At 49.3% G+C, this 57,671-nt stretch carries 52 protein-coding genes (1 of these 52 running past the window's edge); 47 read left to right on the forward strand and 5 right to left on the reverse strand.

Annotated elements, in window-relative coordinates; genetic code table 11:
- Positions 1–131: 131 nt before the first annotated feature.
- The 10 genes from pruA (at position 132) to BM200_RS08930 (ending at position 14,452) form a co-directional block, all read left to right on the forward strand.
- On the forward strand, positions 132–1,679 hold the full coding sequence (pruA, locus tag BM200_RS08885) for an L-glutamate gamma-semialdehyde dehydrogenase (RefSeq protein ID WP_091184087.1): 1,548 nt from the start codon (positions 132–134) through the stop codon (positions 1,677–1,679).
- 88 nt (positions 1,680–1,767) lie between these two features.
- A complete protein-coding gene (gene glpK / locus BM200_RS08890; RefSeq protein WP_091184089.1) occupies positions 1,768–3,264 on the forward strand; it encodes a glycerol kinase GlpK in 1,497 nt (498 codons plus the stop codon).
- Between the two features lie 103 nt (positions 3,265–3,367).
- Entirely contained in the window at positions 3,368–5,053 is a 1,686-nt protein-coding gene (locus tag BM200_RS08895; RefSeq protein WP_091184091.1) for a glycerol-3-phosphate dehydrogenase/oxidase, read from the forward strand.
- A gap of 218 nt (positions 5,054–5,271) precedes the next feature.
- On the forward strand, positions 5,272–6,888 hold the full coding sequence (locus tag BM200_RS08900; RefSeq protein WP_091184093.1) for a response regulator transcription factor: 1,617 nt from the start codon (positions 5,272–5,274) through the stop codon (positions 6,886–6,888).
- Between the two features lie 9 nt (positions 6,889–6,897).
- Positions 6,898–8,688, forward strand: a complete 1,791-nt coding sequence (locus tag BM200_RS08905) for a cache domain-containing sensor histidine kinase (RefSeq protein WP_091184095.1) — start codon at positions 6,898–6,900, stop codon at positions 8,686–8,688.
- A complete protein-coding gene (locus BM200_RS08910; protein WP_091184096.1) occupies positions 8,685–9,683 on the forward strand; it encodes a substrate-binding domain-containing protein in 999 nt (332 codons plus the stop codon). Before BM200_RS08905 ends, BM200_RS08910 begins: the two co-directional genes overlap by 4 nt.
- A gap of 118 nt (positions 9,684–9,801) precedes the next feature.
- The gene (locus BM200_RS08915) at positions 9,802–11,301 is read left to right on the forward strand and encodes a sugar ABC transporter ATP-binding protein (RefSeq protein ID WP_091184099.1); all 1,500 of its coding nucleotides are present in this window, start codon (positions 9,802–9,804) and stop codon (positions 11,299–11,301) included.
- A 62-nt stretch (positions 11,302–11,363) separates the two neighbouring features.
- On the forward strand, positions 11,364–12,356 hold the full coding sequence (locus tag BM200_RS08920; RefSeq protein ID WP_091186208.1) for an ABC transporter permease: 993 nt from the start codon (positions 11,364–11,366) through the stop codon (positions 12,354–12,356).
- Positions 12,357–12,484: 128 nt separating this feature from the next.
- Entirely contained in the window at positions 12,485–13,453 is a 969-nt protein-coding gene (locus BM200_RS08925) for an ABC transporter substrate-binding protein (protein WP_175532856.1), read from the forward strand.
- 132 nt (positions 13,454–13,585) lie between these two features.
- The gene (locus BM200_RS08930) at positions 13,586–14,452 is read left to right on the forward strand and encodes a YitT family protein (protein WP_091184104.1); all 867 of its coding nucleotides are present in this window, start codon (positions 13,586–13,588) and stop codon (positions 14,450–14,452) included.
- Here BM200_RS08930 and BM200_RS08935 read toward each other — a convergent pair.
- The gene (locus BM200_RS08935) at positions 14,449–15,189 is read right to left on the reverse strand and encodes a glycerophosphodiester phosphodiesterase (protein ID WP_091184106.1); all 741 of its coding nucleotides are present in this window, start codon (positions 15,187–15,189) and stop codon (positions 14,449–14,451) included. The genes BM200_RS08930 and BM200_RS08935 overlap by 4 nt on opposite strands.
- Before the next feature lie 170 nt (positions 15,190–15,359).
- On the opposite strand from BM200_RS08935, the gene BM200_RS08940 reads away from it, so the two are divergent.
- From BM200_RS08940 to BM200_RS08990, 11 genes are all read left to right on the forward strand, one after another.
- The gene (locus tag BM200_RS08940) at positions 15,360–15,698 is read left to right on the forward strand and encodes a metal-sensitive transcriptional regulator (RefSeq protein ID WP_091184108.1); all 339 of its coding nucleotides are present in this window, start codon (positions 15,360–15,362) and stop codon (positions 15,696–15,698) included.
- A gap of 19 nt (positions 15,699–15,717) precedes the next feature.
- A complete protein-coding gene (locus BM200_RS08945; RefSeq protein WP_091184110.1) occupies positions 15,718–15,918 on the forward strand; it encodes a copper ion binding protein in 201 nt (66 codons plus the stop codon).
- A gap of 545 nt (positions 15,919–16,463) precedes the next feature.
- Entirely contained in the window at positions 16,464–17,387 is a 924-nt protein-coding gene (locus tag BM200_RS08950; protein WP_091184113.1) for a hypothetical protein, read from the forward strand.
- Between the two features lie 66 nt (positions 17,388–17,453).
- The gene (locus tag BM200_RS08955) at positions 17,454–18,194 is read left to right on the forward strand and encodes a GTP cyclohydrolase II (protein WP_091184115.1); all 741 of its coding nucleotides are present in this window, start codon (positions 17,454–17,456) and stop codon (positions 18,192–18,194) included.
- A gap of 79 nt (positions 18,195–18,273) precedes the next feature.
- The gene (locus BM200_RS08960; protein ID WP_091184118.1) at positions 18,274–19,650 is read left to right on the forward strand and encodes an AraC family transcriptional regulator; all 1,377 of its coding nucleotides are present in this window, start codon (positions 18,274–18,276) and stop codon (positions 19,648–19,650) included.
- Positions 19,651–19,835: 185 nt separating this feature from the next.
- A complete protein-coding gene (locus BM200_RS08965) occupies positions 19,836–21,386 on the forward strand; it encodes a response regulator (RefSeq protein WP_091184121.1) in 1,551 nt (516 codons plus the stop codon).
- Entirely contained in the window at positions 21,364–23,166 is a 1,803-nt protein-coding gene (locus tag BM200_RS08970) for a sensor histidine kinase (RefSeq protein WP_091184123.1), read from the forward strand. Before BM200_RS08965 ends, BM200_RS08970 begins: the two co-directional genes overlap by 23 nt.
- 18 nt (positions 23,167–23,184) lie before the next feature.
- The gene (locus tag BM200_RS08975) at positions 23,185–24,744 is read left to right on the forward strand and encodes a response regulator transcription factor (RefSeq protein ID WP_091184125.1); all 1,560 of its coding nucleotides are present in this window, start codon (positions 23,185–23,187) and stop codon (positions 24,742–24,744) included.
- A gap of 91 nt (positions 24,745–24,835) precedes the next feature.
- A complete protein-coding gene (locus BM200_RS08980; RefSeq protein ID WP_091184128.1) occupies positions 24,836–26,557 on the forward strand; it encodes an ABC transporter substrate-binding protein in 1,722 nt (573 codons plus the stop codon).
- A gap of 81 nt (positions 26,558–26,638) precedes the next feature.
- Positions 26,639–27,601: an ABC transporter permease gene (locus BM200_RS08985; protein WP_091184131.1), complete on the forward strand. Its 963-nt coding sequence runs from the start codon at positions 26,639–26,641 to the stop codon at positions 27,599–27,601.
- 74 nt (positions 27,602–27,675) lie between these two features.
- Positions 27,676–28,578 carry a carbohydrate ABC transporter permease gene (locus BM200_RS08990; protein WP_091184134.1) on the forward strand — a complete coding sequence of 301 codons (903 nt, stop codon included), beginning with the start codon at positions 27,676–27,678 and terminating at the stop codon, positions 28,576–28,578.
- Positions 28,579–29,137: 559 nt separating this feature from the next.
- Here the strand turns inward: BM200_RS08990 and BM200_RS29950 are convergent.
- Positions 29,138–29,281, reverse strand: coding sequence for a DUF6254 family protein (locus tag BM200_RS29950; RefSeq protein WP_175532803.1), 144 nt, complete (start codon positions 29,279–29,281; stop codon positions 29,138–29,140).
- Positions 29,282–29,409: 128 nt separating this feature from the next.
- Between BM200_RS29950 and BM200_RS08995 the strand changes: the two genes are divergently transcribed.
- Genes BM200_RS08995 through BM200_RS09010 form a run of 4 tightly spaced genes read left to right on the forward strand, consistent with a single transcriptional unit; the run spans position 29,410 to position 33,679 of the window.
- A complete protein-coding gene (locus tag BM200_RS08995; RefSeq protein WP_091184135.1) occupies positions 29,410–30,939 on the forward strand; it encodes a spore germination protein in 1,530 nt (509 codons plus the stop codon).
- A 29-nt stretch (positions 30,940–30,968) separates the two neighbouring features.
- Positions 30,969–32,147 carry a Ger(x)C family spore germination protein gene (locus BM200_RS09000; protein WP_091184138.1) on the forward strand — a complete coding sequence of 393 codons (1,179 nt, stop codon included), beginning with the start codon at positions 30,969–30,971 and terminating at the stop codon, positions 32,145–32,147.
- Between the two features lies 1 nt (position 32,148).
- Positions 32,149–32,382 carry a hypothetical protein gene (locus tag BM200_RS09005; RefSeq protein ID WP_091184140.1) on the forward strand — a complete coding sequence of 78 codons (234 nt, stop codon included), beginning with the start codon at positions 32,149–32,151 and terminating at the stop codon, positions 32,380–32,382.
- 1 nt (position 32,383) lies between these two features.
- Positions 32,384–33,679 carry a GerAB/ArcD/ProY family transporter gene (locus BM200_RS09010; protein WP_091184143.1) on the forward strand — a complete coding sequence of 432 codons (1,296 nt, stop codon included), beginning with the start codon at positions 32,384–32,386 and terminating at the stop codon, positions 33,677–33,679.
- A gap of 442 nt (positions 33,680–34,121) precedes the next feature.
- Here BM200_RS09010 and BM200_RS09015 read toward each other — a convergent pair whose 3' ends face one another.
- Positions 34,122–34,460, reverse strand: a complete 339-nt coding sequence (locus BM200_RS09015) for a winged helix-turn-helix transcriptional regulator (RefSeq protein ID WP_091184144.1) — start codon at positions 34,458–34,460, stop codon at positions 34,122–34,124.
- A gap of 151 nt (positions 34,461–34,611) precedes the next feature.
- On the opposite strand from BM200_RS09015, the gene BM200_RS09020 reads away from it, so the two are divergent.
- Positions 34,612–35,775, forward strand: a complete 1,164-nt coding sequence (locus BM200_RS09020) for an MFS transporter (RefSeq protein WP_091184147.1) — start codon at positions 34,612–34,614, stop codon at positions 35,773–35,775.
- Positions 35,776–35,863: 88 nt separating this feature from the next.
- Here BM200_RS09020 and BM200_RS09025 read toward each other — a convergent pair whose 3' ends face one another.
- Positions 35,864–36,613, reverse strand: coding sequence for a hypothetical protein (locus tag BM200_RS09025; protein WP_091184148.1), 750 nt, complete (start codon positions 36,611–36,613; stop codon positions 35,864–35,866).
- Between the two features lie 367 nt (positions 36,614–36,980).
- Here BM200_RS09025 and coxB point away from each other — a divergent pair, with 367 nt between their 5' ends.
- From coxB to BM200_RS09080, 11 genes are all read left to right on the forward strand, one after another.
- A complete protein-coding gene (gene coxB / locus BM200_RS09030) occupies positions 36,981–38,030 on the forward strand; it encodes a cytochrome c oxidase subunit II (RefSeq protein ID WP_091184150.1) in 1,050 nt (349 codons plus the stop codon).
- Between the two features lie 28 nt (positions 38,031–38,058).
- Positions 38,059–39,942, forward strand: coding sequence for a cytochrome c oxidase subunit I (gene ctaD / locus BM200_RS09035; protein ID WP_091184152.1), 1,884 nt, complete (start codon positions 38,059–38,061; stop codon positions 39,940–39,942).
- Entirely contained in the window at positions 39,939–40,556 is a 618-nt protein-coding gene (locus BM200_RS09040; RefSeq protein WP_091184155.1) for a cytochrome (ubi)quinol oxidase subunit III, read from the forward strand. The genes ctaD and BM200_RS09040 overlap by 4 nt, the downstream gene beginning before the upstream one ends.
- A 3-nt stretch (positions 40,557–40,559) precedes the next feature.
- Positions 40,560–40,877 carry a cytochrome o ubiquinol oxidase subunit IV gene (locus BM200_RS09045; protein ID WP_091184158.1) on the forward strand — a complete coding sequence of 106 codons (318 nt, stop codon included), beginning with the start codon at positions 40,560–40,562 and terminating at the stop codon, positions 40,875–40,877.
- 83 nt (positions 40,878–40,960) lie between these two features.
- Positions 40,961–41,890, forward strand: coding sequence for a cytochrome c oxidase assembly factor CtaG (gene ctaG, locus BM200_RS09050; protein ID WP_091184161.1), 930 nt, complete (start codon positions 40,961–40,963; stop codon positions 41,888–41,890).
- 75 nt (positions 41,891–41,965) lie between these two features.
- Positions 41,966–42,427, forward strand: coding sequence for a DUF420 domain-containing protein (locus BM200_RS09055; protein WP_091184162.1), 462 nt, complete (start codon positions 41,966–41,968; stop codon positions 42,425–42,427).
- Between the two features lie 180 nt (positions 42,428–42,607).
- Positions 42,608–43,336 (forward strand): hypothetical protein, encoded by a 729-nt coding sequence (locus tag BM200_RS09060; RefSeq protein ID WP_091184165.1) that lies wholly within the window; start codon positions 42,608–42,610, stop codon positions 43,334–43,336.
- Positions 43,337–43,354: 18 nt separating this feature from the next.
- The gene (locus tag BM200_RS09065; protein ID WP_091184167.1) at positions 43,355–43,744 is read left to right on the forward strand and encodes a GntR family transcriptional regulator; all 390 of its coding nucleotides are present in this window, start codon (positions 43,355–43,357) and stop codon (positions 43,742–43,744) included.
- 3 nt (positions 43,745–43,747) lie between these two features.
- Positions 43,748–44,656: an ABC transporter ATP-binding protein gene (locus BM200_RS09070; protein WP_091184171.1), complete on the forward strand. Its 909-nt coding sequence runs from the start codon at positions 43,748–43,750 to the stop codon at positions 44,654–44,656.
- A gap of 219 nt (positions 44,657–44,875) precedes the next feature.
- Positions 44,876–45,781, forward strand: a complete 906-nt coding sequence (locus BM200_RS09075; protein WP_091184174.1) for an ABC transporter ATP-binding protein — start codon at positions 44,876–44,878, stop codon at positions 45,779–45,781.
- Entirely contained in the window at positions 45,774–47,087 is a 1,314-nt protein-coding gene (locus tag BM200_RS09080) for an ABC transporter permease (RefSeq protein WP_091184177.1), read from the forward strand. Before BM200_RS09075 ends, BM200_RS09080 begins: the two co-directional genes overlap by 8 nt.
- A gap of 333 nt (positions 47,088–47,420) precedes the next feature.
- Here the strand turns inward: BM200_RS09080 and BM200_RS09085 are convergent, their stop codons facing one another.
- A complete protein-coding gene (locus tag BM200_RS09085; protein ID WP_091184180.1) occupies positions 47,421–49,001 on the reverse strand; it encodes a multicopper oxidase family protein in 1,581 nt (526 codons plus the stop codon).
- A gap of 291 nt (positions 49,002–49,292) precedes the next feature.
- Between BM200_RS09085 and BM200_RS09090 the strand changes: the two genes are divergently transcribed.
- From BM200_RS09090 to BM200_RS09135, 10 genes are all read left to right on the forward strand, one after another.
- On the forward strand, positions 49,293–50,171 hold the full coding sequence (locus BM200_RS09090; RefSeq protein WP_091184182.1) for a F510_1955 family glycosylhydrolase: 879 nt from the start codon (positions 49,293–49,295) through the stop codon (positions 50,169–50,171).
- A 117-nt stretch (positions 50,172–50,288) separates the two neighbouring features.
- On the forward strand, positions 50,289–50,621 hold the full coding sequence (locus BM200_RS09095; protein WP_281248357.1) for a metal-sensitive transcriptional regulator: 333 nt from the start codon (positions 50,289–50,291) through the stop codon (positions 50,619–50,621).
- Positions 50,622–50,638: 17 nt separating this feature from the next.
- The gene (copZ, locus tag BM200_RS09100) at positions 50,639–50,842 is read left to right on the forward strand and encodes a copper chaperone CopZ (protein WP_091184185.1); all 204 of its coding nucleotides are present in this window, start codon (positions 50,639–50,641) and stop codon (positions 50,840–50,842) included.
- A gap of 144 nt (positions 50,843–50,986) precedes the next feature.
- Entirely contained in the window at positions 50,987–53,365 is a 2,379-nt protein-coding gene (locus BM200_RS09105) for a heavy metal translocating P-type ATPase (RefSeq protein WP_245773005.1), read from the forward strand.
- 162 nt (positions 53,366–53,527) lie between these two features.
- Entirely contained in the window at positions 53,528–53,926 is a 399-nt protein-coding gene (locus BM200_RS09110) for an NAD(P)/FAD-dependent oxidoreductase (protein WP_245772957.1), read from the forward strand.
- A 17-nt stretch (positions 53,927–53,943) separates the two neighbouring features.
- On the forward strand, positions 53,944–54,639 hold the full coding sequence (locus tag BM200_RS09115; protein ID WP_091184190.1) for a response regulator transcription factor: 696 nt from the start codon (positions 53,944–53,946) through the stop codon (positions 54,637–54,639).
- Positions 54,636–55,715, forward strand: coding sequence for a sensor histidine kinase (locus BM200_RS09120; protein ID WP_091184192.1), 1,080 nt, complete (start codon positions 54,636–54,638; stop codon positions 55,713–55,715). Before BM200_RS09115 ends, BM200_RS09120 begins: the two co-directional genes overlap by 4 nt.
- Positions 55,716–55,794: 79 nt before the next feature.
- Positions 55,795–56,349 (forward strand): YdhK family protein, encoded by a 555-nt coding sequence (locus BM200_RS09125; protein ID WP_091184194.1) that lies wholly within the window; start codon positions 55,795–55,797, stop codon positions 56,347–56,349.
- Positions 56,350–56,488: 139 nt separating this feature from the next.
- On the forward strand, positions 56,489–57,058 hold the full coding sequence (locus BM200_RS09130) for a class I SAM-dependent methyltransferase (RefSeq protein ID WP_175532804.1): 570 nt from the start codon (positions 56,489–56,491) through the stop codon (positions 57,056–57,058).
- A 69-nt stretch (positions 57,059–57,127) separates the two neighbouring features.
- Positions 57,128–57,671: the 5' portion of a TVP38/TMEM64 family protein gene (locus tag BM200_RS09135; RefSeq protein WP_091184199.1), read on the forward strand. The gene runs 68 nt beyond the window's last position; the window shows 544 of its 612 coding nt (coding positions 1–544); the start codon lies at positions 57,128–57,130; the stop codon falls past the right edge of the window.

Here is a 57,671-nt window from a genome sequence, read left to right on the forward strand (position 1 = left end):
TATTCAAGACTTTCGGTTTTCCGAAAAGTCTTTCATTGCTTCGCCTATTCAAGACTTTCGGTTAAGACATAACGTTCTGTCGGATGAACTATAAATGGAATAGTGAGCATGTATCGAAGGGGGATGAGGGTATGAGGGCAACATTTAAGAACGAACCGTTTACGAACTTCCAGATCGAGTCGAATAATAAAGCTTACGATGCAGCGCTGGCGCTGGTGAGATCAAAGCTGGGACGGGAGTATCCGCTTGTTATCGGGGGACGCCGGATTACGACGAATCGAACCTTGCTTTCTACAAATCCGGCAGCCAAAAACCAGGTGATCGGCGTTGTGTCGCAAGCCGACGCCAGTCTTGCGGAGGAAGCGGTTCAGACGGCAGCGCGCACCTTCGACAGCTGGAAGCATACCGAGCCGAATGAACGGGCCAGGTATTTATATAGAGCAGCGGCACTGCTGCGGCGGCGCAAGCATGAGTTCTCCGCGTGGATGACGGTGGAAGCGGGCAAGACACGCGCGGAGGCCGATGCGGATACGGCGGAAGCGATTGATTTTATGGAATTTTATGCGCGTGAGCTGCAGCGTATTAGCAAGCCGCAGCCTCTTACTCCTCTTGATGAAGAGGAGAATCAACTTTATTATATTCCGCTTGGCGTCGGTATTGTCATACCGCCATGGAATTTCCCGTTGGCAATTATGGCGGGCATGACCACGGCAGCACTTGTGTGCGGGAACACGGTTGTCCTGAAGCCGGCAAGCCCGACTTCGGTCATTGCAGCGCAGTTTGTGGATCTGCTTGAGGAGGCCGGCGTTCCTGCTGGCGTTGTCAATTATTTACCGGGGCCGGGCAGCGAGGTCGGGGATTATCTTGTTGATCATCCGCTTACGAGGTTCGTCAGTTTTACCGGTTCCCGCGAGGTGGGACTGCGGATTAATGAACGAGCCGCGAAGACGCAGCCGGGGCAAAAATGGATCAAGCGTGTTATTGCCGAGATGGGCGGGAAAGATGCGATTATCGTTGACGATGATGCGGATCTTGACCTGGCCGCGGATTCCATTGTCGCTGCGGCATTTGGATTCTCCGGGCAAAAATGCTCCGCTTGCTCCAGAGCGATCGTTCACGAAACGGTGTATGACGAGGTGCTTGCGAAGGTTATCGAGCGGACGCACCGTCTTACGGTAGGAGATCCCGCAGATGCTTCAACGAACGTAGGAGCGGTTATTGATGATAAGGCATTCCGCAAAATACAGGAATATATCGAGATTGGCAAAAAGGAAGGGCAGCTGGTCGCCGGCGGAGCGTCCGATGATTCAGTGGGCTATTTTATCGAGCCTACGATATTTGCAGACGTGGACGCGAACGCCCGCATCTCGCAAGAAGAGATTTTTGGCCCGGTGCTTGCCTTTACGAAAGCCAAGTCCTTCGAGGAGGCGCTCCAGCTGGCGAACAATACCGATTTCGGCTTAACGGGCGCGGTCATATCGAAGAACCGTTCGCATCTGGAGCTGGCGCGGCGTGATTTTATGGCAGGCAATCTGTACTTGAACCGTAAGTGTACCGGTGCTCTGGTTGGTGCCCATCCGTTTGGCGGGTTCAACATGTCGGGTACAGACTCGAAGGCAGGCGGACGTGACTATTTGCTGCTGTTTACACAGGCCAAAATCGTATCGGAGCGCTTTTAAACAAAGGGAGTTTGGCTCCGCGCCACGAATAGAATACAATAAGTGATAGCGAGTACTTGGGATTGCGGGAAAAAGGGGATCGATAACAATGACGCAGCAGGAAACGTATATTATCGCGCTTGACCAAGGAACGACAAGCACACGTGCGATTTTGTTCGATAAAGAGGGAGCTCCGCGCGCTGTTGCTCAAACAGCCGTAGATTGCACCTTCCCTCATCCGGGCTGGGTCGAACAGGACGCCGGGCAGCTGTGGGAAACGTCGCTGCAGGTCATCCGCGAGCTGCTTGCGACGGAGGAGCTAACGGCGGATCGGATCGCCGCGATTGGAATATCGAATCAGCGGGAGACGTCCATCATTTGGGATAAGGCAACGGGACAACCGATCTATAACGCGGTGGTGTGGCAGTCGCGCCAGACATCGGGTATTTGTGAAGCGTTGAAAGAATCCGGCCATGAATTAGCGATCCGGGAGAAAACCGGACTGCTGATCGATCCGTATTTCTCCGGAACAAAGGTAAAATGGATGTTGAATGAAGTGGAGGGCGCCCGTGAAAAAGCGGCTGCAGGAGAGCTGTTATTCGGCACGGTGGACAGCTGGCTGATCTGGAAGCTGACAGGCGGCGCGGTCCATGTAACAGATTATTCGAATGCGTCGCGGACGCTGCTGTATAACATCCACGAGCTGAAGTGGGATGAAGAGCTTCTGGAATGGCTCGATGTTCCAGCTTCGATGCTGCCCGAGGTTCGCTCTTCTTCCGAAGTGTACGGCACGACGGAAGCGTCCCTGTTCGGGGGACCAATTCCCCTTGCAGGCGCTGCCGGTGATCAGCAATCGGCATTGTTTGGGCATGGCTGCTTTGAGAAAGGCGAAGCCAAAAACACGTACGGCACCGGCTGTTTCATGCTCATGAACACGGGTGCTGAACCAATCCGTTCGGAGCACGGACTGCTGACGACAATCGCCTGGGGAATTGACGGGCAGGTGGAATATGCGCTTGAAGGCAGTGTCTTTGTGGCGGGTTCGGCCGTGCAATGGCTGCGCGACAGCATGGAATTGATCGAAACGTCCGAGGAAAGCGAACGGCTTGCCGCGTCGGTTGACTCGACGGAAGGCGTTTATGTCGTGCCGGCTTTTGTTGGTCTGGGTACCCCGTATTGGGACAGCGATGTGCGCGGTGCGGCCTTTGGCATGACACGGGGGACTAAGCGCGAGCATTTTGTCCGGGCTACACTGGAATCGATTGCTTACCAGACGAAGGATGTGCTGGATGCGATGGAACAGTCGGCGGGTATTCCGCTTCAGTCGTTATGCGTTGACGGCGGTGCCATCCGCAACAATCTGCTGATGCAGTTCCAAAGCGACTTGCTGGAAGTACCGGTTGAAAGGCCGGTCGTAAGCGAGACGACAGCGCTTGGTGCGGCTTATTTGGCGGGGCTTGCGGTAGGCTATTGGCAGGGCCGCGAAGAGATTCTGGAGCAGCGGCGGCTGGACAGCGTGTTTGAGCCGGCAATGGCGCCGGAGAGAGTGAGCGAATTGTATGCCGGCTGGCAGAAGGCCGTGAAGGCCGCATTAGTTTTTCGATAAGAGATAGAGGGGAAGACCGTGGCAGTTCTTCATGATGCGTAATAGCATAATGAAGAATGTTCGCGGTTTTCTTTTTAGCATAAGCGATAGGAGCGGTTCGTAAATGGCAAGCGGGATCGGTAAGGAATTTAGCGGAGGTCTTAATGCGATACAGAGGGAAAAGCAGTTGGGCAGCATGTTCGGGCAGGAATTCGATCTGTTAATAATCGGCGGCGGCATCACGGGAGCGGGAATAGCGCTTGATGCGGCAACGCGGGGGCTCAAGACGGCGCTTGTGGAGATGCAGGATTTTGCCGCGGGCACGTCAAGCCGTTCCACCAAGCTGGTGCATGGCGGCTTGCGGTATTTGAAGCAGCTTGAGATCGGAGTTGTAGCGGAGGTCGGCAAGGAGCGTGCGATCGTGTACGAGAACGGACCGCATGTGACGACGCCGGAGCGGATGCTGCTGCCTATCTATAAAGGCGGTTCATTCGGAATGTTCAGCACTTCGCTGGGACTTCGCCTGTACGATTTCCTGGCTGGGGTGAAGCGAGGCGAGAGACGGAAGATGCTTGGAGTGGACGAGACGGCCCGGCGCGAACCGCTTCTGAAGCAGCAGGGGCTGAAGGGCGGCGGATATTACGTCGAGTACCGGACGGATGATGCGCGGCTGACGATAGAGGTGCTCAAAAAAGCCGTCGAGCTTGGCGTATGCGCCATCTCTTATGTGAAGGCCGAATCGCTGCTGTATGAGAATGAGCAGGTTGCAGGAGCCGAGCTGCGGGATCAGCTGTCGGGCAGGATCGGGCAAGTGAAGGCGAAGGTCACGATTAATGCGGCCGGTCCCTGGGTCGATACGATCCGGGAGAAGGACGGCTCGAAGACGGGCAAAACGCTTCATCATACAAAAGGCGCCCATCTGGTCTTCGACCAGAAACGGTTCCCGCTGGAGCAGGCGATCTACTTCGACTCGGCCGATGGAAGGATGCTGTTTGCCATTCCGCGTGACGGTAAGACGTATATCGGCACAACCGATACCGATTACCGGTCCGATCTCGCTCATCCGCGGATAACAGCTGCAGACCGGCAATATATTTTGAAGGCGGCAAACGAGATGTTCCCGTCGCTTCAGTTGAACGTTGAGGATGTCGAATCGAGCTGGGCAGGCGTACGGCCGCTTATCCATCAGGAGGGGAAAAGTCCATCCGAGATTTCCCGGCGCGATGAGGTGCTGCTGTCACCGTCGGGCCTGCTCTCCATGGCAGGCGGCAAGCTGACAGGCTACCGGAAAATGGCCGAGACCGTCATGGATCAGGCAGCAGCCCGGCTTGCCAAAGCTGGACGGGGAAGTATCGGCGAGAGCAAGACGAAGACGCTTCCGGTCTCGGGCGGCGAGGTTGGCGGGTCGGAGGGGTTTTTAAAGTTTATCGCGGATAAAAAGGCGGCGGCTGTCTCGGCAGGCCTTTCCGAAACGGACGCAGAGCGCCTTGTGAAGCGTTTTGGCTCGAATATCGATACGGTGCTTGGGCTTATGCCCGAAGCTCAGGAAGAAGCGATCCGCCGCAAGCTGCCGGTTACGCTTCTTCTGGAGCTGCTCTATGCCATCCGCCATGAAATGGCGTGCAAGCCGGTTGATTTCTGGATCCGTCGCAGCGGCAGCCTCCTCTTCGACCGCAGCCGGGTGATCCGCTGGAAGGATAGCGTTCACAGCTATATGGCGGAGCTGCTCGGGTGGCCAGCCGGAATCAGCAAATCCTATGCCGACGAGCTGGAGCGGGAGCTGCAGTTCGCGGTGACTCCTTCGGAGTAGGGGAGTGCACCAGGTTCGGTAGGCTACACTGGATGGGCAAATGCTTCATTCACAAAGAGGCAAGCGGCTGTGCCTGGGCGAAAGCCCTGTGCGGCCGCCTTTTTCTTTTTCACGATACCGCTTAACTACCCCTTTTTCTCATTGCCGTCCTCTTACTCTCGTGACTATAATAAAAGCGCATACAATTCCAATCCTGATAGGTACTAGGGGGAACAGCCTTGTATACGATATTGCTGGTTGATGATGAAGCGGTCGTGAGGGAAGGCATCAGGGAGCGCATCCCGTGGGAGGAGCTTGGCTTTCAATGCGTAGCCGATTGCGAGAACGGCGTGCAGGCGCTGGAGGAGATTGAACGGCTGCGGCCGCATATCGTGCTGACGGATATTAATATGCCGTTTATGGACGGGCTTGCCTTATCCCGCGAAGTAATGGAACGTTATCCGGATACGAAAGTCGTCATTCTGACCGGCTACGACGATTTCGAATACGCGCAGCAGGCGCTTAAGCTGAAGGTGAAGGATTTTATCCTGAAGCCGGTAACGGCTGCCGAGCTCTCGGCGATGCTGCACAAGCTCCGTCTGGAGCTGGATGAGGAGAAGAAGGAGCGCGAGGATCTGGTCCGGCTGCAAAGCCAGTTGAATGAGAGCATGCCGCTCCTTAAGGAACGCTTCCTCGAGCGGATGTCGACGATGGCGTTAAGCGAGAGGGAGATCACTTCGCGGCTGCACTATTTTCAGCTGCAGCTGCCAGGACCTTTCTATCTTGGGCTGGCGATAGATACCGATCGATTGGAAGAGCAGACAGGAGTGGATACGGATCGGGAGCTGCTGAGGTTCGCCGTATACAATATTGCACAGGAAATTATTAGTCCGGAGCCGGGGGCCGCTGTCTTCCGGAGCAGAGAAGAGCGGGTAATGGCGATCCTTGGCGGCAAGCGCGAAGAGCTGCTTCAAGAGAAGGCGCAGGAGCTGGCCGAGAAGATCCGGCAATCGGCGGTTCAATTCCTGAAGCTGACGGTATCGATTGGAATCGGGACAACCGTCCAAGGCTATAGCCGGATCAGAGAATCCTGCAAGGCCGCGGTTGCTGCGCTGGATTACCGGCTTGTCCTTGGCGATAACAGCGTGATCAGCATTCTGGACATGGAGAAACGCCGAAGCGCACCGGCGGGGCATCCCGCGGAGTTCGACCGTGAATTGATCGCGGGCATCAAGACGGGGACAGCCGATGAAGTAGAGCGTGCGATTGAAGCGCTGATCCGGCATAACAAAGCGGAGCTTACAAGCCTTGACCATTGTTATTTGCGCATCCAGAAGACGATTCTCGCGGTTATGCAGGCACTTGGAGATATCGGCTGCAAGGAGTCCGATGTGTTCGGGAAGGGCGTGAACCCGATGACTGAAATTTACCGGTTCAGGACGATGGAGGAGATCGGGGAATGGCTGAAGACGGCCTGCCGCCAAGCGGTTCATAGCGTTACGGCAGCGCGTAATGATCAATGCCGCTCACAGATCGAGGAAGCCATTTCCTATTTGCAGACGCATTATGTAAACGAGGATCTGTCGGTAAAGGCCGTGTGCAAGCACGTACATATGAGCGTCAGTTATTTCAGCGCTGCTTTTAAGGCACAAACCGGCAGGACCTTTGTCGAGTATGTCACCGCGATCCGGATGGACAAGGCGAAGGAGCTGCTGAAGTTCACCGGCCTTAGAACCTATGAGATTGCTGCGAAAACCGGCTACAGCGACGCGCAATATTTCAGCGTTCTGTTCAAGAAGCATACGGGAGAATCACCAACCGATTACCGTCATCGGACGGCTGCGGAACAGGCATGAGGTGCATAGATGGAATTATTTAAATTCAAAAGCATTCAGACCAATATTGCTGCCGCCTCCGCTTGTCTTATTCTCTTAACGGCTGTTCTGCTCGGCGTGATCTCCTACCAGCTGTCGGCCTCTTCCGTCCGCGAGACGGCACAGGATTATACGGCGGAGCTGATCCGCCAGGTGAATGCCAATATTCAGACGTACATCACCAGCATGGAAAATATATCGATGCTCGCGCTCAGCAATGAGGATGTCCGCGAGCTGGTGGGCGAAGCGGGCAATGACGGGACAAGCGCGGAGGAGCTTGCCCGCGAGCAGCGGATCTCGGCTTATTTTCACTCGATTCTCGCTTCCCGCAAAGATATTGCCTCGATTAACGTAATTGGCTACAACGGCCGATTCGTTTCAGACCGCGAGCAGGCGGAGCTGAATCCAAGCGTGAGGCTGGAGGAGCAGCCCTGGTACAAGAGCGCGCAGGAAGCATCCGGCCGCATTGTTGTCTCTTCCTCCCATGTTCAGCATATGTTCAAGGATGAATATGACTGGGTCGTATCCCTCAGCCGGGAGCTGTGGAGCAAGGACCAGACGGAGCCGCGCGGCGTGCTGCTCGTGGACCTTAACTTCAGTGTCATCAACGACACGCTGAATAACATCGATCTGAGCAAGCGCGGGTATGTGTTTATCGTCGATGAGGACGGTAATATCGTGTACCATCCGCAGCAGCAGCTCATCTACAGCAACCTGAAGTCGGAAAAAATCGACGAGGTGCTGGCAAAGGGCAGCGGCAGCTTTATGACCGATGAAGGCAAAACGAGCCGCATCTATACGATTCAGAATACCGGCTTCGGCTGGAAAATCGTCGGGGTATCCTACGCCAACGAGCTGATCGGCAATAAGCGCGAAATGCAGCTGTCGATGGTGGCGGCGGGGATCTTTTGCCTGATCGTGGGCTTATTGCTCGCCGTCTTTATCTCGCGCAACCTTTCCCGTCCAATCAAGCAGCTGCAGGAGCATATGAAGAAGGTGGAGAAGGGGATCTTCAACATCCGCGTGCCGATCGGCAATCCGAGGGAAATCGCTTCGCTTGCCCGGACGTTTAACCTGATGGTCGTCAAGATCGAAGAGCTGATGAGCCAGGTCGTCCGGGAGCAGGAAATTAAGCGGAAGAGCGAGCTGACAGCGCTGCAGGCGCAGATTAATCCTCACTTTTTGTACAATACGCTGGATTCGATTATTTGGATGGCGGAGGGGAAGAAGACGGACGAGGTTGTCTTGATGACCTCCGCTTTGGCGAGGCTGTTCCGTTCCTCCATCAGCAGAGGGCAGGAGCTGGTCTCTATTCGGACGGAGATCGAGCATGTTGCGAACTACCTGACGATCCAGAAAATCCGGTACAAGGACAAGCTGGATTTCCACATTGATGTGGATCAGGACATTTACCACTACCGCACGCTGAAGGTACTGCTGCAGCCGCTGCTGGAGAACGCGATCTACCATGGCATTAAAAATAAGATCGGGACGGGAACGATTCAGGTGACCGGAGGCAAGCGGGAAGGTTATATCTGGTTTGAAGTGAGCGATAACGGGGTGGGCATGGAGGCGGATACGCTCCGTTCCATTCTTGAACCGCGGCGCAGCGACCGGGAAAGCAAAGGGGTCGGGGTCGTGAATGTCCACGAGCGGATTCAGCTTTATTTTGGCAAGGAGTATGGCCTGTCTTACGCCAGCATCCCGGACGAGGGAACGACGGTAACGGTTCGGATTGCGGCCATTGAGGGCGAAGAGTATGCCGGAGGTGTTGGCGCATGAGTGAATACCGGCGCAGGTCGGCATCGGCGGTACTTGCCGCCATTCTTATCCTGGCTGCTGTCTTTGGCATCTATAAGTGGGTGTCAGCCCAACGGACGGATAAGACCGTCGACATCATTGTCACGATAAAAGCAAAGGGACAAATGATTGATTTCTGGAAGGTACTTATTACCGGCGTTGAGGATGCTGCAAATGAATTTGGTGCGAATGTCTCCATTATCGGCCCTCCTTCAGAGATGGAGATCGACGCACAGATTGAGCAGCTGGAGCAGGCGATCCGGGAGAAGCCCGATGCCATTGTGATGGCCGCCACCGATTACAACCGGCTTGTACCCATTGCCCGGGAGATTGCCAAGGCAGGCATTAAGCTAATAACCGTGGATTCTAGCATTAACAGCGGAGAAGCGCTCAGCTTTATCGCAACGGATAATATCGCCGCAGGGGAAAAAGCCGGGGAGGAAATGGCCAAGCTGCTGCCTGATTCAGGAGCCTCGAAAATCGCGATTATGAGCTATGTATACGGAACTTCGTCCCAAATGGAGCGGGAGAAGGGAGTGCGCGAGTGGCTGGACGGCAACACCCGGATTGAAGTGGTTGATACGTTGTACAGTGAAGGTAAACCTGACAAAGCTTATGAATTGACAAAGGAGCTGCTCTCCAAAGATCCGGGCATTAAAGGAATTGTTGGACTTAACGAACCTTCAACCGTTGGCGCCGGCCGGGCGATTCGGGAGCTTGGACTTAGCGGCAAAGTAAAGCTGGTCGGCTTCGACAGCTCGGTGGATGAAGTGAAGCTGATCGAAGGCGGCGTGCTGCAGGCGACGATCGTCCAGAAGCCGTACAATATGGGCTATTTAAGCGTAAAGACCGCCATTGAGGCTGTACGCGGGCAGAAGTTCCCGAAGTGGATTGATACGGAATCGGTCATTATTAACAAAGACAATTTGTATACGGAACAAAATCAGAAGCTGCTCTTCCCCTTTGTGGGAGAGTAGCTTTTTTCTTGCGAGAAACAGATGTTTTTCAACTATTCAAATACATTATTCCATTCTGGCAAGGAGCCCCGCCGCCTTACAATGAGTGTAGTTAACAGCGGGATGGAGTGGTGCAGGCATGAAGGACATACTCGTTCACATGGAAGGGATCAACAAGTATTTTCCCGGCGTTCAGGCCTTGCAGGACTGCCGCTTCGAATTAAGGCGGGGCGAGGTGCACGCGCTGGTCGGCGAGAATGGAGCCGGCAAGTCTACCATGATGAAAGTGCTGACGGGAGTCTACCAGAAGGACGCGGGAAGCATAACGTACGGCGGAATGGAAGTCGAGATTGCAAGCTCCAAAACGGCGCAGAAGCTGGGCATTTCGATTATCCATCAAGAGCTGAATCTGGCCCCCGATCTGACGGTTGCCCAGAACATTTATATCGGCCGGGAGCCGCGGCGGGCTTTGCGGCTGTTCCTCGATGAACGGGAGCTGAAGCGCAAGGTTGAACGGTTATTCGAAAGGCTCAACATGGACCTGGATCCGGATGAGGCGGTTGCCAATCTCACCGTAGCGAAGCAGCAGATGGTCGAAATCGCAAAGGCATTGTCTTACGACGCCAAGGTGCTGATTATGGACGAACCTACCGCGGCGCTCAGCGATTCCGAGATAGATGATCTGTTTGTCATCATTAATCAGCTGAGGAGTAGCGGAGTTGGCATCGTCTATATCTCGCACCGGATGGATGAGCTGAAGCGGATTACCGACCGGATCACCGTCATGCGGGACGGACGTTATATCGATACCGTATCGACGGCTTCCGTAACGAACGAGCAGATTATCGCGATGATGGTCGGGCGCGAGATTTATGACAGCACGAAGCAAAGCCGGATCGCGGAGAACAGCGAGACCGTGCTGGAAGTGAAGGGGCTTAGCCGCAAAGGGGCGCTTCACAACATTAATTTCAAGCTCCGCAAAGGCGAAATCATCGGTTTCGCTGGTCTTATTGGTGCCGGACGGACTGAGGTAGCAAGGGCAATCTTTGGCGCCGATCCGATAGATGCGGGGGAGATTGCCGTACATGGCCGCAAGGTTGTGCTGAAGCAGCCTTATGATGCGGTCCAGGCAGGGATAGGCTACTTGTCCGAAGACCGCAAGCGTTACGGCTGTATCGTGGAGATGGATGTGAAGACAAACGTAGCTGTCGCCTCGCTAAGAAAGTATGTGAATCCAATTGGCTGGGTGAACCGGACCAAGATCGCGAATGCTGCCGATCAGATCGTCGACATGCTGAAGGTGAAGACGCCGCATATTGACCAGGACGTCAAATTCCTCTCAGGCGGCAATCAGCAGAAGGTTGTCATCGGCAAATGGTTGACTCGCGACTGCGATATCCTGATCTTTGATGAACCAACGCGAGGAATTGATGTCGGGGCAAAAAGCGAGATTTACAAGCTGCTAAACGATCTTGCGGCCCGGGGTAAATCGATCATTATGATCTCCTCGGAGCTTCCCGAGATCCTGCGGATGAGCCACCGCATTATCGTCATGTGCGAAGGGCGGATTACCGGTGAGCTCGACCGGGAGGAAGCTACGCAGGAGCAGATTATGCGCTACGCCACATTACGGGCTTGATGACCACTAACGCTACCAGTTACAAGGGGTGATTCTCAATGAAAATGCAGCCAAAAGCCGAAATGGCTCAGCTTGGCGGCAAGCAGACCGCGCTTCTTCTGAAGCCGGGCGTTCTGCAACAGGTGCTTGCTTTTGCCAGCTTAATCGTCCTTATTCTCGTCTTCACTTTCTCTTCCAGCAACTTCTTTCAGTTCTCGAATATCGTTGGCATTCTGCTCTCGACCGCGGTTACGGGCGTTCTGGCGCTAGGCTCAACGTTTGTCATCATTACGGGCGGCATTGACCTGTCGGTCGGCACGGTGATGACATTAAGCGCGGTAATGACCGGAGTATTCATTACGTATTGGGGCCTTCCGGTTCCGCTGGGCATTGTTGGCGGTATCCTGACGGGTGCCGTATGCGGCCTGCTGTCCGGAGTGATGGTCGCCAGGCTCAAGATCCCGCCTTTTATCGCGACGCTTGCCATGATGATGATCGCCAAAGGCCTGGCTCTTGTCATCTCCGGCACAAAGCCAATCTACTTCAACGATGATCCGGTGTTCAGCGAAGTGTCGCAAGGCTCGTTCTTTGACGAGATTATCCCGGGCTTCGCAATCCCGAATGCGGTTGTCATCTTCTTCATCGCCGCGATTATCGGAAGCATTCTTTTATCCAGGACGATTGTCGGCCGTTATAACTTTGCCCTCGGCAGCAACGAAGAAGCAACAAGGCTGTCGGGCGTAAACGTGAACTACTGGAAAATCGTGATCTATACGATCACCGGTATCTTCACCGGTCTTGCCGGTATTCTGATTGCCTCCCGGTTGAATTCCGCCCAGCCTGCTCTTGGCTCCGGTTACGAGCTTGAAGCGATCGCTGCCGTTGTTATCGGAGGCACCTCGCTTAGCGGCGGGAAAGGCACCATCGTAGGTACGGTTATCGGTGCGCTTATTATGAGCGTGCTCACCAATGGCCTTCGGATCCTGTCCGTTCCGCAGGAATGGCAGACCGTTGTGGTAGGCATTGTTATCCTGCTCGCCGTTTATGCGGACATCCTGCGCCGCCGCAAAGCGTAGCTCGCTAGAAGCTCTGTCTGGCTGATGCTTCAGAATCCAGAACGAGAGATTCTATATAGGCCTTATAAATCCAAATCAAAGGGGAGATTTCGGTGAAGAAGTTTACGGCATTGCTGCTTGCTCTGTTGATGACGGTTGTTGTGCTGAGCGCCTGCGGTTCGAATAACTCGAACAATTCAGGCAGCAAGTCCAGCGGCGGGAATGGTTCGACCAAAGCAAGCGGGGACAAGATTTATATTCCGGTCATTTCGAAAGGGTTCCAGCATCAATTCTGGCAGGCGGTCAAGGCCGGAGCCGAGAAAGCCGCAGCCGAATTCAGCGTAGAGATTACATTCGAGGGTCCGGAGACTGAAGCGCAAGTCGATAAACAGATCGAAATGCTGCAGGCCGCTCTCGACAAGAAGCCTAGCGCGATTGGGTTTGCCGCTCTCGACAGCCAGGCTTCGATTCCTCTGCTGCAAAAGGCGAAGGATGCAGGCATTCCGGTCATCGCCTTCGACTCCGGTGTAGACAGCGACATTCCGGTTACAACAGCATCAACGGATAACGTAGCCGCGGCTGCTCTTGCAGCGGACAAAATGGCTGAGCTTATCGGCGGCTCGGGCGAGATTGGCGTGATCGTCCATGACCAGACATCCGTTACCGGCGTTGACCGCCGCGACGGCTTCGTGAACCGGATGAAAGAGAAATATCCCGATATTAAGATTGTCGACATTCAATACGGCGGCGGCGACCACCTGAAATCGACGGACCTTGCCAAAGCGATGATCCAGGCGCATCCGAATCTGAAAGGCTTCTTCGGCTCGAATGAAGGCTCCGCCGTGGGCGTCATAAATGCCGTAACCGAGCTGAAGAAGGAAGGCCAAATTACGGTAATCGGCTTTGACTCCGGCAAGGCGCAGCTGGATGCGATTAAGAGCGGCGTGATGGCCGGCGCCATTACGCAAAATCCGGTAGGCATCGGTTATGAAACCGTCAAAGCGGCAGTAGAGGCGATCCGCGGCGAGAAGGTGGAATCCACGATCGACACAGGCTTCTATTACTACGATAAGTCGAATATGGATAACGAAGAAATCAAAGCGGTATTGTACGAATAATCAGGCAGGAAAAGGACAAAAAATAGCAGCCGGATGTCAATTAAATTGACGCCGGCTGCTACTTTTTTACCATTGTTTTTTGAAAAGACCTGAGGATTGTGTTAACCTAAAAAGAAAAGGCTGGAGGTCACGATGGCAAAAGCGCATAAAAAATTATCTGCATTAGAGATGTTTAAAAGGGCTGTTTTTATCACGATTGGGTCTGTATTAATGGGTGTTGCACTGGAATTATTCCTCGTACCTAATGATGTAATCGACGGTGGTATCACCGGTATTTCCATTATGGTATCCGAATTAACGCACTTGCCCCTTGGTCTATTCATATTCCTCTTGAACATTCCATTCCTGTTCATTGGCTTTAAGCAAATCGGCAAAACCTTTGCCATTTCCACTTTATACGGTATCGCGGTTATGTCCATCACGACGCAGTTGCTTCACCATGTACACGCATTTACGGAAGAAAAGCTGCTTGCCGTTCTATTCGGCGGTATCATTCTTGGTGCCGGTGTAGGTCTTGCGATCCGCTTTGGCGGTTCCCTTGACGGCACGGAGATTGTTGCGATACTTGCATCCAAGAAATTCGGCATGCCGGTCGGACAGATCATTATGATCGTCAACGTCTTTATCTTTATTCTCGCCGGATTTGTGTTTGAATGGAATTCCGCGATGTATTCGATGGTTACTTATTATCTGGCAACAAAAGTCATGGACATCGTTGTTGAAGGTATTGAGGAATCGAAATCCGTCACGATTATTTCCAGCAATTATGAAGAAATCGCCGAGACTATCATGACCCGGCTTGGCCGCAGCACAACGTATATCCAGGCACGCGGCGGCTATTCCAGAGAAGAGACGCAAATGGTGTATTGCGTAGTCAGCCGTCTGGAAGTGGCAAAGCTGAAAGCCATAGTTCATGACATCGATACAAAAGCGTTTATTGCTATTGAGAATGTAGCCGATGTACAGGGCGGCGGTTTCACGAAGAAAAGCATTCACTAAGCTTGATTAGAGCTCTTTAGCACAGCAGTGAGCCGGTCCGGGTAATCGGTAATGATGCCTGCGACTCCTGCTTGGATCAGACGAATCATCTCGGCCGGTTCATTAACGGTAAATACGTTATAGATCACCTCATGCCCGGCTGCTTCTGCCACCCAATCCGGCAGTACGGCGTAATGCGAGGCATGCAGGGCGGTTGCCCCAATGGATAAAGCATATTTCCACGGGCGGTATAAGCCTTCCATATACAAAATGCCAGTTGGAATGTCCGGCGCAAGCCGTTTGCATTCGATAAGCGAATAGTGGTTAAAGCTGGAGAGTATCACCTGATCCTCCATCCCGTAAGCGCGAACGGTCTCGATTACCTTTTGCTCCATTCCGGGGTAAGGGACGATGCCGTTTTTTAATTCGATGTTTATGAAGGTTTGAGTCTGCTTGGCAAGGTCGAGCAACTGCTCGAGCGTAGGAATCCGTTCATCCTTGAACGATGGAGAGAACCAGCTGCCGGCATCCAGCTCCAGCAAATCGCCCGATTGCACATCTGCTACAAGGGAATTTACGCCGGTTGTCCGTTTCAGCTTCTCATCATGGATGAGCACAAGCTTGCCGTCCTTCGTCATTTGCACATCGGTCTCGATCCCTGTAGCGCCAAGCTTGATCGCCTGTTCGAAGGCGATCATCGTATTCTCCGGATAACTGCCGGAAGCTCCGCGGTGCGCATAATTAACGAGTGTTGTCATAACCGTTCTCCCACTCCCATCTCCATCATAAGATTGAATTAATCTAACTTTACTTTCGAATTGTTTGCGGTGTATTAATCTCTATCATTCTTATGTTGAATTTGCCGATTGCATACCCCTAGGGGGTATGATATGATAAAGCTAAACCATACCCCCTGGAGGTATTTAAGATGATTGAACAAGAGAAGTCAGAGCATTGCCATTCCGATCAGCCGGACCAGCAAGGTGCCGAGCGGAAGAGCCATCATTCCGATAAAATGAAGTCTAACCTCGTATCGCGCCTGAACCGGATTGAAGGACAAATCCGCGGTGTGAAGGCAATGATTGAGAAGGATACGTATTGTGACGATGTGCTGAATCAGATTGCTGCCGTGCAGTCGGCGCTGAACGGTGTCGGGAAGCTTCTGCTGGAAGGTCATCTGAAAAGCTGCGTGATTGAACGCATTCAGGCGGGAGAAAGTGAAGTGATTGACGAGCTGCTCGTCACCGTAAATAAATTAATGAAATAAGACTAGGAGGGAATACATTATGGCGAACGTTACATTGAAGGTAGAAGGCATGTCCTGCGGACATTGCGTAAGCGCAGTAGAGAAGGCCGTTACCGGAGCAGGAGCAAGCGGATCGGTTGATCTGGCTGCGGGTAAAGTAACCGTACAATATGATGAGAAGAAAGTATCGCTTGATGCGATCAAGGGCGCTATCGAAGAGCAAGGCTACGATGTCGTTTAACTAGTCTATAGTGAGGCGTTGTCAGCTCCGAAGGAGTCTGATAGCGCCTTTTATTTTAGCCCGCCGGCCGATATACTCTAATCTCCGAAAGGGTTTTACAGATACCCGAACTTCCACCAACTACCTCCATAGGGTGCTGATGCTCGTACGCTGTACGTTATGCAGGATAATGAGGCAATTTCGGTTGATGTCAGGTCATACGTTGTATGAAATACAGTATAATTGAACGAAAAAGCTCATTTTGCCCGTTCTGCTCCATTTATACTGTATTCCTTGCAATGCAGCTCCAGAATGATAAACGGCAGGTACGATTATCCTGCATAAAATACAGCCTGGGCTCAATCAATCAGCCAGCTAACCGGTTGTCCGCCAAACAAAAAAGGGGTCCGTTAGCCCCCAGTCTCGCCCCTTGCGCAAAATTTAAAAAGCCTTCAAATCCGCTCATCCCAGCGGGTTTGGGGGCTTTTTTGTGCTTTCGGCGGTGATTATCGGATATCGGCAGTGGGTATATTGATAGGGACAATGGAAGGAGCGAACAGAGGCACATGCAACGAAAACGAAACCGAAAAAACCGAAATCGCACGCTACATATTGGACTTATGGCGGTTCTCTTATCCGCTTCGTATACAACAACAGGCAACACAGGCTGGGCAGCTTCTGGCGGCTCTAATACGGCGACCTCTGCTCATACAAGCTTTGGTCAAGCCGGCACCCGAACCGCTGATAGAGAGACCGAATCCCATCACCATCATCATGCTCATGAAGAGGGACAGAAGCAAGCAGCATCCGTTCAATGGAGCTTCTCACCAGAGCAGCCGCAAGCCGGCGAGCGTACAGCTATTCAGCTTGCTATAGTGGATGCACATGGTCAACCGGTTAAAAGCTTTGCTAGGAACCACGAGAAGGAGATTCATCTCATTGCGGTAAGCGGCGATCTGACAGAGTTTCAGCATCTGCATCCAGTGGATCAAGGAGCGGGCCGTTTTACCGTTGATACCGTCTTCCCGAAAGGCGGCAAGTATAAATTGTTTGCTGATTTTATCCCGGCAGGTGGAAGTCATCAGGTAGCGGAGACCGAATTCGAAGCTGGCGGTAAGACGGCAGCCTCAGAGCCGCTTGTACCGGACAAGCAGCTCGTTCAGACCGTGGCCGGCACACAGGTTTCTTTGCTAACCAGTCAGCTGCAAGCCGGACGAGAGACTGCGCTGGCCTTCTCCTTCAAGGACGCCAAAACCGGTAAGCCGGTGCAGGATATGGAGCCGTATCTCGGCGCAGCCGGGCACGTGGTTATCATCAGCGAGAATCTGAACCATTATCTTCATGTCCATCCGAAGGAGGGACAGACGGCAGGACCTGAAGCTATATTCGAGACCGGGTTTCCTGCTCCCGGCCTTTATAAGGTTTGGGGCCAGTTCCAGCGTCACGGCGATAATTTTGTTACTTCCTTTACGATAAAAGTCGGGGAATAAGCATAGCTGCCGCTGCCCTTGAGCAACCTAGGTCAATAATGGAAGTGAAGGGATGGTTTGTGAGCCATGAATGAGAAGGTTATCTCGATTCTGGAAGGTAAAATCCGGCATGTCGACAGCGAGGATGGGGAGATTTATCTGGTCGGCCCAATCAAGCTGCCAGTTAACTTGGAGGACGAAACGGTTATTTTTCATTGGTACTGCTGGCTGCTCTGCAAGGAAGAAGCAGATAAACTCGAGGACATCATTGATAAGCTGTCCGGCGCTAACCTGGCTGAAATGCAGCAGTCGAGCGTGCTTGTATACGGAGACTTCGAGCATGCCGACGAGGCGTTTATCCGGATGCACAGCATTTGTCATACGGGAGATATATTCGGCAGCAAGCGCTGCGATTGCGGCTACCAGCTGCATCAGTCGATGAAGATGATTGTGGCGCATGAGGCGGGGGCGCTCTTTTACCTCGCGAATCATGAAGGACGCGGCATTGGGCTGTTCAGTAAAGCAATGGCTTACCTGCTGCAGGAGCAGGGCTATGATACGGTCGAGGCGAACCTGAATTTGGGGTTTGTGGATGATGCCCGCAACTACAGCGATGCGATCCGGGTACTGCGATCCTTAAGACCAAAGAACAAGCCGGTCACGCTAATTACGAATAATCCCCGCAAGCTGGATGCGCTGCGCTCCGCCGGTCTTGACGTCGCCGACCGGATTCCGCTGTGGGGCGATGTGTCGGAGTATAACGAGAAATATTTGCAGACCAAGATCAACCGTTCGGGCCATCTGGTCAGCGGCTGTCCGGAGCAGTAATCGTCTTGGGAGTATCGTCCAAAATACGAAAGTCCTGTGATATAATCCAAGGAAAAGGGCTGGAAGCGGGGCAGATCACGTGACTTGGCAGACGAATCGGGACGGGGAAGTACCGGAAGTGAAGCGTGAAATCGTACTGGAAAATTTTCGGCTCGCGTTTCAGCTGGTGGGCACGCATTGGCGGACAGTTGATAAAGGCTGGTCCTACATGGAGCATCAGCATCCGCTGCTGGAGTTAAATGTTGTGCTTCAGGGCAGACAGTTGACAGTGGTGTCCGGGGAAGAGTATACCCAGAACGCAGGTGATCTGCTGCTGATCCGGCCGGATGAGGTTCATAAGAGCCGCAATGCCGGGAATGAGCCAATGACTTATTTCGCCCTTCATCTGGATGTGGATGATCCGGATTTATATTATTTGCTGGGGCGGATTGAGCAACGCTTGTTCCAGGCGGACTCGCCGATTGTCCTGCAGTTAATGCCTCATATCGATGAGCTGATGGAGATTTGCTTAAGTGACCCGGACAATGACATGATCAGGCGGCTGGACATCCGGGTGAAGGTCATGCAGGTGCTGCTGATTCTGACGATGGAAGCGAGACGCTTAACGCAGCCGCATCCGGGCAGAAACGGCAGGCCGCAGGGCGAATATTCGGTTCCGTTAATACGCCATCGCGAACAGATCTCGCTGGAGAAGAAAGTACAGATGTTATTTTCCGAGCCGTACATGCGGGATGTCCAGATGGATGAGGCAACGCTGCCTTCTTTCCGCTGGGCGGGCGTGTTTACGTTCCAGATTGAGGACAAGGCTTTCTGGCAGTCGACGGACCGCTTCTGGATGAAGGAGCAGCTGACGGAGAACATGAGGGAGCTTGGGACGGTAGTTGTTATAGAAGACGGACCGTTCATGAATGCCGCCGTACTCACCTCCAAACACTCCGTACCGAATATGGAAGAGATCGTGCTGAAGAAAAAAAGAATGCTGGAAGGGCGCCTCGGCATCCCGATCAAGCTGGGGTTCGGCGGTATTACGGCAACCGTATCGGAGCTCAGGTCTCTGTACCGGAACAGTCTCCGCCAGCTGGGGCATGCAGGGGATGAGGATGAGAAGCTGCTCCGCTATGAATTTGTCAGCCGCATTATTCGATCGGCGATGCAGATTATGGAGACCGAGTATGGGAATAAAGAGCTGTCGCTAGTCACTCTGGCGACGCGGCTTGGCGTAACGTCAAACTATTTAAGCGGGCAATTCAGCGCTCAGACGGGGGCGACATTCACGCATCATTTGACGAGTATCCGGATTCGCCAGGCCAAACGGCTGATGCGGGAGACCAATATGAAGATCTATCAGGTTGGCGAACGGGTTGGCTATACCGATCATGCCTACTTCAGCCGTTTATTTAAAATGATGGTAGGAGTAAGTCCCGCCAAATACCGTCTGTCCGAGCAATCATCTTAAATGGTTTGTGAGACTGGCAGCAGCCTTCGGGAAATCGGGGGCTGTTATAAATTTCATCATTTTAGCAAACGCTTACATTTCACCTTAAAATAATCCAACAAATCATATTTCTGTCGCATTGCTGATGGTTTGACCCTATGTGACACTGGGGTTAGATGGTTAACGTCTGAAAGGTGGTGCTACTCATGTACAAGGTGCTGGTCGTCGATGATGAACCGTTCATGCTGGAGGGCTGGAGGACCATGGTGGATTGGGAGAAGTATGGCTTCCGGCTTTGCTGGGCGGTATCGGACGGCAAGGAAGCACTGGAGGTAATGGAGCAGGAAGTGCCCGATCTCGTATTTACTGATCTTCAAATGCCGGTTATGGATGGACTTGAACTGATCAGGCAAATGAAACAACGCCATAGGCTTGAGCATATAACGACGGCAATTGTCAGCGGCTACTCACGGTTTGATGCTGCACAGTTCGCGATCCGTCATCAGATTGAGCAGTATTTATTGAAGCCGCTGATTGAAGAAGAGATACATGAGCTGCTGAATTCCCTCCGCTTGTCACTGGACCAGCGTAAAGCAGCGGATAGCCTGGCGAGTGAGAAAGAGTCCCTGCACACCGTATTTGCAAGGGCGCTTCAGGATGAGAGTGAGCATGCGCGCTCGGCGCTGCTGCAGCTGCTGGACTGTCCTAATGATGTGCCTGGAAGACTGCTCCTCTTAGATGCCGGCAAGACGGCTGCGCCAAGCAAGGAAGAGGTTGAAGCAGTTTCGGCAGGATTGTCGGCAGGCATTTGCTGTTTCGAGGATGCCGCAGGTTCCGCATTGCTGATGGTCTGGTCGCGGCAAATGGACAGCTCGGAAGCCGGGCTGGATTCGGATGTTCGGATGATCGCAGCCAGGCTGGCTGGCGAATATCCGTCGTGTTCGATTTACGTCAGCGGGAGAACACGGGGCTGGCAGCATCTGCGGCAATTGCACAAGCAGCTGCTGGAGCTTCGCGGCAGAAGCTTGTATAAGGGACAGTCCGGTATCTGCTGGCATGAGCAGGTTCAAGAACAGGTGCAGTGGCGGTGGGAGGATGCGGCAAGCCGGGCGGCGGCTTTGCTAAATTCCGTAGACCGTAACGAAGCTGCCGCTATAGGAAGTGCTGTACATGCACTAGCCGAGTTTATTGCTGGGACAGCCGATCCGGCTGGCAGTATGGCGGCATGCCTCTCTTATTTGCAGGGCGGACTGCTGCGTGCTTATCATCAAGCTGGCGGTGATCCCATACACCCGCCGGATTGGCTATTGCCTCAATACGGCTGGCAGGCGAATGTGCGGGAACAGTTAACGGCGGTTTGCCTGAAGGCTGCCGGGCAGATTGAAGAGCTGAATGGCAAGCGTCCGGAAGGACGGCTTCAAGAGGCTGTTGCTTATGTGACTGCCCATTACCGGGAGAAGCTGCAGCTTAAAGAACTGGCGGAGCTGTTCCGGCTCAATCCGGTTTATTTGGGCCAGCAATTCAAACGGGTGACCGGTTATTGCTTTAATGATTACATGCATCTCCTGCGGATTAAGGAAGCGAAGAAGCTGCTGCTTCGGACTGATCTGAAGGTATCCGCAATTGCCAGTGAGCTCGGCTATCACAGCACGGAATATTTCGGCTCTGTCTTTAAATCACTTACGAAAGTATCGCCCTCGGCTTACAAATCGAATCAAAAAGGTGATTGGCGCGATGATGAACCGGCTATTTTCTAATAAAATCAACGATATTCCCCTGAATCTGAAATTCCTTATGATCTACGTGTTATGCATCCTCATCCCGATTATCGGCATCAACGTTTTTTTCTATCAGCAGAACTCGGATAATATCCGGATACGCGAGCAAGAGAATTTGCGCAAGTCGATGGACCGCGCAGCGGCGGAGCTGCACAGCATGATCGACGAAAGCGTCGCGGTCAGCCACTCGATCGAAGGCGACGATTCGCTGAATGAAGTATTGGACAAAACGTATGACAGCCCCGTCTCTTCCTATGAAAGCTACGACAGCGTACTGCGCAACAAGCTGAAGCGCTATATGCCCGTTTACCCGAACATCCTGGAAATCCGGATCTACACGTACAACCGGTCCATTCAGACCGGAAGCAATTATTATGTCATCAACCAGGCGGAAGAAAACAGCCCATGGCTGCAACCGCTGCTGAGAGAGCCGGGTCATGCTTTTCGCGTAGTCGCTTATACCGAAACGTCAGGGACAACGGCAGGCCCCTCCAAAAAAATGAGTGTCATCAGCGATATGGATCAAGGCTTCAGCATTGTAAAGCCGGATTATCGGAAGTTCCTTCGGGTCGATCTGAATGTGGACAAAATTTACGATATTTTGAGCAGGGAAAGCGACAGCCTGGGCCTGCAGCTGGTGAATGAGCATAATGAGATCGTCGCCGAAACGGGGGACCGCAATAGGCCCGTCCATGCCGCGGATACGGCGGAATGGGGCTCGGGCGATGTCTTTGTCTCGAACCTTGGAACGGTCAGCTACGTGCAGGGCTGGAAGCTGGTCGGACGGGCAAATAATGACCGGATTACCGGTCTCCTGGACGAATCGAGGCGGTCGATCCTATGGCTCGCGGTTATTAGCACGCTTATTCCTTCCCTTCTTATTTTCGTTATGCTCCGTTCCTACCACTACCGGATCAAGAAGCTGGCCCGCCATATGGACCGCGTACGCAATGAGCGCTTCGACCAGGTGATGCTGCCGGAAGGAAAAGATGAGATTGGCGGCCTTATTAATGCCTACAATGTGATGACGATGAAGATTAACATGCTCATTAATGATGTCTATAAGCTGGAAATTCATCAGAAGAGTCTTGAGGTCGAGCGGGTACGGATGGAGATGAATATGCTTCAAAGCCAGATGAATCCTCATTTCCTGTTTAATACGCTTAATGCTCTGCTCGTTGTGGCGACGAAAAACGGCTACAAGGATGTTACGGAAATTATTAAAAGCCTGTCGCTTCTTCTCCGAAGACTGCTCAGACGGGCCGATGACCTGGTGCCGTTGAAGGAAGAGCTGCAGTTCACGCTCATGTATCTGCAGATTGAGAAGTTCCGGTTCGGTGAACGGTTTGATTATGTTGTTGATATCGACCCGCATGCCAGCGAGATTAAGGTGCCGATCATGAGCATTCAGCCGCTTGCCGAGAATGCCTGCAAGCATGGGCTGCAGGCGATTAAGGGCGGAGGGATCGTCCGGATCGAAGCCCGGATGTCCGAACGGGGCTTAACCGTCTCCGTATCGGATAACGGAATTGGCATGGATCAGGCGGTGCTTGACCGGCTGCAGCAGGCTGTACGTTCGGAGCAGGGGATGGAAGGTCATGTCGGTCTGCGCAATGTGTACCGCAGACTCGAGCTTTTCTACCACGAAAGCGTACAGTTTCGGATGATGAGCGGCCCGGAAGGCGGACTCACCGTAAGCTACCAGATACCGCTTCAGCAGCTCGAGCAAGCCCAGGCGAAGCCGGGTGCCGCCTCGTAAATCGAAAGGGGGAGCAAGATGTACCGTGTCCTGCTTGTTGATGATGAACCTTTTGCCATTGAAGGGCTCCAATTATTGATTGATTGGGAGAAGAACGGATTTGCGGTCGAATCCGTATGCGGGGATGGGGAGGAAGCGGCCCGGGTCATCCGCCAATCGAAGCCCGACTTGGTTGTTACCGATATTCGCATGCCTTCGATGGACGGATTAGAGCTGATTGAGCAGATGAGGCTGGAAGGCCATATGCAGACGAAGTTTGTGGTGATGAGCGGTTACAGCGATTTCGAATATGCACGAAGAGCACTTCAGCTTGGCGTCTCTCATTATTTGACGAAACCGATTATGAGCGACGAAGCGGATGAAGTGCTCGAGAGTTTAAATAAAGTTCTGGAAGAAGAGACCCGGAAGAGGCAGGCCGTCCGGCATACGGAGCGGTATGCGCAGCGCCGGGCTCTGCTCGCGCTGATCCGCGGCGAGGAACTATCCGAGACAGAGCAGGGCTCTATTGAACGTATTTCCGAAGGTGTCAAGGGCTGGGTGTATATGCGCGTGGAGCTGGATGAATCAGAGCTGGCTAATGCGATTGAAGCGGCCCAGGAGATGTTGGAAACGGAATCCGGTATGTCCGGATCAGTGGGTTATATAGTAGAGCAGGAGCTGGCCTCCTTTGGCTTGGCCTGCATGCTGCGGGATGACAGCAAGTCGGCCGTGCGTGAGCTCGCGGAGCTTGTCTACGGACGGCTTCGTAAAGCTATGAGCGGAAGCTTCAGCTTAGTCGTCGGCAGCGCCGTGAATGAGCCGGACGACTTAAGCAGCTCTTACCGCCATATGCTGCAAGCAAGCGCGTACCTCTTTTTTGACCGGAGGCAGAAACCTCTCTATTACGAGGATATTAAAGAACAGGACTTTGGATATGATTCGCATTTGTGGGAAGCGGCAGAAGGGATCATAGAGGCCGTTGAAACGAATGATGAGCAGCAAATCATCGAGCGCCTGCAGCGGATCTTCGATCATTTTGCCAGGCAGATGACGATGCCTTCCCTGATCTCGGCTTTCTCGACGCATATTATGGTGCAATGCTCCGGCATCTGCAAAGAGCTTGGCGGAGATGCGGAGCAACTGCTTGAACGTACCGGCTCTCCGCTTATTGGAGCGCATGAGCATTCGTTGCTCAAGCTGCAAGCCTTCCTGCTTTCCTTTTGCTTGTTGTGCCGAGAGGAACTGTCCGCTCTTCGCAACAGGCAGCAAGGAGGGACGATCGCCAAGGTAGAAGAGTATTTGCGCCAGCATTACCGCGAGTCCATAACGGTGAAGGAGATCGCGGAGATTTATTATATGAACCCGGTCTATCTGGGGCAAGCCTTTACGCGGAAATACGGGGTCAGCATTCACGAGTATATTCATCGTCTGCGCATGGATGAGGCGAAGGAGCAGCTTCATAAACAGGAGATTTCAGGGGCAGCACTTGCGGAGGGCCTTGGCTACTGCAGCTATCAGCACTTCTTGAAGCAATTCGAGAAGCGGTACGGGATGAAGCTCGCCGAGTATAAAAAAACAATAATGGACCTTAAATCATAGGGGGATAATGCTTAACTCTGATTATGATGTAAACGCATACATCTGCTTCATAATGAAGAAGCAAGCACACAATTCGTAGGAGGAGAAGCAAATGGGGGTTAAAGGAAAAAAACCATTATTGACATCCATGGCCGTTGCGGTTGCCTTGAGCATGACGCTTGCTGCCTGCAGCAACGGCGGCAGCAATAACGGGAACAGCAACGCATCTGCTGCACCGTCTAATGCAGCTACTAACAGCGGCAATGCAGCAAGTCCGGAAGCTACGGAAGAAGCGCTTAAGCCGATTGAAATTTCAGCGTTTATGGGTGCGCCAGGTCAAGCGCCAACTCCGGATAACAAACTGTTCAAGGCCATAAAAGATGAGCTTGGCATTACGTTCAAACAGGAATTCCTGGTTGGCGATCTGGAGCAAAAGCTGGGCGTTATGATTGCCGGCGGCGACTATCCGGACCTGATCACGGCGGATCCGAAGCTCGTATCGGCCGGTGCGGTTATTCCGCTTGAAGATCTCATTGAGCAATATGCTCCTAAGCTGAAAGAGCACTACGCAAAATATTGGAATCGGATGAAGGATCCTTCCGACGGTCATATTTACTGGCTGCCGAACTACGGCGCTTACCAAGGCGAGGTGAATGAAACCTGGTACAGCGGTCCGGCATTCTGGATTCAAAAGGCCGTTCTGAAGGAGTTTGGCTATCCAAAGCTTCAAACGCTTGATGAATACATGGACCTGATTCGTCAATATGCAGCGAAATATCCGGAGATCGACGGTCAGAAAACGATTGGCTTTACGACTCTTGCTTCGGACTGGCGGACATTTGGCCTGCTTAATGCTCCAGAGCATCTGACAGGACATCCGAATGACGGCGGCGTAATTGTCGATAACGGCGTGGCCAGCGTATTTGCCGACAAGGATATTTCGAAAACGTATTACAAAGAGCTGAACGCCCTGTACAACGAAGGGTTGATGGACAAAGAAGCCTTCACGCAAAACTATGACCAGTATCTGGCGAAGCTGACCACAGGCAGCGTGCTTGGTATGTTCGACCAGCACTGGAACTTCCAAACCGCTGAAGACTCCTTGAATACACAAAACAAATCGGAACGCACTTATGTAGGAATCCCGCTTGTTTATGACACAAGCATTAAAGACTACTATCGTGACCGTGCTGTTATCAACTTAAACAACGGCTTTGGTATTTCCGTTGACGCGAAGGATCCTAAGCGCATCATTCAGGCGCTTGAACAACTGATGGACGAGAAATATCAGAAGATGTTCACTTGGGGCGAAGAAGGCGTTGACTATCAAGTTGGGGCAGACGGCAAATATACACGGACGCCTGAGCAGCGTACACAATATGATGACCCGGCATGGAAACTGGCTAATCTCGGCAACGGCATCTTCACTTACCTGCCTAAAATTGAAGGTACGCTGAGCGACGGCAATGCAACATCACCGGGCGGCGACCCGCAAGAGTTCTATGACAGCCTGAAAGATGTCGACAAAGAAGTACTGTCCGCCTACGGACATAAAACATGGACCGATTTCTTCTCGGCACCGCCAGATAACCCGGTTTACTACCCGGCTTGGCAGATCGACCTGATTGACGGTTCAGATGCTTCGATCGCCAATAAGAAGATGACGGATGCGTCTCTCAAATTCTTGCCTCGCGCGATTATGTCGAAACCGGATCAATTCGATAAAGTATGGCAGGACTACGTGGACGAGTATAAGAAAATCAACGTGAAAGCTTACGAGGACCGCATTAACGAGCAGATCCAATGGCGTATCCAGAACTGGTCGGCCCAATAAGACATTAAGCAGCAGAAAGCGGAAGGGATGAAGCAGACTGCCTCATGCCTTCCGCTTTATCTTTGGAGTGGAGGAAGAGAGATGGCGAAACCCGTTGATGCATTAGCTTTAGAGGCGGCTGTCCAGCCGAAGAAGACCCGCAAATCCAGGCGGTTCAAAAACCAGGGTCAGCTGATGTGGATGTCGCTGCCCGTACTCATTTATGTCATGCTCTTCTCGTATTACCCGATTTGGGGATGGACGATGGCTTTTCAGAATTACAAGCCGGCCAAATCTTTTGCACAGCAGGAGTGGGTAGGTTTAAAGCAGTTCAAGTTCCTGTTTACCGATGAAGGCTTTCTGCGAGTTCTTCGCAATACGATTGGCATGAGCGCCATTAATATGGTGCTGGGATTCGTAACGGCGATTGTCTTTGCGATATTGTTAAATGAAGTGAAGAACAAGCTGTTCAAGCGTTCGATTCAGACGATTTCGTATTTGCCGCATTTTCTGTCGTGGATTATCGTTACGGGGATCGTTGCAAGTTCGCTATCCGTAGATGGCGGTATCGTTAATGAGGTACTCATGAAGCTGGGCTTTATTCATGAACCAATCCTGTGGCTTAGCGAACCTAAATATTTCTGGGGCATTGTTGGCGCATCGCATGTTTGGAAAGAAGTCGGTTGGAATGCAATCATCTATTTGGCGGCGATTACCTCTATTGATCCCTCGCTGTACGAGGCGGCAGAGATCGACGGAGCTAACCGTTACCATAAGATGTGGTATATAACACTCCCGGGCATCAAGTCTATCGTTATTATTTTGCTCATCATGAACCTGGGCTGGATTCTGGAAGCGGGCTTTGAAGTGCAGTATTTGCTTGGTAATGGCGTTGTTGTCGACTGGTCGGAGACGATTGATATCTTCGTACTGAAATACGGGCTCAAGCAGGGCAACTACTCGCTGGCTACCGCAGCCGGCATATTCAAGACGGTTGTCAGCATCACGCTCATCTATGCGGCCAATACGCTAGCGAAGCGGTTCGGCGAAGAAAGGCTTATTTGATTAGGCTTATGCTTACGATGCAACAATTATCATTAATAGCCCAAACTAGGCTATTAAAGTGTTAGGGGGATAACATGAGAAAAAGAACAGTTCAGCTTGAGCCAGCGGTATTTAATACAGTGAATGCAATTATCATGATTATGCTGGCCGTTGTTACACTCTACCCCTTCTTGAATACGCTTGCCGTATCCTTTAACGCGGGGCTTGATACGATTCGGGGCGGCATCTATATTTGGCCGAGAATGTGGACCCTTCAGAACTACAAGGCAGTATTCATTACAGGAACCGTGTTTAACGCATTCTACATCTCGGTTGCCCGTACGATATTGGCAACGGTGCTCAGCCTGTTCCTTACTACGATGCTGGCGTATACCGTCAGCCGGAAGGAATATGCTTTCCGTAAGCCGATTACGATTATGATCGTCATGACGATGTATTTTAACGCGGGACTGATCCCGTATTACTTCCTGATCAAGGATCTTCACCTGCTGAATAACTTCCTGGTCTATATTGTTCCCGGCCTGGTCAGCGCCTTTAACATGATCGTTATCCGTACCTATATCGGGACATTGTCCGAGAGCTTGATTGAATCGGCCAAAGTGGACGGGGCAGGCGATTTCCGTATCTTCATGCAGGTCATTCTTCCGCTGTGCCAGCCGGTGCTGGCAACGGTCGCGCTGTTCGTAGCAGTAGGACAATGGAACTCCTGGTTCGACACGTTCCTGTTCACCTCCTCGAAGCAGGAGCTCAGCACGCTCCAATACGAGCTGATGAAGCTTCTCTCGTCGGCGATGAACTCGAACAGCAATCCGGCGCTTCAGAACGGTGCCGATCCAAACGCGGCCAAAGCGATGGTCACGCCCCTCTCGATCCGCGCAGCAATCACGATTGTCGCATCCGTGCCTATCCTGATCGTATACCCGTTCCTGCAAAAATACTTTGTTGTCGGCATGCAGCTCGGCAGCGTAAAAGAATAAGCATCACGCGAATTGGACCATCCTAAAAGGGTGGTCTTTTTTTGGTTAAAGAGGCAAACTACGCATTTGAAATGTTCTTCCGATCGCCATTGCTCGAGATTTCCTTGAATCAACGAAGATCGTTGGAATCCTCGAGCAAAAGCGAACGCTAAAAGCTTTCTGAAAGAAAGCTGCTTCGGAAGCATATACTGCCGCTTCTCCAGAATCATTCGAAATGCTCCTTTTGCCTTTTAACCTTTTTTGTTTAATAAAGGACTTCAGCTCAGTTTCGAAGCTTACTGAACTTGATTAAAAAGCTGAAACATGGCCGAGGTGCCTCTAGTCTCCACCTGAGAGGCTGAAAACAGCCTAACAGAGCTTGTTGGGGTAGGTTTGCAGGGTGTGAAAGGCTGATTTCAGCCTTACAGCAGGTAGTACAATACGGCAGTCAGGGTCATCTGACTGCCGTACTGGCTACAATCGAAGAAATTGGGGGGCAACAGCGATCGGAAGGACGTTATTTCCGCGCAGTGGCTGTTACCTTCAACCAAAGCGTTCCCGCACAGCTAACACACTCACCTTAGTAAATCTCTACATTATTAGGATTATTACGGCCAACTTCTTTGCTTAATTCCTCGAATGATTTCACTTTGCCATGTGTCGGATGCTGCGAATGCTTGCGCTGGCGCCAGGCGTTCTCGCGTCGGTTTTTTGGCGATGTCATGGTTATTACCTCCCTTCATAAGCAATAGGTTGGCGTTTTAAGCGGTGAATCATGCAGAAGATAACGGTCATCATAATTTAGGCGATTTAGGAAATGATAACCTCTAATAATGAACGGTGGTGACAACAATGCCGACGAAAGCGAAAAAAGCCAAAAGCTTGCCCGAAGGGCGATTGGATCATCACTCAATTGATCAATTCGAGGACGTTCCCATTCGATCAACCATAGACGAGAACAACAAAATTATGGAGGAGTTGTTCAAGGACAGCTCGGATATTGTTCTCCGTAAATTCGAAATCGAGAACGGTCCGAAAGCGATGCTTTGTTACGTTGACGGTATGGTAACAACTAGTGCCGTTGATGATGCATTAAAGGCGCTGATGATACTCGAGGGCAACGCTTTTACCGTTGATCAAATTACCGAGCAGACGCTTCCCGTTGCCCAGGCTTCGAAAATCCAGTTTTTTAAAGAGCTCCTGACCAATCTTTTATCAGGCGACAGTGTTCTGTTTGTAGACGGGCAGGATACAGCGGTATGCCTGGGGCTTCGCGGCGGAATACGGCGCAGCGTGGCCGAGCCGGAGACGGAAACCGTCGTAAGGGGGCCAAGGGAGGGCTTTAATGAGCATCTTCGCACGAATACATCCCTTGTGCGAAGCAAGATCAAGTCTCCCCGGTTAAAGATGAAGTCCTTCGTAATCGGTACGGAGACCCAAACGAATGTCATACTTACCTATATGGCTGGAATTGTCGATCCAAGGCTGCTGGAAGAAGTGGAGAACCGCTTAAGCGACATCAGGATCGACGGCGTACTGGAAAGCGGCTATATCGAGGAGTTTATTCAAGATCAGGGCTATTCGCCTTTTCCGCAGGTGCAAACAACGGAGCGTCCAGATACGGTAGCGGCAGCTATTCTGGAAGGACGTGTTGCTATTATGGTTGATGGAACTCCATTTGCTTTGATAGCTCCTTTTGGATTCTGGCAATGGCTGCAAGCCAGCGAGGATTATTATGAGCGTTTTATGGCTTCCACCTTATTGCGGTGGCTCAGGCTAATCAGTCTGTTTTTCGCGTTGTTATCACCAGCTTTATATATTGCGGTTTCAACGTATCATCCGGAAATGATTCCTACGAATCTGCTGCTAAGTATTGCGGCTTCACGGGAAGCGATCCCTTTTCCGGCTGTGGTAGAAGCTCTCATTATGGAGCTTGCCTTTGAAGCCCTGCGGGAAGCGGGCGTCCGGCTTCCCCGGATCGTTGGTCAAGCGGTCAGTATTTTGGGTGCGCTGGTTGTCGGACAGGCGGCCGTTCAGGCAGGCATCGTTTCGGCAGCGATGGTTATCGTTGTGTCCATGACGGGGATTGCTTCATTTACACTCCCTCGTTACAATGCTTCCATTTCGATACGGATGCTGCGCTTTCCATTAATGCTGCTGGCTTCTGTATTCGGGCTGCTTGGCATTATGATTGGCGTCATGGTTATTGTAGGGCATTTATCGAAGATCACGACATTTGGGGTTCCTTATCTTGCCCCTGTTACGCCGCTTGAGGTTTCCGATCTAAAAGATGTTATGGTCCGCGCGCCTTGGTGGAAGATGAACAAGCGGCCGAAATATTTGGGTAACCGAAATGTCCGCCGTCAGCGCCCACAGTCCTGATCAAGCAGAGAGGAGTATCGAATACAGCTATGAAAATGAGTAAAGTATGGCGTGTGCTTTCCATAAGCATGTGTATGGGGATGCTCCTCATTCTTACGGGCTGCTGGGACCGCCGCGAGATTAATGACGTCGCGTTTGTACTGGCCAGTGCAATAGATAAAGAAGGAGATAGTATCCGGGTTAGTGTGCTTATTCCGCTGCCGGGCAATATGGGAAGCAGCGCTGGCGGTGGAGGCGGTTCAGGCGGGCAAAAGCCGTTTACGATCAAGACCGAAACAGGCAATACCGTCCGCGAAGCAGTCTCAAAGCTTCAATTCCAATTGCCGAGACATCTGTTTTTCGGCCATCGGCGTGTCATCATCATCGGTGAACAGCTGGCAAGGGAGGAAGGAGTAGACACTATCTTCGATGGGGTTACACGTACACCGGAAAACCGGTTAACCGCTTTTATTGCGATTTCTGATGGCAAAGCACAGGATGTGCTTAACGCTGACACACGACTTGAGCGCTTCTCAGCCGAGTCAATGAGGGAGCTCCTTCAATCGGAAGCGAGCGTTCGTATCTCCTTAAAGGATGTCGTGGGCAAAATTATTTCTATAGGCGAGGATGCTTTTTTTCCGTACATAGAGAAAGTGAAGACGAAGATTAAAGGCCAGGAATCGGAAGATATTCTGATAGAGGGATTTGTACTGACGCATAACGGTAAAATGACCGGAACAGTAAAAGGGAATGCGGCGATTGGTCTCCGGCTGCTTAATCATTCATTCCGTAAATATGATGAAACGTTTAATGATGCGGGCAACTTTTTGACGGTAGCGATTACGGAGGCTGATATCAAGATTAAGCCTGTAATGAAGAACGGGGAGTTGTCCTTCCGTATTCACTCGATGGTCAAAGCAAGCGTGAATGAGGACCTTGATCCGAATAGGAATTACGACGACTACGAGACGCGCAAGCAAATTGAGCAAATCGTTTCACAGCGTGTGGAAGATAATATCAAGCTTGCTATTAAGAAGATGCAGCAGAGTAATAGCGACGCCATCGGTTTTGGCCTGCATGCGTACCGTGCTTACCCTCAAATCTGGACCAAACAATACCGCAAGGATTGGGAGACGATTTTCCCGGAGATGAAGTTCGAAGTGACGGCAAAGGCTAACCTTTATCGGTTTGGCATGAGCAGCGAGAACCTGGGAAGGAAGGATCAGTAGGATGGACATCGGATTTATTACACTAACGATCCTTCTTCTCATCGGTACAACCGTTGTCAAATGGAAGCACATGAAGAATACATCAAGCAAGGTGTTGTATTTCACCATAGTAGGATTAATTGCCGTGTTAATTATCTTCTGCGTTAATTATAAAGCTTACTCCATCCTGAATGTCACTATCATACGGGAAATGGTGATGGGGATGTATAATCTGATGAGAGGACAGGGGGGCTAATATGCAAGACCGCATGAAAGTATCCGCACTGCAGATGGCACTGCTGGTTGGATCACTGCTTATTGCTTCCAATATGAATACAATGCCGACAGCCATTACGATGGCTGCTGAACAAGATGCCTGGTACGCCTATCTTTTTCCGATCCCGTATGGGATCGGAATGGCTTATCTGATGTGGAGGCTGGCTCGCTTTAGTCCTGGCAAAAATATGTACGAAATCATGCAGCACGCCTGCGGCAAATGGTTAGGGGGACTGCTTAACGGGATCTTGATTGTCTATCTATCGATGGATTTAATCAGTCAGCTTCGGATCTACAGTGATTTCTTCAGTTCCTCCATTCTGCTGCGGACGCCTCAAATCTATATTCTGCTTATGACGATGCTTCTGCTTGTCTATTATGCAGGAGGCTCCATGGAGCATTTGTTTCGGACAAACGTGGTGTTTGTCTCTTTATTTCTGGCCCTCTACATGTTAACTCCGATGTTCCTGCTTAATGAGATTGATATGAACAAGCTCAAGCCATCACTTAGCAGCGGTATATTCCAGCCGCTAAAAGGCGGAATACTTGCGTTTGGCTCTTTCACGGATCTTATCATCTTTGGAGCCTTTCTTCATCATGTGAGAAGACCGCGGGATATTTATATTGCGATGAAAATGGGCGTGATTTACTCCGCGTTTATGCTTACGATTTGGTTATTTTGCGTGGTCAGCGTCATTAGTCCGATTCTCTCCTCACGGATGCTGTATATCGGCTGGATTCTCGTGCAGCAGATTCATATTACTGATTTCCTGGACAGGATTGACTTATTCCTGATCTCCATGTTCGTCCCGGTGCTCCTCATTAAGTACGCGGCCCTGTATATTGCGGTTTTGACGGGGATTGCTTCCTACACGAAGCAGAAAAAATTCGACTTTATCAATCTGCCGATGGGCATTGTAATCACGATCCTGTCGGCCATTACTTTCGATAATACGGATGAAGTATCGGTGTTCTATGCATTTGGCCTCCTGCCGATATCGGTTGGTGTACAGATCCTGTTCCTTGCGGGCTTATTTATTGGGCTTGGGGTTCGGAAGAAGAAAAGTATACCTTCCGATATGAAAGCATCCGGTTACAGTATTGGGGTGTGGCTGACGCTTGCGGGAGGGATAGCAACGATAATCTCGGGTGCATTGGTCGGGAATCAGCGGGGTTATTACGGCAGTATCTGTGCGAGTCTGTTCGTCATTTTCCTTGTGCTGTGTGTATTTTTGAGTATAAAAGAGTACACTACCGGGATTCGCGGAAAGGTATAGAAATGGATAGCGGCACCCTGATTAGGGTGCCGCTGATTTGTGTAACGTATATTTAACCTTGGCGGCAGTACTTGTACTTCATACAGCATCATGCTGGCCGCGTGGTTCATATCCCTTGTTAATTGCAACAAGATTTTGTGTGAGATGCTCATCTTGCGCATACTTTTGGGTTGCTTTGTGTAACGGACAAAGCAGCTTGTAAGCATACTTTAAAACAACGAAAGCCCTGCCTCTCTTCCGTCCTTGCGGCTCCTAGACCGCGCCAGTGTGAATCAAAGTTCTTACTGTTCGTAAGGATTGGAATTAACAGAAAAAGAAAAATCTAATTCGAGGAATTCATGAAATTTTTCTGTTTTTGGAGGGATATACAGGGGTTAAATATAACACAACTTTTTTAGTATAAACGTATTCGCCAGATAAAGCAAGTAAAAGTAAGAAATTGTTAGGTCCACTTCGCTGCCCACAGCTTCATTTGCTTCAGGATATGATGCAAATCCTCGCCTTTTGGCGTAAGCGTATATTCAACTGTAACGGGAACGGTCGGGAATACGTGCCGCTCCAGCACCCCTTTTTCCTCCAGGTGACGGAGTGTCGTTGTCAACGCGCGAGGGCTGACCGCCGGAATCAGGCGCTGCAGCTCGCCGAATCTTCTTGTACCGCAGAACAGCTCTCTGATCACAAGAAATGCCCATTTGCCGCCGATAACATCCAGCGTCTTCTCGATATTGCATTCAATTGTAACAGGTTCTTTCGGAATGTAATTATTCGCGTTCATGATCATTAAAGCTCCTTTCTTTCCTAACGATCCAAAGTTACCTTCAGTATAGTATATATAATAGAAATAAGAAATTAAAAAACAGCACTGTTATTAATTTCATTCCTTCATTTAAATAAGGTATGATGGGTTCAGATTTAGTGAAGGGATGGAAGGTATGAAGCTCTATTTGCTTAGAGGGTATAATTTCTTTTATTTCTCCATGTTCGCGATGTTCCTTTCCTTCCTGCCGATATACTTTGCCGAGAAGGGGATGACCGCTTCCGAGATTGGCATCATTTTAGGGACTGGAAGCATAATTGGCGTGGTCTCCCAGCCTTTGTGGGGGATGATCAGTGATCGATATAAAACGGTCAAAGTTGTGCTGCTCATTTTGCTGGCTGCGTCTATTTGTCTTGGGATGGTGCTGTTCTCGGTATCGCTTATGCCCGCAGCTTTTGCGCTGACGGCCATGATGTATTTCTTCCTGATGCCAGCCGATCCATTAACGGAGAGCATGAATTACCGTATCGCGGAAAGAGCAGGTGTCAGCTTTGGTTCCGTCCGGATGTATGGCGCGCTTGGTTATGCAGTTGCTTCCTATATAATAGGGTACATTGGGGATCAATACGGGATGGGCAGCTTCGCGTATATGTATGGCATCTATGGAATCGTTACGTTGCTGCTTTGCGCCATGCTGCCGGAAACTCCGGCGACAGGGAAACCCGTAGCCTGGATGGATATGGTGCCCTTCTTCCAGGATAGACGAACCGTACAGTTTCTGCTGTTAGTGCTTCTGATTGCGATTCCTCATCGGATGAATGACAGCTATGTAGGCTTATACGTACAGAGCCTCGGCGGCGGGGTAGGGATGGTTGGCATGGCCTGGTTCATTATGACGCTGGTGGAGGTTGCGTTCTTTGCGCTGATTCACCGCTTCATCAAGCCGGGCAAAGAGCTGCTGGTCATTTCGATTGCTGCAGGCTTTTATGTACTCCGCTTTGCGCTTTCTGCCTGGTGGGATCATCCGGTTGCGATAGTGGGGCTGCAGCTCCTGCAGGGAGTTTCCTTCGTGCTGTTCTATGCGGCATCCATTCAATATCTGTACACGTTAATTCCGGAGCAATGGAAAGCCACCGGACAAACGATTCTCGCGATGCTGCTGTTTGGTATATCGAGCATCATTTCCTCAACGGTTGGCGGATGGCTGTTCGATTGGATAGGGGGACCTGCACTCTATGCCTGTATGTCGGCATTATCCTTCATCGGGGCATGCTGCGGCTTGCTCATTCAGCGCAATGTCAGTCAAATCAAAAAGGGAATCCGTCACCCTGAAACTTAGATTGTCAAGAAACCAATCTGAGTTTCAGGGGGGGCCGGATTCCATTCTTTTTTTCTTTATATAATAGGAAGAGATTTTTTTGGCGCGATTATTGAGTAGGGATGATGGACTGTCCGCCTTTGTGTTTCGCTCGGATATTTTCGTCATCCTTCATCTTCTGAGGCATAATATCCCCGCCTGCGAACTGGTACTTCACCAAAGTGTTGAAGTCATTCAGCCACGGGGTTAAGGAATGATTCATCCAAGCCTGCTTGGCATACTCATTCAGCTCATTCACGTAGTCCATATTGGCAGAGATGTGTACTTCCTGAACAGTTGGTGCAAGCTCCCTTACCTTAATGGCAACAGTCTGCTTGAGCTCATCGGACAACATGCTGTGATCATTAACCGTAAACAAGGAGTTATACGGCGTCACCAGATGCCGGTTATCCCAGCGCTGACTGCCGGTGTCATGGTTGTATACCCCTTCGCTTGCGCCGCTGCGGTCTTGCTCGTCTGTATGGCCGGTGCTTTTAGTTCCGACAGCAGTCCAGTCCAGCGCCAGTCCAACGTAGGCGTTTTTGTCGGTAAGCATAACGATGGCAGAGCCTACACCGCCGAGCTTGGATACTTCATTAGAGATCGTGTTGCTGTATTCAAAAAAGGCGTTGTCATGCTGGTAAGGATTGTTTGCGGAAGAGGTACCGTATAATTTGCCGCCAAGCATCTTGGCGTCTCCGGCTTTCCGGCTTCCGTAATCATGGTCGCTGCTTTGGATGCGCTTCTCATAGCCGCAGGCTGCAGTCATGCTGATTAGTAAACAAGAAATCATCAGTAATCCGGCTACTCGTTTGTTCATGGGGAATCAGCCTCCATTCGGGCGGTTATAGGAATAGCTTCTGTAGGGAACGATGAAATATACGCTTCGAACCCCATACATAATTGACCATGGGTTTGGTGCACAATGTAGGGTAAGGAAACCTGTTCATAAGCATGTTTTGAATCCCTTTTTCAAAGCCGGGAAACCTTGAAAAACCTGAGTTTTTGACAGCTTTGAGAACAATTTGTGAACTCTCTGTGGAACATTGACAAATAAGTACAGCAACTTTATATTTAATTAAGTGATTTAGTTCCAGTAGTTGTCATAACATCTGTGAAACACGCAGTTTGCCGCATTATTACTAAGATGATAGCATCTGCGAAAACGTCAAAAGTGGGGTTGATTATTGATGAATCGGTGGCAGTTTTTTAGAAAGCTTGCGCCGCTTCTGGCCTTGATGGTGCTTGTGCTGTCGGCATGCGGACGGAGTGACCTGTCCACGCTGAGGCCCCAAGGTCCTGTAGCGGAAGAGCAATTCGGACTGATGAAGCTGGCGATCTCGATCATGTTAATCGTGATTGTTGTCGTGTTTGCGATTTCTTTCTATGTAATTATTCGTTTCCGCAGACGTCCTGGCGACAAAACGATTCCGAAACAAGTAGAAGGTAGCCACAAACTGGAGATTATTTGGACAGTCATTCCGATTATCCTGCTGATTATCCTTGGCGTACCGACTATTCAATCGGTATTTAACCTCTCAAAGGATCATACAAAAGATCCGGATGCGGTTAAAGTTATCGTTACGTCTCACCAATATTGGTGGGAATTCGAGTATCCTGAGCTCGGAATCAAGACTGCACAAGAGTTAGTTATTCCAAAGGGTAAGACGATCTCCATCGAAGCCAAATCCGCAGACGTTCTTCACTCGTTCTGGATTCCTTCGCTTGCAGGTAAAGTCGATACAAACCCGGGAGCTAACGTAAACATTATGTACTTCTCGGCTGATAAAGAAGGCGTTTACTTAGGTAAATGTGCCGAGCTTTGCGGACCTTCGCACGGCCTTATGGACTTTAAAGTAAAATCGGTGGACGAGGCTTCGTTCGACCGGTGGGCAGCAGCATTGCAAGCTCCGGTTGCGCTTCCAAGCGATCCGGCAATTAAAGAAGCCTTTGTTAGCAAATGTCTGACTTGCCACGCAGTAGGCGATCAAGGCGGTCCGGCATATCCTAACCTGACAGGCATAGGCAGCCGTGAGACTGTTGGTGGTATTCTCGTTAACACTGATGATCCGAAGTATTCCAACGAGGGTTCGACTTATGACAACATGCATCGCTGGATCGAAGATCCGTCGGCTGTAAAACCTGGCTCGCAGATGCCTAAGGTTGATTTAACGCAACAAGAGCTTGACGGAATTTCGAAATACTTATCGGAACTTACTCTCGACTACGAACAATAATCATCGGTGATTAAAGGAGGTACCTACCTTGGCTCATGGACATACGGTTAAACGCCGTACCGGTCTGATGGATTGGTTAACGACTGTTGACCACAAAAAAATCGGTATTTTGTATTTAATCGCCGGAGGTTTTTTCTTCCTCGTCGGCGGTTTAGAAGCCATACTAATTCGGATTCAGCTATGGAAACCGCTTAATGATTTCGTTAGTGCGGATACATATAATGAGCTGTTAACGATGCATGGTACTACCATGATCTTCCTTGCAGCGATGCCGGTCATATTCGCTCTGATGAATGCGATCGTGCCGCTGCAAATTGGTGCGCGTGACGTTGCGTACCCATTCGTTAATGCTCTCGGTTTCTGGACGTTCTTCTTTGGCGCAGTATTGCTGAATGTAAGCTGGTTTACTGGCGCTGCACCGGACGGCGGGTGGACAGCCTATGCGCCGCTTTCCGGCACAACATTTAACGGTGATCATGGTTTTGATTACTACGTACTTGGCCTGCAGATTGCCGGTATCGGTACTCTGGTCGGCGGTATCAACTTCCTGGTAACAATCATTAATATGCGCGCTCCGGGAATGACCTTCATGCGCATGCCGATGTTTACATGGTCTGTATTCATTACTTCGGCACTGATCCTGTTTGCATTCCCTGCATTGACAGTTGGCCTTGCGGCCCTGATGTTTGACCGCATATTTGACGCAAACTTCTTCGATCCTTCGGGCGGCGGCAACGCAGTTCTCTGGGAGCATATTTTCTGGATCTTCGGGCATCCTGAGGTTTATATCCTGATCCTGCCGGCATTCGGTGTTATCTCCGAAGTTGTCAGCACGTTCTCTCGTAAACGTCTGTTTGGATACAGCTCGATGGTCTTCGCTACCATCCTGATCGGCTTCCTCGGCTTCATGGTTTGGGCGCATCACATGTTCACGACAGGTCTCGGACCAGTTGCGAACGGTTTGTTCTCCATCGCAACGATGCTGATCGCGGTACCAACAGGTATCAAGATCTTTAACTGGCTGTTCACCCTGTGGGGCGGCTCGATTACATTTACAGCAGCGAACCTGTTCGCTGTAGGCTTTATCCCGACGTTCGTAATGGGCGGCGTAACCGGCGTTATGCTGGCTGCTGCACCTGCCGACTTCCAGTACCACGATTCCTACTTCGTCGTAGCACATTTCCACTATGTTATCGTAGGTGGCCTTGTACTGGGCTTGTTCGCGGGTCTGCACTACTGGTGGCCTAAGATGTTCGGCCGCATGCTGAATGAAGGTCTTGCAAAGCTGACGTTCTGGACATTCTTTATCGGCTTCCATCTCACGTTCTTCGTACAGCATTTCCTTGGTCTGATGGGCATGCCTCGCCGGATCTGGACTTACCTGGATGGACTGGGCTTCAACGAAATGAACTTGATCAGTACAATCGGCGCATTGCTGATGGGTCTTGGCACTATCTTCTTCCTTCTGAACGTTGTGATCACAGCATTCAAACCGAAGGATGCAGCAAACGATCCTTGGGAAGACGGCCGTACGCTGGAGTGGACGATTTCCTCGCCTGCACCGGAATACAACTTCAAGCAAACACCGCTTGTTCGCGGTTATGATGCATACTGGAAAGAAAAAATGGACGGCAATACGGAAATGACACCGGCAGAGCCAATTGGCTCGATCCATATGCCATCTCCATCCATTCTGCCGCTGTTCATGTCGATCGGCTTGTTCATCACAGGTCTTGGTCTCATGTACTCCCATGGCGAATGGGGTAAAATTGCAGGTATTGAAGCAGGTTATGTAGTAGGCGGAATTGGTCTGATCATTACGTTCGCTTGTATGATTATCCGTTCCCTGATCGACGATCATGGCTTCCATATCGAACCGGAAGAATTGCAAGATAAGGGGGTAAAAGCATGAGTGCACATTCCCATACTGAAGGCCAATTGCCTCATGAGCCTGAAAAAGCAACCCTCGAGGGTCGCAATAAGATTCTTGGCTTCTGGTTATTCCTAGGTGCGGAAACGGTATTGTTCGGAACGCTGTTCTCGGCGTTCCTGGCACTCCGTGATCAAGTCTTGGATGGCCCGCCCGCGCATGAGCTGTTTGATCTTAAACTCGTTGCGATTGCTACCGCTTTGCTGTTGACATCTTCCCTGACAAGCGTGTTCGCAACTCAGGCGCTTCATCAGCATAAGCGTAAAGCGTTGATTAATTGGCTGATCGTAACCGTTATTCTGGGGCTTGGATTCCTTGGCCTTGAGATTTACGAGTTCACGCATTATGTCCATGAAGGTCATGGCTTTACAACGAGTGCATTCAGTTCTTCGTTCTATACGCTTGTTGGCTTCCACGGTGCCCACGTTGCCTTCGGTATCGTATGGATCTGTCTCTTGATCGGACAATTGATGAAGAAGGGCCTGACGGTCGTAACAGCTCCTAAAGCGTACGTAGCCGGCATCTACTGGCACTTTATCGATGTTGTCTGGGTATTTATCTTCACCGTCGTTTACCTGATGGGAAAGGTGGGCTAATCCATGGCGAGCAATCATTCCACGGAGGAACAACGTCCGGTACGCCATAAGGTTGAAGGACCAAAGAAGCACATCATTGGCTTTATCTTCTCGGTCCTGCTGACACTGATCGCTTTCGCGGCAGTTGCCGGCGGCGAGATTAACACCGACTTCATCTACATCATTCTTATCGGCTGCGCAATCTTGCAAGTATTTGTACAGATGGCGTTCTGGATGCATATGAAGGATCGCGGACATACTTGGGCGATTATCGGTATCCTGTTCGGCGTATTCGTTGTATTCACCTGTGTTATCATGGCCGAATATTGGGCTTGGTGGTAACATTATTGCATAATTGAAAAGAGGAGGGTTCCCAGTAGTCGGGTCCCTCCTCTTTTGCAGATATTTGAAAGGAGCTGCCATCCATGCTAGGCTTACAGTATTTCAGCTTTGAAGAGTTGTGGACCCCATGGTTTATGTTCTTCATGATCGCCGTTGTGATTCTTTACTTCTATTTGATCGGACCATGGCGGGAGAAGCATGCACCGCACGCAGATAAGGCAACAGTCTGGCAGAAAATCATGTTTGTGGCCGCAGCGCTCATGTTCTACCTAGTGCAGGGAGGGCCTTTCAGTTTGATGGGCCACATGATGTTTACGTTCCATATGATTGATATGTCCGTCTCTTATTTAATTGTGCCTCCCATGCTGCTGCTCTCGGTTCCCAGCTTCATCTGGCGGAAAATGTTTGCTGCCCAGGCTTGGAAGAAGCTTAGCTTTATGATGCATCCGATTGCAAGCATCTTGACGTTTAATATGCTATTCTCACTCTATCATGTACCGCTTATTAATGATTATGTCATGACGCATTTTATGCTGCATCGTATTGTCTATTTGATCCTGCTTGTCGCAGCTCTGTTAATGTGGGCTCAGATTGCCAATCCGGTTCCGGAATGGAACCGCCTGACCGATCTGAAGAAGATGGCTTACGTGTTTGCAAACGGCGTACTGCTGACACCGGCTTGTGCTTTTATTATCTTCGCGAGCACTCCGATGTATGCGGTCTATAGCGATTCCGGAACCTGGGTGAAGGCAATGGGTTATTGTGTGAGTGATCCTTCGCAGCTTCTAGTGCTGTTTGATGGTCCTCAATTCTTTAATCTTCTCTCAAGTCCGGAAGAGGATCAACAGCTTGGCGGTATCGTCATGAAGCTGCTGCAAGAGTTCATGTACGGCGTCATCTTGGCCTATATCTTCTTCCATTGGTTCAAACGAGAGCATAAGGATGACGATGTAACAAATGTGACAAATGAAGTGCCAAATGAGTTGCCCAACTTGAACAAAGGCACGGTATAATAGAGCAGACGATGTTTCGTTGCGTGATAATTCTTGGTCAGATTATGTGATAATTCTTTTTAGGTGGGATAGCTATTGGACAAGTACACAATTTTCCCTACGATCAGTACGAGCTTTATCGTCATAAGCGCGATTCTGGTCGCGATCGGCTGGAATCTGGCTATTAAGCGGAAGCTCGATCAACATAAGAAGGTTATGATTGCAGCGGCTATTGCAGCGATCATATTCTTTATTATCTACTCGTCCCGGACCATTCTTGTTGGCAATACCGAATGGGGCGGACCGGATGGCTTGAAGCCTTACTACTTAACATTCTTGTTATTCCACATCGTCCTTGCTACAGTGGCAGCGGTGTTCGGCATTACAACGCTTGTGCTTGGTTTCAAGAGCAGATTCGCGAAGCACAGGAAGTGGGGAAGAGTTACCTCGATTATTTGGTTCTTTACAGCGATTACAGGTGTTGCCGTGTATATCCTGCTGTATATGATGTATCCGGGTGGCCATACCAAGCCGATGATTGATGCGATTTTTGGTTAATAACTCGTTTTAAAAATGAGCGTAGATCTCATTGGGGAGTCATCCTCAGTGGGACCTGCGCTTTTTTTATAATCATAATTGCATTTTTGGTAATATCTGTTGACTCTGTGCTTAGTCGTGTATATACTGTGTATAAGGATATACACAGTATAATGACTGTGCTTGAGAGGAGAGGGACATTTGAATACTCGGCAAGGCGCCTGGCATATTGCAAAACATGAGCTTTCGCGGGATTGGATCGGAATTGTGTTTACGGTCATTTTTTGTCTCTATCTAGCATTTATAACGATTGCAGTCTATAACGACGAAGAAGGAATAATGTCATGGCTCCTCGATATGATCTTTCTCGTTTCATTCCCGAGTCTAGCATTTGTCATGAATAAGACAACAATGCGCTTCTGGAGGGAGGACACCTATACCGGCAAGCTGGCAGAATGGCGGACGCTTCCGATTCCGCTCTCTCATCTGGTTATAGGCAGACTGCTTCAGCTTGTTATGGTGCTGACACTGGTACTTACGATATTTTTCACGACTCAATATATAATGGTTGAACGATTGAATGAGCAGATATCCATTGGAGCCTATATTTTGTTTGCCTTGTTCTGGTACTTCTACGCGTTATCGATGGCAGTAGCTCATGTGTACTTTGAAATCGGTCATACCGGAAAAGCATATGCCTTGTTCTGCTACATCAATGTTGCAGTGTTTGTACTGATTTCAGTGGCAATTGGCATCGCTAAAGCCGGTCTAGTACAGGGCTTGCTGGATGAACTTCAGAAGGGGCATTGGTGGTATACGGCAGTAGCATTTGCGGTGTGTGCCATAACCTTATACTCGGGCTATACGATCATCAAGCGACGGCTTAAGCAGCGTCATTATACGAACAAGAAAATCTCGATTAGCTCTTAGTTGGAAGAGGGTGAAGCTGTGTGGCTGCCAATTCAAATTAACGAACAAAGCGCGGAACCGCTCTATTATCAGATTGAAGTGCAGTTAAGAGCGCTGATCGTAAGCGGGCAGCTGGATGAAGGAACCTTATTGCCCTCGATCCGGGAGCTTGCGCAGCTGCTGAAGTGCAGTATTATAACCGTCCGCAGGGTATATCAGGATCTGGAGAATGAAGGGCTGCTCCGGACGAAGCAAGGCACCGGAACATATGTGGCCCGGATTGAGCAAAATGCGATGGACCGTTATCGACTAGATGCAGTAATGGAAAGCTTAGAGGCGGCCGTTGATGCCGGTAAGCTCGTACAATGCACGAAGGAAGAACTTACGAAGCTGTTTCAGGAAGTTCTGAATCGAAAATTTGGAGGGTGAACGATGACCGACAATGCAGTAAGTTTGACGGAGGTCGAGCTGAGACGGCCGCATTTTCAACTGGGGCCAATTCGTCTTGAAGTACCAAAGGGTTATGTGACGGCAATAGTAGGGCCAAACGGCTCCGGCAAAAGCTCGACGTTCCGGCTCATTCTGGATTTGATTAAACCCGACAAGGGGAACATCAAACTTCTGGGACAGAACATTTCGGAAGAGGAAGACTGGCAGACGAAGAGCAAGGTCGGTTATTTGCCGGAGCTGTTTTCCCCGCATGATGATAAGCTGAAAGCTTCCTCAAAGACGGATTTTGTGAAGAAATGGTATGCCGACTGGGATGTGAACCGCTATCAGGAGCTGCTAAGGCTGTTCGAGGTAGACGACAGCATCAAGCTGGGCAAGATGTCCAAGGGGATGCGGCGAAAGTATGAACTAGCCTTGGTACTGTCGCATCACCCGGAGCTGCTGCTTCTGGATGAACCATCTTCGGGGCTTGATCCGTTGGCATGGAGAACGATGATTGATGTACTTCACCGCTATATGGAGCCGGGTGACCGTACAATCCTGATGGCTTCCCATATTGTCGAGGAAGTGAAGCGTCTTGCCGATTATATCGTATTTATGGTGCATGGGCGGGTGCTGGGTGTTTACGAGAAGGATGAGCTCTTTGGAAGCTGGCATGCTTTCTATGTGCACGGGGAGCAAGTAAGCCGCAAGCTGGTCCAGGCCATGCCGGGACAATGCGCGATTGAAGAAGCAGGCGGAGGCATGCTTCGCGTTATTACGCGGAAGGCCCCTGATGCCGAAGCCTGGTGCGGGCATGAAGGGATCACGATATCGCATCGGCAGGCGCTGCAGTTGGATGATATTTTGGCCATATTGGTGGAGCAGGAACGGGCGCGGCTCAGATCATAATCTTGAGAATGCTTTCGAAGCAAGAATCATCACGAACAGCTAATCTAGCTGTTTGTGTGATAATTCTTTAAGCTTATGCTTTCGAAGTAAGAATCATCACGAACAGCTAATCTAGCTGTTTGTGTGATAATTCTTTAAGCTTATGCTTTCGAAGTAAGAATCATCACGAACAGCTAATCTAGCTGTTTGTGTGATAATTCTTTTTAGGGGGAAGAGAAGATGAAGCCATTAGTAGTAGAACGCGTTCATAAGCAGTATGGAGAAAAAACAGCGGTTAACGGGATCAGCTTTGAGGTTGAACAAGGAGAAATATACGGATTGCTGGGAGCAAACGGGGCCGGCAAAACAACCACGATGCGGATGGTGCTTGGACTGATCTATCCGGATGAAGGCAAGATTTTATATCATGGAAAGCCTTATACGAAAGAGCAGCTGAGCATGCTAGGTTACTTGCCGGAAGAACGCGGGCTATACCCAAGAGTACAAGTAAGCGATCAGTTGATTTACCTGGCGCAGCTGCGCGGGATGTCGAAGAATGATGCAGACGTTAGCCTGAAGCAGTGGCTGGACCGGTTCGAGGTACCGGAATATTACAATAAGAGAGTCGAGGAGTTGTCCAAGGGTAATCAGCAAAAAATCCAGTTTATTGCCTCGGTTATTCATCGTCCCCGTATTGTTATCCTGGATGAGGCCTTTAGCGGCCTGGACCCGGTTAATGTAGAATTGCTCAAGTCCACGGTTAAAGAGCTGCGGGATTCCGGAACATCTATGCTGTTCTCGACGCACCGGATGGAGCATGTTGAGGAGCTGTGCCGCAACATTACGATTCTTCACCGCTCTAATCCGGTTCTGCAAGGTAGCCTGAGGGATATTAAGAAACGTTATCCCCGCGAAAAGGTTGTGCTGCGCACGGAGGGCGAGGTTACAGGACTTGAAGGAGTCAGCGGCGTAATTGGAGTTCAGAAGCATGAATACGGCTATGAGGTTGGGATTGCCGAGGAAGCTGCGGCAGCGAATATATTGCGCCATGCCCTTGAGCGGACGACCATTCACAAGTTTGAGATTATGGAGCCGACGTTAAACGAGATCTTTATTAAAGCGGTGGGCGGTGATCTGCATGAATAGTTTCTGGACGGTAGCAGGCTTTACGATGAAAAATAAGTTTAAAGGAAAATCTTTTCTAATTACTACTTTAATCTTTGTTGTAATTTTGTGTGTTTTAGCGAATTTGCCTTATATCATCTCCTTGTTCGACAAGAACAGCGATAAACCGGTTAGTATCGGTTATGCGATTGATGCAAGAGCCGTCGAAGGAACCAAGATTGCGGAGCAGCTAAGGAACAGTTATGCAGGGCAGGAGAAGCCGGCAATCAAGCTGACTGAATACCCGGATGCAGGCTCTACCGAGCAGAATGAGAAGGTGCTCAAGGATGCTGTAGCAGACAAGAAGATCAAGGGTTATCTCTTGTTTGGTCCGGTAAACGAGACGGGCTTGCCTACGGTGACATACAAATCCGAGAAGCTGCTTGATGAGAAGACTTCACAGGCTTTGGAGCAGGGTATTCAGATCGTTAAGACCGATATTGTGCTGAAGGACAGCGGCTTAACCGATGAGCAAAAATCGATGCTGCTAAGTCCGGTCGTCATTAATACGATGCAAATTGCTGCAAGTGATGGTGCAGGTGGAGCAGGCAACGGCAAAACGGAGGCACAGCAAGGTGTTGATATGGGCTTTGTAACTCTCCTCCTGATGCTGTTATTCTTCGGCATTATGATTTCGGGCCAAATGATTGCCTCGGAAATTACGGCAGAAAAGAGCTCCCGCGTCATGGAGATTATCGTGACGAGCGTATCTCCGCTGAAGCAAATGTTTGGTAAAATATTTGGCATGTTTGTTGTTGGTCTGACGCAGATAGTCATCTATGTCGCGGTTGTCTTTATCAACATCAACCTGCCGCATAATAACTCGGCGTTCTTGCAATATGATATTGATCTGTCAAAGGTTGATCCTCTTTTGCTGGTATATGGATTGCTGTTCTATGTAATGGGCTTCCTGATCTATGCGACCTTGTTCGCTGCAGTTGGCTCGATCGTAAGCCGGACAGAGGATTTGGGCCAAGCGGTTATGCCAATTACGATGCTGTCGCTGGCTGGCTTCTATATCACGACATTCAGTATTTCAAATCCGGATACGATGCTCGTCAAAGTCACGTCGTTTATCCCATTCTTCTCGCCGTTCGTCATGCTGCTTCGAGTAGGTCTCTCTAACCCGCCAATCTGGCAGGTTATAGTATCGATTGGCATCCTGCTCGTAAGCATCTATGCTGCCGGCTGGGTATCGGCGAAGATTTACCGCACCGGCGTCCTGCTGTACGGTAAACGTCCTAGCTGGAAAGAGTTGCGAAAAGCGATGAAGGCATATAAGGTTTAAAAAACTAAGTAAGATTAGTTGTGAGTAACGGTTATAGATTAGACAGTTTACAAGATAAGACAAGACAATTCACAGGATAAAACAAGACAATTTACAAGATAAATTAAGACATTGTACACTATAGTTTCAGCACAAATGAGTGGACCGACAAAACATTAAGGAGGCAGATGTAATTCATGCCAGCTGCTGTCGTTTTGTATAGTGCTATATGGCCTTTTTGAGCTGATTAATAATAAATGTCTAATTGTCCGAGCATACGGAATATTTACTGCAGATATTATGACTGATTAAAAATCCCCAGACTAAAGATTCGATAGTCTGGGGATTCTTCCGTTATTCAGGTCTATTTCGCGCATTCGGATCTGCAACAAAATCGGTCTTGTAGTCTGTATATTTTAGTTCTGTTACCATACCGGCAGAGGCATGATGCAAATCATGACAATGGAACATCCAATTCCCTGGGTTATTTGCTTCGAAGGCCACCACGTATTCTTCTCCTGGTCGAACGTTTAATGTATCTTTGAAGACTGGGGATCCCTGTAGCGGTTCTCCATTTTTACTTAGAATTTGGAAGAAGTGTCCGTGCAGATGCATCGGATGATCTTCTGTTTTGGAATTATTCGCGAGGCGTACTTTTACCGTATCTCCCTTTTTGACAGTCAGAGCATCGGTATCCGGAAATGTCTTATTGTTAATTGTATAGACCATATTCCCATTTTTCATTTCGGTGTTCAGATTCATCGTATATTCTAGCGTATATTTTTGATCCAACGCGAATGTATTCTTACCTGCCTGCCCGTACATAGCCAAGTCAACAGCAGGGAGATTCTCGGTAGCGTTAGATTTATCGAATTCAGCTGAAATACCTTCATAAGCGATAATTGCTCTCATTCCCAATGCAGCTTGGTTATCGCTGTGATCTTCGATTAACCACTGTCCTGGGTTATTGGCGACAAATTCAATATCATATCGCTCACCTGGAGCGATACTTACCAAATTATCTTTCAAAATGCCTGGGTTGTTTATAGGCTGTCCATCAGTTGCGATTACTTTGAATTCATGTCCGTGTAAATGAATTTGATGGGATAAATACCCTGCATTTATCAATCGGAGTCGCACTTTTTCTCCTCGCTTAACAGGAAGCTGATCCACAAGCGAGCCTGACTTACCATTTATGCTAAACAGGTCGTACATGCTCATATCATCTCCCATGGACATGGAACTCATCTCATCGTTCATATTAGAAGAACTGCCGTCATTCATATTCATTCCGCTATGATCCATGCCGGACATGTTCATATCAGACATTCCCATTCCTGAGCTTATCCACTCATCCAGCATAAGCGTATAATCGCGATCCGCTTTTTCTTCATTGGTGCCTAAGACAATGAATGACCCGTACAAACCACGATCCAACTGATTCACGCTATCCTGATGGGAGTGGTACCAATATGTGCCGGGTACATCAGCTATAAACTCATACGTATAGGTTTGGCCAGGTTGAACCGCATTCTGCGTGACTCCAGGAATACCGTCCATATTATTTGGAACAGGAACACCATGCCAATGAATGGTGACCGGTTCGGGCAACTCGTTTTTCAAATTAATTTTTATTCTATCTCCTTGCTTAACCCGAATTTGTGGCCCAGGAACAGAGTTGTTAAATGTCCAAACGGGCAAGGTTTTGCCTGGAGCAATTTCCTGGTTACTTTGAGTGGCAACCAAATTAAATTCTTTACCCGTTAAAACAGCTGTTTTTTCTGTCTGGGCGTTCGTTGTTTTCGAGGATTCGTTTATCCCCCCCATATTCATTTTCGAATGATCCATCTCCACAGTTGAACCGGTACACCCAGCTAAGATGACAGATAAAGCGCCGATTATAATTGTGCACTTAAGTTTCCAGCCAATTCTCATTATTTGATCTTCCTTTCCATTTAAAATGTTCATTTGAACAGGATGATCAAATCATAACTGATACATATGTAGAACTTTTGAGGAAGAAATATCTTTTGTGAGAAAAATCGCTGAAGCATAGAAATTATTGAGATAGTTGACATTAACACAATGAATAACCGGATTCTATATATAACGAAGTATTTTTTATACACAAAAAGACTTTACTTGTGGAATCGTCTTCACAAGATCATCACAAGTGAATATTATTATATTTGATGTGGACAAACTTATCGGTTTTGAGGAGCGCTAATGAAAAAGTCACTCGTTCTATGTATGATTGTAGTTTCTCTTCTTTTACTTGCAGGCTGTTCTTCAGGAAAATCAATGACTCTGATGCACATTCATGGTCTTGGTTACTCCAGTGACGGGAAGCAGATATTAATCCCAGCCCACGATGGATTGGTTAGCTATGAGAATGGTAAATGGAATCACGGTGCAGGTGAAAAGCGTGATTATATGGGATTTAATGCGGTTGACACTGGGTATTATAGCAGTGGACATCCAGCAGAAGGGTCACGTGAGAAAAACCCATTAGGTATTGTGAAAAGCTCTGATGACGGTAAAACGATTGAAATGCTTGATTTGTATGGGGTAGAAGATTTTCACGGTATGGCTGTTGGTTATAAGACTCACGCGATTTATGTGTTCAACCCTAGTCTAAACCCTAAAATGAGTTCAGTCGGGCTATATTATTCTTTAGATGACGCAAAAACGTGGACAAAAAGTAATATGGGTGGGGTCAACGGAGAGGTCCTAGCAGTTGCGGCTCACCCAAACGATCCGGCTATAGTTGCGCTTGTTACCAAAGAAGGGCTTTACTTATCAAAAGATAGCGGTAATCATTTTGAAAAAGCTCCAGTGACTTTTCAAGTAACAGGTATCTCGTTTGATATGGCTGGGCAATTAATGATTGGTGGGCAAAAAGAGTTGATTATTGAAAATGCAAACCCATCAATGCCAAAGCTGGATCAAGACGATGCTGTGCAATACCTCGTACAGAGCCCGACAAACGATAAAGAAATCGTAGTTGCTACTTATAAAAAGAATGTTTTTATTAGCAATGACAAGGGGGCAACTTGGACCCAAATTGTGAACGAAGGATCTACAATAACAAAGCAAAACGACTAGAGTCTCTCAAAGTTCCCTGTTCTTCGGGCAGTGAAATGGTTTTGGAAATAATTTAAAACGCCTATTGATATACCCTGTGGGGGTATGGTATATTGAAAATGTAAGGAGGTTATGCTAATGGAATCACATGATGAAATGAAACTTGAAGAAACGTGTTGCCATACTGACAGTAATCGCAAGAGCCACCATTCTGAAAAAACAAAGAGCAATCTTACCTCTAGATTAAACCGTATCGAAGGACAAATTCGCGGCATTAAAGGTCTAATTGAAAAGGATACGTATTGTGACGACGTACTGAATCAAATCGCTGCAGTGCAATCCGCGCTGAATAGTGTTGGGAAAATTCTGCTAGAACATCACATGAACAGCTGCGTAATCGAACGGATTCAAGAAGGGGACAATGAAGTTATTAAAGAACTCATGGTTACCATGAATAAATTGATCAAATAATAAAGGAGAGCTGCGATATGCAAACAATAACGCTTAAGGTAGAAGGAATGTCCTGCGGGCATTGCGTTAATTCGGTTGAAGGTGCGGTAAAACAAATTGGTGCTTCCGGTAAAGTTGATTTGACGGCGGGATCCGTAACGGTTCAGTTTGATGAGTCCAAAGTGTCCCTCGATGCGATCAAAGAAGCAATTGAAGAGCAAGGATACGATGTAGCGAATTGATTTAATGAGCCGCCATCGTGCGGCTCTACCGTACTGTCTATTTTTTTTAATTAATATATACCCCCACCGGGTATATTATCGAAGGGTGAACTGAAGGTGGAAAAACAATTGGAACAACAACAGACGACGCTTCAAATAGCAGGGATGACGTGTGCTGCTTGCGCGAACCGTATTGAAAAAGGATTAAGGAAACTGGAAGGAGTGTCTGATGCCAACGTGAATTTTGCATTAGAGAAAGCTTCGGTCACTTATAACCCTAGTCAGACTAATATACCGGCCATGGAGCAAAAAATTGAAGCCCTTGGTTACAGCACAGTTAAAGAAGAAGTCGATTTTAAGCTGGTCGGCATGACCTGCGCAGCCTGCGCGGCACGTATTGAGAAAGGCTTAAGCAAAATGCCAGGTGTAAACAAGGCCACCGTCAATTTTGCGCTAGAAACCGCGCATGTCGAGTACAATGCAGAGCAAGTATCTATAGCGGATATGACAAAAAAAGTCGATCAACTCGGTTACAAAGCCATTCGTAAAGAAGAGGAAGCGGCAGCGGGAGGCTACAAACAAAAAGAAATCCGCCACAAAAAGCTGCAGCTGGTGGTATCCGCCGTGTTATCCCTGCCTCTTCTGTGGGCAATGGTCAGTCATTTTTCATTTACGTCGTGGATTTATTTGCCTGAATTTTTGATGAACCCTTGGGTGCAGCTTGTTCTGGCAACCCCGGTTCAATTCATCATTGGCCGACAGTTTTATGTGGGAGCCTATAAAGCGCTCCGGAACAAAAGCGCGAATATGGACGTTCTCGTGTCGCTTGGCACCTCCGCTGCATATTTCTACAGCTTGTACTTAACGATTCAGTGGGCGACAACAACAGGCGCACACCGCCATGCTCCAGATATGTACTACGAAACCAGCGCGATCTTGATTACATTAATTATTTTGGGCAAATTGTTCGAAATTCTTGCTAAGGGGCGCACATCGGAAGCGATCAAGAAACTGATGGGGCTGCAGGCAAAAACGGCGCTCGTTATTCGCGATGGCCAAGAAATGACTGTCCCGATCGAAGAAGTCATCATCGGAGATATCGTCCTTGTCAGACCTGGCGACAAGATCCCGGTGGACGGAGAAGTAGTAGAGGGGATTTCCGCCATAGACGAATCCATGCTGACCGGTGAAAGTATTCCGGTAGAGAAAAGAGCCGGTGATGCTGTCATCGGAGCAACTGTGAACAAAAACGGCAGCTTGAAAATTAAAGCTACCCGAGTCGGAAAAGAGACGGCTTTGGCTCAAATCATCAAGGTCGTAGAAGAAGCGCAAGGCTCTAAGGCGCCGATTCAGCGCATAGCTGACGTGATCTCCGGTAATTTTGTACCGATCGTAGTTGGAATCGCGGTTGTAACGTTCCTGATCTGGTTTATATGGGTAACGCCGGGCGATTTCGCCGCCGCCCTGGAAAAGGCGATTGCCGTGCTCGTTATCGCTTGCCCATGCGCATTAGGTCTTGCTACGCCGACATCGATTATGGCCGGATCGGGCCGCGCAGCGGAATTCGGTATCTTGTTCAAAGGCGGCGAGCATCTGGAATCGATGCAAAAAGTAGAGACCATCGTACTCGATAAAACGGGAACAGTGACGAAAGGCAAACCGGAGTTGACGGATGTGCGTATTGAGGGCCTTGACGAGACAGAAGCGCTTCGTCTGATCGGGTCAGCTGAAAAGCAATCGGAGCATCCGTTAGCGGAAGCGATTGTTGCGGGCATTACCGCCAAGGGCATTACGCTGACTGCAACAGAGCATTTTGAAGCGATTCCCGGATATGGCATCCGGGCGATGATAGAAGGCAAGGAAGTACTGGTCGGCACGCGCAAGTTGCTGCAGCGCGAAAATATACCATTTGGGAAAACAACAGAGACGATGGAGCAACTGGAGTCCGAAGGCAAAACGGCTATGTTGATCGCGATAGATAAGCGGTACGCCGGAATTGTAGCCGTCGCCGATACGATCAAGGAAACGTCGAAAGAAGCGATTACCAAGCTGAAACAGCTGGGCATTGAAGTAATTATGATTACTGGTGATAACAAGCGGACGGCTCAGGCGATCGCAAATGAGGTTGGTATCGATCATGTGCTTGCCGAAGTGCTGCCGGAAGGCAAGGCGGAGGAAGTCAAAAAACTGCAGGCTCAAGGCAAAAAGGTAGCGATGGTAGGCGATGGCATTAACGATGCGCCGGCTCTGGCAACCGCAGATGTAGGTATCGCGATAGGAACGGGAACGGATATCGCTATGGAAGCCGCGGATGTGACGCTTATGCGTGGCGAGCTTACTAGTATTGCTGACGCCATTTTCATCAGCCGCAAGACGATGGCCAATATCAAGCAAAACTTGTTCTGGGCGCTTGGCTACAATACGCTTGGCATACCAATCGCAGCTATTGGACTTCTCGCACCATGGGTCGCAGGTGCTGCGATGGCGCTTAGCTCAGTATCGGTTGTGTTGAATGCGCTGCGGCTGCAGCGAGTCAAACTGTAAATTCGTATTGGGAGAGGATCATATGGGGAGGATGAAATTTGCAGTCACGCCAGGCTTTGAAGTTGGAGGGTCTATTTTTAAACCTGAGCAGCTTGCACTTCTCGGATCATTGGGGAGAATGCTAAAATTGAACTTACAAACTTTAAGCAACTTTATGTGGAGATGGATGAGGAACGCTTAGAAGAAGTCAAGAAGGAGCTGGCGGAGAAAGGGCTGGAAATATACCCATCAGGATTTGTAACAAAAAGTCTTATAACCTGTAACTTTTGCCGAGGTGCTGAAGATGCCGGGGTTGAGATTGCACAAAAGTTAAATCGCATGATTGCGGGAATACCAATGCCGTCGCCGCTAAAAATCGGGTACGCCGGTTGTGCCCTCGGTACGAGCGAACCGCTCGCTTTTGCAGAATTGTTCGTTACAGGGGTAGATGCGGAACAGATGATGAATATTGTTCAGAGGCTCGTTGCGTATTTTCAAGCAAACGGAAAAAACAAGGAAAAGTTCATCAAGTTTATAGGGCGGATTTCTATTGAAGAGTTACGTAATGCAGTTTCCAGTTAAGTTAACCGGGGGTTTTTATGAAGACAATACTGGTTGTAGACGATGAAGAAAAGATTCGTGAGGTCGTTGTCTCCTATTTACAAAAAGACGGATTTCAAACGATTGAAGCGGATAAAGGAAATAAAGCTCTTGATTTGGTGCGTGACGGAAATATTGATCTTGTTATTTTAGATCTCATGCTTCCGGATCTGTCGGGAGAGGAAGTATGCAAGTCGATTCGGCAGGTCTCTACGATACCGATTATTATGTTAACGGCCAAGGTAACGGAGGATGATCGTGTGCAAGGACTATCCCTCGGCGCAGATGATTACGTAATAAAACCGTTTAGCACGCGTGAATTGATTGCCAGAGTTAAGGCAAATCTGCGCCGCGCACATGACGATACTTTGCTCGCGGAAACCATATCGTTTAAAGGTGGGGATCTTACCATCCACCCCTTAAGGCATAAAGTTTTTAAAAACAGCAGTCCTGTAGCTCTTACGCCAAATGAATATAAATTATTGCTGACTTTTGCAAGGCATCCAGGCAGAACCTTTACGCGAGAAGAACTTGTTGAAAAGGTGCTTGGATTCGATTTCGAAGGTGATGCACGTGCCATTGATCAGCATGTCAAAAACCTTAGACAAAAGATAGAATCTGACCCTAAAAACCCTGAGTATGTGATTACCGTTTTTGCTGTAGGTTACCGGTTTGCCGGGGGCGAATCCGAATGAAGGGATTATACGCTCGAATCGCAATTGCGTGCATTGGCATTGCTTCTGGGGTTCTGATCATTTCGACGATTACGTTTATCCTTGAAACCCACTATCACCTTTCATTGTATCAGCATCAATCTCAGGATATGAATATGACTTCAACGCCGGCGTTTGATACGCATTTTGAGCAGGCACTTGTTCAATCGGTTTTGTGGACAGCAATATTCGGTATAGTTCTTGCGATCGTGATCAGCCTCTTTGTGGCAAAGCGAATAACGGCACCACTTATTCAGATGAGAAGTGTTGCTGAACGAATGGCCAAAGGTGAGCTTACTTCCCGTACGGAAGTACACGGTAAAGATGAATTGGCTGATCTCGGCCACTCACTTAACTATTTAGCTGAGCAACTGCTGCTTCAGGAACAGCTGCGGAAAACAATGACGGCCGATGTAGCCCATGAATTAAGAACGCCGCTTGCAACGCTTAAAAGCCATATGGAAGCTATTATCGAAGGTGTTTGGGAACCAACGCCTAAGCGGTTGGAGTCTTGTTTTGAAGAGATTGAGCGACTCCGATTCTTAGTTGGCGATTTGGAGCAATTGACCGAAGTGGAATCGCCAAATTTCAAACTGAATTTCAAAGAGGAGAACATTAATTCTGTTGTTCACCATCATATTGGAGCCAGCCAAGCCGCTTTCAAAAAAAAGGGAGTGGAATTGTTATTTCAAGATCAAGGGAATGTCCATGCTCATATAGATAGGCTGCGCTTTGGGCAAATTATGGCTAATCTACTCAGCAATGCCTTGAAATTTACACCAAAAGGTGGAAATGTTACGGTTGCAGTAACAGAACAAGGACAAATGGTTTGTATCTCGGTAACGGATACTGGAGTCGGGATTGACGCAAAGGAACTTGCATTTGTTTTTGAACGCTTTTATCGCGCAGACAAGTCCCGAGACCGAAAATCCGGGGGCAGTGGCATTGGATTAACGATTGTAAAAAAGTTAGTAGAAGCGCATGGAGGTACAATTGAAATCGGCAGCCAAAAAGACAAAGGAACCACGGTGGAGTTTCATTTGCCTAAGTCACAGTGATCGTTCTCACAAGATCTACACAACTGTTTATTAGAATGAATGGAGATTAAAATTATCGCCAGTGGAAGGGGTTAATCTAATGAAGAAGATAGTTATACTTGGAGCTACAGTTATCCTAGCTTTTGCTTTAAGCGCTTGCGGTAAAAGCTCGGACCAAGGGCAGAATCACCAGGGAATGAATATGAACCATGGCATGGACATGGAACACTCATCTTCAGATAAGCTTCCTGCAGGGCTAAAAGATGCCACAAATCCAAAATTTAAAGTGGGGAGTCAAGCTGTCATACAAGACGACCATATGCCTGGAATGAAAGGCGCGGTTGCAACCATCGTTGGTGCCTATGACACTACGGTTTATACCGTTTCGTATGTTCCAACTACAGGCGGAGAAAAGGTTACGAATCATAAGTGGGTTGTTCAAGAGGAAATTATGAATGCGGGTGATCAACCATTTGCTAAAGGCGATGAAGTAACGTTAATGGCTGACCATATGAAGGGCATGAATGGAGCTAAGGCAACGATTGATTCTGCCGAGCAAACAACCGTTTATGTGGTGGATTATACACCGACAACGGGTGGCGCTCCGGTTAAAAACCATAAATGGGTGACAGAGAGCGAGCTTTCTGTAAAATAAAATGGTGACGACATACACTTGGGGTCAGTTCAACAAAATGGCAAAGTCATAACACTTGCAGAGGTTCTTTTTAAGGTTAATCTGCCCGGTTGCATAGACTGGGCTTAAGTTTTTAACATTAAACTTAAGGAGGATGACTATGGATAGCCTTCGGTTCGACCCTGAAAAAAAAGATCAATTGGATTCACTAGAACGGAGAAAGTTATTACCAGCTGATAAACTTTTGAACCTACTTCCAATTGAAAAGAATCATGTAGTACTGGATTTAGGGGCAGGAACAGGTTATTTCACTATTCCGGTATCACATATGACGCAGGGAACCGTATATGCGTTAGATATTGAATCGGAGATGTTGGATCACTTAAAAGGTAATATCCAAGACCAGCACATTTCAAACATTCAGTTGCTTGAAGCGTCCGTGGCAGAAATCCCTTTACCAAATAACTCGATCGATATCATTATCGCATCATTGGTACTACATGCGGTGAAACCATTGTCAGCAGGACTATCCGAGATTGTGCGTGTTATGAAAGAAGGCGCTCATATACTTTGTTTCGATTGGGATACGAAGGATAGCCCCATTGGACCTGAAATGGGCATTCGGGTGTCATCATCAGATATGGAAAAAGCATTGACAGATGCCGGCCTAACCGTTATGAAACATGTGACACCTACAGAGTATCTGTACATTTTTATTGCTAAAAAATAGAGAAAATGAGCAGCCCATTTTTATATTGGCTGCTTTTTTTGGCATAGGAGAAATTCTAAGGAGGCAAACGTGAAAAAGTGGTTGCCAGTCATCATTTATGTAATCGTCATTATGCTTATTCTTATGAATAAAGAACAGTTTATAACTTGGATTCAACGAAGAGATTCAACAAACATTATGGTAATTTTGATAATAGCAACGTTGTTTGCTTTGTTCCCAGTTGTTCCTTATGGGTTAGTTGCTGGGGCTCTTGGGGCGAAATTTGGTTTTTTTACGGGTGGCGTTATTAATATCCTGGCATCATCCTGTGCCGCATTTATCATGTTTTTAATTTTCCGCTACACATTTTCCGGACCTGCAAGAAGAATTATTGTGCGATATAAAAGAGTCGAACGTTTCACCAAAATGTTCGAAGCCAACGCATTTTTGGCAGTGTTATTCGCTCGCCTCATCCCCATTATTCCAGCGCAAGTTGTAAATATTTATTCAGCAATTAGCCGAATCAAATTTATTACTTTCACCCTAGCGACGGTCTTGGGTAAAATCCCTATAATGATGACGTTCGCTTTACTGGGCGATCAATTTTTTACGAACACGACTAATTCCGTTATTA

The organism is Paenibacillus catalpae, from assembly GCF_900112695.1.
Taxonomy (GTDB): Bacteria; Bacillota; Bacilli; order Paenibacillales; family Paenibacillaceae; genus Pristimantibacillus; species Pristimantibacillus catalpae.

Excerpts from the sequence above, each read along its gene's own strand:
- BM200_RS09080 (WP_091184177.1), top strand. The coding sequence starts at position 45,774 with ATGAATAGTTTCTGGACGGTAGCAGGCTTTACGATGAAAAATAAGTTT.
- BM200_RS29950 (WP_175532803.1), bottom strand. The coding sequence starts at position 29,281 with ATGACATCGCCAAAAAACCGACGCGAGAACGCCTGGCGCCAGCGCAAG.
- BM200_RS09040 (WP_091184155.1), top strand. The coding sequence starts at position 39,939 with ATGAGTGCACATTCCCATACTGAAGGCCAATTGCCTCATGAGCCTGAA.
- ctaG (WP_091184161.1), top strand. The coding sequence starts at position 40,961 with ATGCTAGGCTTACAGTATTTCAGCTTTGAAGAGTTGTGGACCCCATGG.
- BM200_RS08930 (WP_091184104.1), top strand. The coding sequence starts at position 13,586 with ATGGCAAAAGCGCATAAAAAATTATCTGCATTAGAGATGTTTAAAAGG.
- BM200_RS09095 (WP_281248357.1), top strand. The coding sequence starts at position 50,289 with ATGGAATCACATGATGAAATGAAACTTGAAGAAACGTGTTGCCATACT.
- BM200_RS09000 (WP_091184138.1), top strand. The coding sequence starts at position 30,969 with ATGAAAATGAGTAAAGTATGGCGTGTGCTTTCCATAAGCATGTGTATG.
- BM200_RS09005 (WP_091184140.1), top strand. The coding sequence starts at position 32,149 with ATGGACATCGGATTTATTACACTAACGATCCTTCTTCTCATCGGTACA.
- BM200_RS08905 (WP_091184095.1), top strand. The coding sequence starts at position 6,898 with ATGGAATTATTTAAATTCAAAAGCATTCAGACCAATATTGCTGCCGCC.
- glpK (WP_091184089.1), top strand. The coding sequence starts at position 1,768 with ATGACGCAGCAGGAAACGTATATTATCGCGCTTGACCAAGGAACGACA.
- BM200_RS08950 (WP_091184113.1), top strand. The coding sequence starts at position 16,464 with ATGCAACGAAAACGAAACCGAAAAAACCGAAATCGCACGCTACATATT.
- pruA (WP_091184087.1), top strand. The coding sequence starts at position 132 with ATGAGGGCAACATTTAAGAACGAACCGTTTACGAACTTCCAGATCGAG.
- BM200_RS08955 (WP_091184115.1), top strand. The coding sequence starts at position 17,454 with ATGAATGAGAAGGTTATCTCGATTCTGGAAGGTAAAATCCGGCATGTC.
- BM200_RS08910 (WP_091184096.1), top strand. The coding sequence starts at position 8,685 with ATGAGTGAATACCGGCGCAGGTCGGCATCGGCGGTACTTGCCGCCATT.
- BM200_RS08965 (WP_091184121.1), top strand. The coding sequence starts at position 19,836 with ATGTACAAGGTGCTGGTCGTCGATGATGAACCGTTCATGCTGGAGGGC.
- BM200_RS08975 (WP_091184125.1), top strand. The coding sequence starts at position 23,185 with ATGTACCGTGTCCTGCTTGTTGATGATGAACCTTTTGCCATTGAAGGG.
- copZ (WP_091184185.1), top strand. The coding sequence starts at position 50,639 with ATGCAAACAATAACGCTTAAGGTAGAAGGAATGTCCTGCGGGCATTGC.
- BM200_RS09015 (WP_091184144.1), bottom strand. The coding sequence starts at position 34,460 with ATGATCATGAACGCGAATAATTACATTCCGAAAGAACCTGTTACAATT.
- BM200_RS09105 (WP_245773005.1), top strand. The coding sequence starts at position 50,987 with ATGACGTGTGCTGCTTGCGCGAACCGTATTGAAAAAGGATTAAGGAAA.
- BM200_RS09010 (WP_091184143.1), top strand. The coding sequence starts at position 32,384 with ATGCAAGACCGCATGAAAGTATCCGCACTGCAGATGGCACTGCTGGTT.
- BM200_RS09070 (WP_091184171.1), top strand. The coding sequence starts at position 43,748 with ATGACCGACAATGCAGTAAGTTTGACGGAGGTCGAGCTGAGACGGCCG.
- BM200_RS08990 (WP_091184134.1), top strand. The coding sequence starts at position 27,676 with ATGAGAAAAAGAACAGTTCAGCTTGAGCCAGCGGTATTTAATACAGTG.
- BM200_RS09110 (WP_245772957.1), top strand. The coding sequence starts at position 53,528 with ATGGATGAGGAACGCTTAGAAGAAGTCAAGAAGGAGCTGGCGGAGAAA.
- BM200_RS08920 (WP_091186208.1), top strand. The coding sequence starts at position 11,364 with ATGGCTCAGCTTGGCGGCAAGCAGACCGCGCTTCTTCTGAAGCCGGGC.
- BM200_RS09130 (WP_175532804.1), top strand. The coding sequence starts at position 56,489 with ATGGATAGCCTTCGGTTCGACCCTGAAAAAAAAGATCAATTGGATTCA.
- BM200_RS08995 (WP_091184135.1), top strand. The coding sequence starts at position 29,410 with ATGCCGACGAAAGCGAAAAAAGCCAAAAGCTTGCCCGAAGGGCGATTG.
- BM200_RS08925 (WP_175532856.1), top strand. The coding sequence starts at position 12,485 with ATGACGGTTGTTGTGCTGAGCGCCTGCGGTTCGAATAACTCGAACAAT.
- BM200_RS09020 (WP_091184147.1), top strand. The coding sequence starts at position 34,612 with ATGAAGCTCTATTTGCTTAGAGGGTATAATTTCTTTTATTTCTCCATG.
- BM200_RS09090 (WP_091184182.1), top strand. The coding sequence starts at position 49,293 with ATGAAAAAGTCACTCGTTCTATGTATGATTGTAGTTTCTCTTCTTTTA.
- BM200_RS08915 (WP_091184099.1), top strand. The coding sequence starts at position 9,802 with ATGAAGGACATACTCGTTCACATGGAAGGGATCAACAAGTATTTTCCC.
- BM200_RS09120 (WP_091184192.1), top strand. The coding sequence starts at position 54,636 with ATGAAGGGATTATACGCTCGAATCGCAATTGCGTGCATTGGCATTGCT.
- BM200_RS09085 (WP_091184180.1), bottom strand. The coding sequence starts at position 49,001 with ATGAGAATTGGCTGGAAACTTAAGTGCACAATTATAATCGGCGCTTTA.
- BM200_RS09075 (WP_091184174.1), top strand. The coding sequence starts at position 44,876 with ATGAAGCCATTAGTAGTAGAACGCGTTCATAAGCAGTATGGAGAAAAA.
- BM200_RS08895 (WP_091184091.1), top strand. The coding sequence starts at position 3,368 with ATGGCAAGCGGGATCGGTAAGGAATTTAGCGGAGGTCTTAATGCGATA.
- BM200_RS08970 (WP_091184123.1), top strand. The coding sequence starts at position 21,364 with ATGATGAACCGGCTATTTTCTAATAAAATCAACGATATTCCCCTGAAT.
- BM200_RS09115 (WP_091184190.1), top strand. The coding sequence starts at position 53,944 with ATGAAGACAATACTGGTTGTAGACGATGAAGAAAAGATTCGTGAGGTC.
- BM200_RS09125 (WP_091184194.1), top strand. The coding sequence starts at position 55,795 with ATGAAGAAGATAGTTATACTTGGAGCTACAGTTATCCTAGCTTTTGCT.
- BM200_RS08980 (WP_091184128.1), top strand. The coding sequence starts at position 24,836 with ATGGGGGTTAAAGGAAAAAAACCATTATTGACATCCATGGCCGTTGCG.
- BM200_RS08940 (WP_091184108.1), top strand. The coding sequence starts at position 15,360 with ATGATTGAACAAGAGAAGTCAGAGCATTGCCATTCCGATCAGCCGGAC.
- BM200_RS09045 (WP_091184158.1), top strand. The coding sequence starts at position 40,560 with ATGGCGAGCAATCATTCCACGGAGGAACAACGTCCGGTACGCCATAAG.
- BM200_RS08985 (WP_091184131.1), top strand. The coding sequence starts at position 26,639 with ATGGCGAAACCCGTTGATGCATTAGCTTTAGAGGCGGCTGTCCAGCCG.
- BM200_RS08935 (WP_091184106.1), bottom strand. The coding sequence starts at position 15,189 with ATGACAACACTCGTTAATTATGCGCACCGCGGAGCTTCCGGCAGTTAT.
- BM200_RS08945 (WP_091184110.1), top strand. The coding sequence starts at position 15,718 with ATGGCGAACGTTACATTGAAGGTAGAAGGCATGTCCTGCGGACATTGC.
- BM200_RS09025 (WP_091184148.1), bottom strand. The coding sequence starts at position 36,613 with ATGAACAAACGAGTAGCCGGATTACTGATGATTTCTTGTTTACTAATC.